Source organism: Psychroserpens jangbogonensis, assembly GCF_000797465.1.
Taxonomy (GTDB): Bacteria; Bacteroidota; Bacteroidia; order Flavobacteriales; family Flavobacteriaceae; genus Psychroserpens; species Psychroserpens jangbogonensis.
This window is the reverse complement of record NZ_JSWG01000010.1, coordinates 1-57,671: the sequence shown is the minus strand read 5'-3', so window position 1 is coordinate 57,671 and position 57,671 is coordinate 1. Positions and strand designations below refer to the sequence as shown.

Below are 57,671 nucleotides of genomic sequence, written 5' to 3'. Positions count from 1 at the left end.
TATCCTTATGTTAATAAAGTGAAAGATTATATAATTAATAACGAAGTTTAAAACCAACTTTCGATGTGATCAAAAAATTTGTAGAAGGTCATGCTAAAGTGAATAATAACGATACCTGGGGAATGATAAACGAAAAAGGTTAACTTCTCGGAAATACATGGTATAAAAATGTCGAACTTTTTAGAAAGTAGTTTTTAATTCAATGAGAGACCAAAAAAAATATGCTTTAGTAACAGGAGGCTCTCGAGGTATTGGAAGAGCCATTTGTATACAACTCGCAAAAGATAGCGACTATTCTATTTTAATTAATTACAATAGCAATAAAGATGCTGCTAACGAAACACTAAATGCGGTTAAAGAAGTTGGTGGTTCTGGTGAGATTATAAAATTTGATGTTTCAGATTTTAATAATGTTAAGCAACAGTTAGACCACTGGAGCAATACCAATGAAAACACACTAATTGAAGTGCTTGTTAATAATGCTGGTATTACCAAAGATGGTCTGTTTTTATGGATGCAACCCAACGATTGGAATTCTGTAATACAAACAAATCTCAATGGCTTCTATAACGTTACCCAACACCTTATAAAAGCTATGTTGCTCAACAAATATGGTAGAATCATAAATATGGTATCTGTTTCTGGACTCAAAGGAACTGCCGGTCAAACTAACTATGCTGCAGCAAAAGGGGCTATTATAGCAGCAACCAAATCGTTGGCTCAAGAGATTGCGAAAAAAAATGTAACCGTTAATGCTGTTGCCCCTGGCTTTATAAAAACGGATATGACAAAGGATTTGGATGAAAAAGAGTTAAAGAAACTCGTTCCTGTAAATCGTTTTGGAAATCCAGAAGAAGTTGCGCATTTAGTGTCATTTCTTGCGTCTAAGAAATCATCTTATATTACAGGTGAAATCATTAACATCAATGGCGGAATTTACTCATAAACAAGACTGAAGAAAAACGATGGCTGAAGAATGGAGTGGAAAATCTAGAGGTACCGTTTTTGGATTTAAGGTATTCATATTCTTTATAAAGAATTTTGGAATTAATGCAGCCTATGCTTTAATGCATTTACCTGTTCCCTACTTCTGTTTATTCTCTAGAAAAAATGTGCGAGGTCTTAGTTATTACTTTAGAAAACAACTTGGCTATTCTTGGTTAAAAAGTTCAATAAGTGTTTATAAAACCTATTACATTTTCGGACAAACACTTATAGATAAAATTGCAATTCCTGCAGGTTTAAGAAAAGATTACACCTTTCATTTTGATGGTGAAAACTTATTAGAAGAAGCGCTTGCTCAAAAAAAAGGAGGCATTCTAATAAGTGCTCATGTTGGTAATTTTGAATTAGCTCAATACTTTTTTAAAGAACGATTGACAAATGCATCTATAAGTATTGTCGTAACAGATCAAGATCATCAAGACATTAAAGAGTATTTAGATCAGTATAGGCAAAGAGATGAAATGAACTTTATTATTGTAAAAGACGATTTTTCTCATATTTTTGAAATTAATGCAGCACTCGCTCAGAATAAAATAATTTGTATTGCAGGTGATCGGTATTTAAAAGACACAAAATGTATGGAAGAACAATTGCTGGGTAAAACAGCAAAGTTTCCAGTAGGACCTTTTTATTTAGGAAGTCGTCTTAACGTACCTGTTTTGTTTGTTTACGTAATGCGCGAACCAAAAAAACACTATCATTTATATGCTAGACACATTGATGTTAAAGCTAGAGATGCGCAAGATTTATTAAAAAAATATACTCAAAATCTAGAACGTATTGTTGAGAAATATCCTTTACAATGGTTTAATTTTTACGATTTTTGGGAAGACAAAAACAATGGAAGAGCCTAATCAATTAAAATCATCAATATCAGATCCAAAAGATATAGAAAAGTTATTGCCACATCGCAAACCAATGATTATGGTTGATACTTTGGAATATTTTTCAGACAAAAAAGGAATTTCTAAACTTTCAATTTCTGAAGATAATATATTCGTTAGTAATGGTTTTTTTTCTGAAACAGGCATCTTAGAACACATGGCACAAACAGCAGCTTTGCATATTGGCTATAAACAGTCGCTAAATAATATTGGAACCAAAGAAGGATTTATTGGTGCTATTAAATCGAGCCAAATTATAAGTCTTCCAAAACTAAATGATATCTTAACCACTGAAATAGAAGTTATTTATGAAGTAGCCCAAATGATGATGGTGAAAATAAAAACTTCAGTAAATGGAAATGCTATAGCTATCTCAGAAATGAGTACAGTATTGAAAGATTAAATCGAATGAATGAACACGGAGAACTTGTGGTAACACACAAAGTAAGAATTAGGTTTAATGAAACTGATGCTTTAGGTATCGTATGGCATGGCAACTATTTAAAATATTTTGAAGATGGCCGAGAAGCCTTCGGAAGACAGTTTCATATTTCTTATCTCGATGCCAAACAAAATGGTTATGCAACACCTATAGTAAAAACGACTACAGATCACAAGTTAACGCTTACCTATGGCGAGACTGCCACAGTAGAAACACAGTATGTAAATACTGCTTCGGCAAAACTAGTTTTTAGATACCTTATAAAAAATGAAGCAGATGCTATTGTATGTACCGGTGAAACCGTTCAGGTTTTTACCAATTTAAAAGATAATACCATGTCTCTCATTCTTCCAGATTTTTTTAAAAATTGGAAAATAAAACAAGGATTGCTTGATGCATAAAATATATTTATCACATAACGCCATTATATCATCATTAGGTTTTGATAGTGAGACTGTTGTCGAAAATATTAAAAATGAAATTTCTGGCATTTCTCGTATTGAAGATGAAGATTTATTTCAAAAACCATTCTATGGATCTATAATTAATAAAACTATTTTAAAACACAAATTCAACGCATTAAAAACAAAAGAAGATCATACTGTTTTAGAACAGCTGATGATATTGTCATTAAATAAGGTAATAAAAGCTTCAAACATTACTATCAATACTTCAGTTGGTTTGATTATTTCAACCACAAAAGGAAACATCGATGTACTTGAAAAAAATAGTGATTTTCCGAAATCATACACTTATCTGTCTCGCTTAGGAACTGTATTAAAAAAGCATTTTTCATTCAAAACAGAACCAATAGTTGTTTCAAATGCTTGTGTATCTGGTGTCTTGGCAATTTCGATTGCGAAAAGACTGATTAAAGAAAGTGTACATAAGCATGTTTTTATAGTTAGTGGTGATTTAGTCTCTAAGTTTGTGTTATCAGGTTTTAATTCGTTTCAAGCTTTAAGTGATTCTGAATGTAAACCTTATTCAAAAGATAGGACAGGTATTAATTTAGGTGAAGCTATAGCAAGTGTTTTAGTTACATCAGATACAAACTATCTCACTGAAGAAAGTGTTGAACTAATAGGAGATGCAACCTGCAATGATGCCAATCATATTTCTGGTCCATCACGCTCTGGTGAAGGTTTATTCCGTTGTGTTAATTCCGCAATGAAAGAAGCAGCTATAAAACCACAAGACATAGATTATCTTTCTGCACATGGTACCGCCACTATATTTAATGATGATATGGAAGCAATAGCCTTTAACAGATTAGGGTTACAAAATGTGCCGCTGAATAGTTTAAAAGGTTATTTTGGTCATACGCTAGGTTCCTCTGGATTAGTCGAAACCATTGTAGGAATGCACAGTTTAAAACTAAATACATTATTTTATTCTAAAGGTTTTACCAGCCTAGGAGTCTCAAAGCCATTACATATAATTGAAAAAACAAAACAACAACCATTAGCAATTTTTTTAAAAACAGCTTCAGGATTTGGAGGAGCTAATACAGCACTATTATTAAAAAGTATAACATATAAAAATGTCAAAAAAAGAACTTAGAGCTATCGAGGCTCTAGAACAAGCACAAAAAATTGCCTTTGCGCCATTTGTATTTCAAACGACCGTAAGTTTAAGAAAATTAGGCGTTTTAAATTACATTTTTGATAATCGTGATAAGGGAGGAGTTTCAATTAATGAGATATCAAAAGCTCTATCTGTTAGCGTTTATGGCATTGGTGTTTTATTAGAAATTGCCGAAAGCTCAGACATCGTTATTAAAGATGCTGAAAAAAAATATCAACTTACTAAAACTGGCTATTTCTTAAACTATAATAAAACGGTAGAAGTCAATCTTAATTTCACAAATGATGTCTGCTATGAAGGCCTTTTTTATTTAAATGATGCCATAAAAGAACAGAAACCTTCTGGTTTAAAAGTTTTTGGAGAATGGGATACTATTTATGATGGTTTATCTCAATTAAGTCCAGAAGTTCAAAAATCGTGGTTTGAATTCGATCATCATTATTCCGACGGTATTTTCGAGGAAGCTTTAAAGCGTGTCTTTAAAAACGACCCAAAGACTATTTATGATATTGGTGGCAATACTGGGAAGTTTGCTTTGCAATGTTTTAATTATAATAAAGATGTTACTATTAATATTTTCGATTTACCAGGACAACTCAAAAAAGCCTTGGAAAACATTAAAAATAACGATTTTGAAAACAGAGTTTCTGGCCATGAAATTAATTGGTTAAAACCTAATCCCCAAATACCAAAAGGTGCTGATCTTATTTGGATGAGTCAGTTTTTAGATTGTTTTTCAGAAGATGAAATTCTTACTATACTAAAAACCTGTGTTGCTTCCATGAATAAAAACACAGAGCTCATCATCATAGAAACATTTACAGATCGACAAAAATTTGATAATGCTCGCTTTTCATTAGAAGCCACGTCTTTATATTTCACGGCACTTGCCAACGGAACTAGTAAAATGTATCCTGCAGATGTCTTTGAAACATTAATTAAAAAAGCTGGCCTTACACTAAACGAAGATCATCAACTTGGAGAGTATCATACCATGATGGTTTGCTCAAAAACTATGTAACATTTGGATTCAAAATTCAACATACAATCTTATACACATATTAGAAATGGTACAATTTCTTTAAATGGAAACACTCTTTTTGAAAGTGAAACTGAAGATTTTTCAACCTTTATAAAAGAGGCTTATAAGTCGCAACATATAGAGTATCCGAAGTTCTTTAAGATGGATAATTTAAGTAAACTGGCATTTATTGCCGCAGATATCATTCTACGAAATACTAGTAATTCCGAAGAAAATATTGCTATTATATTGTCTAATAAAGCGTCTAGTTTAGATACAGATAGAAAGCACCAAGAATCCATTTCGGATACGGATAATTATTATCCAAGTCCTTCAATATTTGTCTATACCTTACCAAACATTTGTATCGGTGAAATTTGTATTAGGCATCAGCTATTTTCTGAAAATAGTTTTTTTATATTTGACAACTTTAACCCAGACTGTTTATGGGTACAAACTGAACACCTTTTAAAAACAAAGAAAGCTAATAAAGCACTTTGTGGTTGGGTTGATTTTGACGACTCTAATTACGATGCTTTTCTCTATTTAGTAGAAGATCATGGTACATTTAATCATTCTATAAAAAATATAAAAGAACTATATCTATGCAAGTAAAAGAACTGAGAGAAGAATTGAAAGAGAAAATCATAGAACAATTAAATCTTGAAGAACTCTCTGTAAGTGACATTAAGGATGATGATGCACTTTTTGGTGATGGATTATGTTTAGATTCTATTGATGCATTAGAACTTATTGTGATGTTAGATAAGGATTATGGTATTCAACTTACAGATCCTAAGGAAGGTCAAGAAGTCTTTAAGTCAATCACAGTTTTAGCTGACTATATTGCCGAACGAACCAACAAATAAAGATACTGCACCACGCGTTGCTGTTACAGGAATGGGAATTATTTCTGCGATTGGCAATTCTGTCCAAGAAAATATGGAAGCACTCTTAGCTTCTAAAAGTGGTATTGGCTCTATTTCAAAAATTAATACTGTACATGCAGATCAAATAAGAGTTGGCGAGGTTGCCTTTTCCAATGATGAATTGATCTCTCAACAACAGTTATCGGATGACAATAATTTTACCAGGACATCTTTATTAGGTTTATTTGCTGCTAAAGAAGCACTTAAAAATGCTAAAATCACAGGTATTAACAGCTATAAAACTGGTCTTATTTCTTCAACAACTGTTGGTGGAATGGACAAAACAGAACAACATTTAAAAACATTTAAAACATCTTCTGAAAGTCAGAAATATATTTCTAGCCATCATGCTGGTGATAGCACCAAAAAAATTGCTAAGCAACTTGGTATTACTGAATTTTCAACTACAATTAGCACAGCTTGTTCTTCGTCTACAAATGCTATAATGTTAGGAGCGCGACTTATCAAAGCAGGCAAATTAGATCGAGTGATTGTAGGAGGAACAGATGCCCTTACAAAATTCACAATTAATGGTTTCAAAACCTTAATGATTTTATCCGACGAAGTTTGTACACCTTTTGATGAGCATAGAAAAGGACTCAATTTAGGAGAAGGAGCAGCGTATCTTGTTTTAGAATCTGAGACTATTGCTAAGAAAGAAAACAAATCCATTATCGCTTACATTTCAGGCTATGCCAATACCAATGATGCATTTCATCAAACAGCAACATCAGAAAATGGTCAAGGAGCATACTTAGCAATGCAAAAAGCATTAGATTTTGCGCATCTAAAGCCAGCTCAAATTGATTATATAAATGCACATGGAACGGCTACACCAAATAATGACCTTACCGAAAGTATAGCCATAAAACGGGTTTTTGGAGATGATATACCTGACTTTAGTTCTACGAAAGCTTATACAGGGCATACTTTAGCAGCATCTGGTGCTGTGGAAGCTGTATTTTCTATTTTGGCTTTACAAGCACAAACCGTATTCCCTAATTTGAATTTTAAATCAAAAATCAATGAAACGGGTTTAACACCTACTACGGAAATTAAAAAGAAACCTATTAACTATGTGCTATCAAACTCTTTTGGTTTTGGCGGCAACTGTTCAACTTTAATCTTATCAAAAGAATGAGAAACTGTTATATACATAGCGCAGTTTCAATTTCAGCTCAAAATACATTTGCTTCTGAAGATTTCTTATTAGATGTCATTGCACACAATACAAAGAAAACACAAGCCATCTATCCAAATTTTAAAGATTTTATAGCTCCTATTGCAGCGAGACGAATGCAGACAGCAGTAAAAATGGGGGTTGTCACAGCAAATAAGGCTTTACAAATTGCTGAATTAAATCAACCAGATGCGATTATTACGGGTACTGGAATGGGTTGTATTACAGATACAGAAAAGTTTTTAAACAGTATCATCACAAATAATGAAGCCTATCTTACTCCGACTTCCTTTATTCAATCTACCCATAATACTGTTTGTGCACAAATAGCATTAGGATTAAAATGCAATGCTTTTAACAACACATATACACATGGGAATTTATCTTTTGAATCTACTTTAATAGATGCCCAATTACTAATACAACAACAGGAAGCAAAGCATATTTTAGTAGGTGGTGTTGATGAATTGGGTACTGAATTTGTGGAATATGTCCAAATGATGGAAGCCAAGGAAAGTAAAGGCATCAAAGTCCCTTTTAGTGAAGGAGCTACATTTGCTGTGTTATCTTCTGAAAAGAAAGTAAATGCTATCAAATTACAAGCTATAACCACAATACTTGAAGCATCAAAAGAAGAAATAATTCTAAAATTAGAAGCTTTTTTAGCAGTCAATGATATGGATGCCAATTCCATTGATGCTATTATACTTGGTAATAATGGTGATGCTTATGATGCGTATTATGAACTTACTGCTACTTCCCTATTTCCTCATGCCGTTCAAATTGAATACAAACACTTGATAGGTGAGTTTCACACAGCTTCTGCGTTTGCATTTTGGCTAGGAACTAAGGTGCTTCAAAAACAACACATCCCAAAAGACGTTCTGAAAAATTCAAGACAAAACAAATCCATTAAAACTGTTTTACTTTACAATCAATTTAAAGGTAAAGATCATAGTTTTATTTTACTTAAAACATGCTAAATTTCAAGACCATAACTATTACTACTAGCTCAGCAACACTTGTTATTGTAGCTTGTTGTATGTTGTTTAGTATTTCTTGGTTTTGGATTTCTGCACCTATTACACTTTGGCTATTAGCAACAATTATAGGTTCTTTTTCTATGCCTTGTAATTTCTTTCTAACTTCATTTACGTCTAACAAATCATTGACCTCAAATAAAATAGCTATTACATTCGATGATGGTCCACATCCAGAGTTCACCTATTCTATTTTAGATCTTTTAGATCGTTTTCATACTAAAGCCACTTTTTTCTGTATTGGAAAACATATTAAATCCAATCCAGAAGTTTTAAAAGAAATCTCAGCAAGAGGACATTCTATTGGAAATCATTCGTATTCCCATGGTAATTTTATCGATTTTTCATCTGTTTCAAAATGGCTAGAAGAAATCCAAAAAACAGATGCGATTATAAAAGAACTTACAAATGACACTCCAAGTCTATTTAGACCACCTTTTGGTGTCACTACACCTAATATTGCTAAAGCGATAAAAGAGACAGAACACAGAGTTATAGGATGGAGCAATCGATCTTTTGATACAGCATTAAAAAATAAAGATTTAGTTTTAAAACGAATTATAAAGCATCTTTCACCAGGTGGTATTATCTTGCTTCACGATACACAACCAAATACCTTGTATATATTGGAACGTTTATTGCTTCACCTAAAACAGCATCAATTTGAAGCTGTTACAGTAAATGAATTACTAAATGAGATTTAAATATTACCACATATTACTTTTGTATATTTTTAGCCTTTCATCAATGAATGCTCAAGTTGAATTAAGCATTAATGAGCAGAAAAACTTAAAAACAAAAGTGATTAATAAAGCGAATAGCACACAAAGTATATTGAGTGACTTTACGCAAGAGAAACACCTTAGCATTATGGATAACGCTATTGTTTCTGAAGGAAAATTGGCATTTAAATCGCCCAATTTGGTGAAATGGGAATATACAGAACCTTATAAAAATACTGCGTTATTTAAAAGTGATAAGCTCTATGTAACTAATGAGGGTAAAAAAGAAACACTCAATTTAAAATCTAATAAACTTTTTAAAAGCTTAAACTCTCTTATCGTTAACAGTATCAAAGGCGATATGTTTGATGACGAACAATTTGATATCTCATATTTTAAAACTGAAACTGGTTATCAAGTAGAATTTATTCCGAAGGAAAAAAAGCTAAGACGATTCATTGCAAAATTTGAATTAAAGTTTTCCAAAATATCAACTGAAGTTGAAGAAATTAAATTGATTGAGCCAAATGATGATTTTACGCTCATTATCTTTAAAAACAAACAATTAAACACTAAAATTTCAGACGATACTTTTAAACATTAATTGCCATGTTATTAGATGATTTTTATGAAGTTTTAGATTTAAAAAGTGAAGACGACCAAACCGTTATAGCCTTAGTAAAAATCAATGAGGAACACCGAATATTTGAGGGTCATTTTCCTAAAAACCCAGTAACCCCAGGTGTTGCAATGCTTCAAATATTAAAAAACTGTCTTGAAATCCATTTAGGAGAAACACTTCTTATGCAGCGCTTATCTCATGTGAAATTTTTAACCGTAGTGGATCCAACTATTGAAAATATTTTAACCTTTACTATCGAGATAAGTCCTCAAGCCGAAGGATTCAAAATAAAAAACCATACTTCTTTTAGAGACGGTCGTTCTATTTTAAAATGTAATGTTACTTTTGTAAAACATCCTAATCAATAGCGCAAGAGTAAATTTATAATATGTCAGAAGGAACAATTCAATCTAAAATGAAACAGCTAAAGTGCTGTGTCATCATTCCGACATATAACAACCATAAAACTCTGAGGCGTGTTATTGATGGTATCTTAGAACTTACCGCAGATCTTATTGTTGTAAGTGATGGTTCTACAGATAGCACCTCAGCTATTCTTAATGAATATCCGAACATTGAACAAATACATAAACCTGGGAATACAGGAAAAGGAACAGCCTTAAAAATAGGATTTAAACATGCTATTTCACTTGGGTATGAGTATGCCATTACTTTAGATACAGATGGGCAACACTTCCCAAAGGATATTCCAAATTTTATTGATGCGCTACTAGTTTCAGAAAACAAAAACATTCTTATTATAGGCGATCGTAATATGAATGAAGCCGATGTTTTTGCAAAAAGTGCAAAAGGAAATCGAGTTTCTACGTTTTGGATGTATGCAGCTACCGGCTTACGATTAAATGACTCGCAATCTGGTTTTAGGCTATATCCTATTAAGGAAATGGATGGGATAAGGTTTATGAAATCGACCAAAAAATTTGAATTCGAAATTGAGGCTATTGTCAAATCCTTTTGGAATGGAACTGAAATGAAACATGTACCAATTAATGTTTTATATGATCCTGAAGAACGCGTATCGCACTTTAGGCCGTTTATGGATATTTCTCGAATGGTTGTTCTATATACTTGGTTTCTTTTGGTTCGTCTATTTTACATAACACCTCGAAATTTATATCGTAGGTTTAAAAAAAAAAGAATTAAACGATTTTTAGTTGAAGATGTATTGAGAAATCAGGATTCTCCAAAAAAGAAGGCCTTATCCATTGCTTTAGGAATTTTTATTGGCTTGTCGCCACTTTGGGGTTTTCAAACTGTAATTGTACTTTTTTTGGCTGTTTTATTTCGACTCAATATAGTCATCGCTTTTGCTTTTTCTAATATAAGCTTTCCTCCTTTTATACCTTTTATACTTTTTTTTAGTATTCAAGTTGGTAATCTTATGTTAGGAACTGAGGCCAATTATTCTATAGAAACAATTAGTGAAAACTTTGAAATTACACAGCATTTAAAAACGTATCTCATAGGCAGTATAACACTTTCAACTCTAGGTGCCTTAGTATTTGGTTTATTAGGTTATTTAGTGTTTTCAATTGCAAACAAAAAAACTGCAAATGGGTGATTTTTTTTGGAACATATATAAATCTATAGCCGATAAAAGAATCTATTTTTTTATAATTAGTCTAGCAATAACAGGAACCTTATTATGGATTGCTTCAGGTCTAAAATTCGATGAAGATATCTCGAAATTGATTCCTGCCAATGAAGAAAATGAGAAATTACACAGGGTACTGAAGAACATTAACTTCTCTGATAAAATCATTGTAAATTTCAGCTTAGAGGAAGACGGAGAATTTGAAGATTTAATTGATTATGCCACTGCATTTACAGATAGTATTTCTAACAACTATTCTGATTACATTACGTCTATTAAAGGTAAAATTGAAGACGAAGATGCTTTAGAAACAATTGACTTTGTTTATAACAATTTACCTCTCTTTTTATCTGAAAGTGATTATGAAATAATCGAATCTAAAATCAATAAAGACTCGATTGAAACCATTACAAAAAATAATTATAAAACGCTTGTCTCGCCTTCTGGATTTATTGCCAAAAACAGTATAGTTAAAGATCCTTTAGGCTTGTCATTTCTGGGATTAAAACAACTCAATCAATTAGGCTTGGTAGATGATTTTAAACTAAAAGATGGGTTCCTCGTACATAAAGATGAAAAACATATTCTGCTATTCATTACTCCTAAATTTGATACTGGAAACACAAAAAAAAATGACTCTTTTTCGAAAAAAATATACCAATTACAAAACGATTTAAATAGTGATTATAAAACTAAAGTAAGAAGTACCTATTTTGGTGGTCCTTTAATTGCTGTTGCTAATGCTGAGCAAATAAAAACAGATATTAAATATACTTTGAGCATTGCCTTGACTATTTTACTACTACTATTTATTTTCTTTTATAAAAAGATAAGTATTCCGTTAATTTTATTTGTTCCTACCCTATTTGGTGCTTTGTTAGCAATCGCTATTCTAAGTCTTATTAGAACAGAAATTTCAGCAATCTCGTTAGGAATTGGTGCTGTCCTTTTAGGGGTTACTCTAGATTATTCACTTCATATACTTACACACATACGAAGTCAAGAAACCACAAAATCATTATACGTAACTATCAGCAAACCTGTTATAATGAGCAGTTTAACTACTGCTTTAGCCTTTTTATGCTTGTTATTTATAGAATCCCAAGCATTACAAGATTTAGGTATTTTTGCTGCGATCAGCGTTATAGGATCTTCTGTTTTCGCGCTACTTTTTATACCTCAGGTGTATAAATCCAAACTAAGTACAAAGAGTGTTAAAACGACCTTTATTGATACTATTGCTGGCTATAACTTCAACAAGAATAAAATTTTAACCGCTGTACTTTGTGTCCTTTTAATTTCAAGTTTATTTACTTTTAATAAGGTTGTATTTAATAAAGATTTATCACAACTTAATTATACCACGACAGCCTTAAATAATGCCGAATTAGAATTAGACAGCTTAATAAATATTTCATCCAAATCACTTTATGTCGTGGCTTATGGTAATACTACGGAATCTGTATTACAAACCAACGACGATATTCAGAATACACTTTCAATATTTAAATCAGAAGCTTCTATTCTAGATTTTAATTCTATTGGTGCTTTGGTCAGTTCATCAAAAACACAAAACAAACAAATCCGAGATTGGGAAAATTTCTGGACCAATGATAAAAAGGTAAGACTTAAGAAACATCTTATAGAGAGCGGAAGCACTTTAGGTTTTAAGCCTACTAGTTTTAATGCGTTTTATGAGCTTTTAGATAAAAAATTCAATACACTTAGTATAAAGGAGTATTCAAAACTAACAGCTATACCGATTGATGATTTTATATCCACAACTAATGATCTAGTAACAGTTACTTCAATTGTTAAGATAAATGAAGAGCAAATTTCTTCAATAAAAGACACTTTTAATGCTTCTGAAAACATAGTGGTTATTGATAGGCAGAATATGAATGAAGAGCTACTTGGCAATCTAAAGAATGATTTTAACAGTCTTATTATATATAGTTTAGTCCTTATTGTATTACTTTTATTAAGCTTTTATAGAAATATAAGGCTTACGCTGGTTACAATAATACCGATATTAGCAACATGGCTATTAACACTTGGTTTAATGGGATTTTTTAAACTGGAATTTAATATTTTTAGTATCATAATTTCAACATTCATTTTTGGACTGGGTATTGATTACAGTATTTTTATAACTAACGGTTTACAAAGACAATCGCAACTTAAAATTAAAACTATTGCTACGTATAGGGCTTCAGTTATTTTATCTGTTATTACAACATTATTAGGTGTTGGTGTCTTGCTATTCGCAAAGCACCCTGCACTTCATTCTTTGGCTTTAGTATCTATAATAGGTATCACATCGGCAATGCTTATCTCTTTTACAATTCAGCCGTTTTTATATAAATTCTTTATTTCAAATCCTAAACTATAGAAAGTCGTATGATAACATGTTTAAATAAATGCTATAAAAAGCAGTATTCAAATGCTTAAAACAGGTTCAGCAAAACATATTATTCTTGGGTTATTTAGCATATTACTTTTGACGTCTTGTGGCATAAACAAATCTATAAACGATCATCCAGATATTTCAAAGTATAATTCTAATATTCCAGAGAAAGTTGTTATAAACGATTCAACATCTTATGCTGGGAATAATTTTTTGACCAAAAATAAACAAGGGCTTTGGGAATTATATGTAGAAGGAGATCCTTTAGAACGCGGACATGCTATTGGAGTTCTTACCAAAGATTTAATGTATAAACAAGAAAGGGTGTTTTTTGATAAAATCAACGATTTGGTGCCTTCCGAAGGAAAACAAAAATTCTTAAGAAAGTTTCTATCTTGGTTCAATCGTAAGATGTACAAACATGTCACCAACGAATATAAAAGTGAAATTTATGGTCTAACACAATATGCATCCACAGATTTTAATAGCATTGCTCCACCCTATTTACGTTCGCTGTATTTACATGGTGCGCACGATATTGGTCATGCCCTACAAGATTTAGCTTTGGTTGGTTGTACGTCTTTCGCTGCTTGGGGGAACAAAACCGAAGATGGCAAACTACTTATTGGTCGCAATTTTGACTTTTATGCTGGTGATGCCTTTGCTGAAAACAAAATTATAGCCTTCGTTAAGCCAACCACAGGTCATAATTTTATGTCCGTAACTTGGGGAGGAATGATTGGTGTCGTTTCTGGTATGAATGACCAAGGATTAACCGTTACTATAAATGCTGGAAAATCTAAAATTCCATTAATCGCGAAAACACCCATCTCTATCTTAACAAGAGAAATTCTACAATACGCATCTAATATTGAGGAAGCCATTGCCATTGCATCAAAACGTGAAGTTTTTGTTTCTGAATCTATTCTTGTTGGAAGTGCAAAAGATAAAAAAGCAGTACTTATTGAAGTATCTCCTAAAAACTTTGGGGTATATGAAGTTGAAAACTCTAATCAGCTGATTTGTTCTAATCATTTTCAAAGTGATCCTTATGAAAGTGATCGAAGAAATGAAAAGACGATTATAGAAAGCCACACACAATATAGATTTGATAGAATGCAAGAACTTTTAACAGGGGAGGACAAGATAAATCCGACTGAAGCTGTTGCAATCTTAAGAGACAAAAACGGTAGTGGTGACAAGGTCATAGGCTATGGAAATGAGAAAGCACTTAACCAATTATTAGCGCATCATGGTATTGTTTTTCAACCTGAAGATTTAAAATTTTGGGTCTCTTCTAATCCATATCAATTAGGAAAATTTGTAGGGTATGATTTGAATGACGTATTTAATAACAGAGATGGAAACCCTTCAAAGTTCTCAATTTCTAATCAAAGTCTTAGTATCGCTAAAGATCCTTTTTTAGAAACTGATGACTATCTTAATTATGAAACCTATAGAGTATTAGAACGTAAAATAGAGCATGCAATTGAAAATGACATTCAACTAAATGATGAAGACTTAAAACTTCTTGTAAGTTTAAACCCTCAGTATTGGAAAGCAAACAAGCTTGCAGGCGAATATTACTATATAAACAGAAATTACATTCAAGCTCTAAAAGCTTTCAATTTAGCATCTACAAAAGAAATTACAACACGTCCTGATGCTGAATTTATTTCAAAATATATAAAGAAATCAGAACGAAAACTAAAACGATGATTCCAGATATTGAAAAACAATCGAATGCAAAAGTGAAAGCATTTCAAGAAGAAAGACTTGGAGATGTTTTACAATATGTGAATCAGAATTCTCCATTTTATCAACGCTTATTCAAAGCTCATAACCTTTCTATTTCTAACATAAATACACTTGAAGATTTAGCACAAATACCACCTACAACAAAGGATGATTTACAATCTTATAATGATGATTTTCTGTGTGTTCCTAAAACAGAAATTATAGATTATGTAACAACATCTGGTATTTTAGGAGATCCTGTAACTATTGCCTTAACCGATAAAGATTTAGACAGATTAGCTTATAATGAAGCTATTTCTTTTGGGTGTGCAGGAGTTAAAAAACAAGATGTCATACAGTTAATGACCACTATAGATAGACGGTTTATGGCTGGTTTGGCTTATTTTTTAGGAGCCAGACAACTTGGTGCAGGAATTATTCGTGTAGGTGCTGGGGTTATGGAGCTTCAATGGGATTCCATATTAAAGTTTAAACCAACGTATCTTATTGTTGTGCCTTCATTTTTATTGAAGTTAATAGAGTATGCTAAATCAAATAAAATTGACATTAATTCTTCAGGAATAAAAGGGGCAATATGTATAGGAGAATCTGTTAGAAACGATGACTTTTCTTTAAACGTTCTAGGACAAAAAATAACTGAATCTTGGGATATTGCACTCTACTCTACTTATGCTTCAACCGAAATGCATACCGCCTTTACAGAATGTGAATATCAAAATGGAGGGCATCATCACCCAGAATTAATTGTTGTTGAAATTTTAGATGAAGACAATCATCCTGTCAGTAATGGAACTATTGGTGAACTTACAATTACTACGCTAGGGATCGAAGCCATGCCTCTAGTAAGATTTAAAACTGGCGATATGCTAAGAGCGCATTACCAACCTTGTAAATGTGGCAGAACTACCTTGCGTTTAGGTCCAGTAAACGGACGAAAAAAGCAGATGGTAAAATATAAAGGGACCACACTATATCCTCCAGCAATAGAAAATGTAATGAATCATTTTAAAGATGTAGAGAGTTTCATCATTGAAATTTCACATAATCAAGTTGGTACCGATGAAATTTTAATTAAGCTCGCGAGTAACGCTTCAAGTCCAGATTTGCTACAACAGATAAAAGATCATTTTAGAGCGAAGCTAAGAGTAACACCACGTGTTGAATTCTGTGATAAAGATGATCTTAAAAAATTAAGGTTCCCTAAACTCAGTAGAAAACCTATTCTGGTTATCGATAAACGCTATTTAGTCACTTAGATTACGATTTATTCTACAGACAACAATTACTCCTACTCTTTTACTACGTATTCTATCATTGATGATGATAAAGGATACATAAAGTTCCTACCTCCTATTCTTACGTATCTCAAAAGAAATAGTACAAATACAGCACAAAAAATATCGAAAGGTGAATTTCGACTAACAACTGGAGGTTAATTGGTAGACAGAACTAATAACATCGCCTTTAATTACATTAAAAAAATATAATTTCAAATCACAGTGTTCAAGCATCGAACTAAAAACCTAATTGAGTATAACTAAAATTATTTTGCACTCGCTTTAAAATCAAAACATCTTTTAGATTTAACCAAAGAGAAACTTTCAAAACCCTCTGAAAAAGGGAATCTCATGGTTACTTAATAAGTATCAATTAATTAAGCTAATAGACTAACAAGCATTGAAAAATTGAAAAAATCCTCGGAATTAAATTAGATGCACTACAAATTAACAAAAATTATACTGCATTTGATGGGAGTTAAACTCATATTAAAGCACATTCAACATGTAGTATTTTACTATAATCCTAAGAATCAAAGTATAGAATTCTAATTGTTGTCCATCGTAAACAGTTAGCATGTTAAAGTATTACTTTAAATAATTTGCATATCAGAGAAGATTTTTATCCGTGATTAATCCATTAAAAACAACTTAGTTTTTTTAGGAGTAAAAAACTATTTCTTATCTTTACCTTAGAAAAAGTTAAAAACATAATGAGTTACCCTATGAGTTACCCTATTGGGTTTTGACAAATAGAACACCGCGTAAACACTGGGATAAAGCAATGGGTCACGGAGCCTTACTCTCCGCAAAAAGCCTTGTAATCTTTTGATTTGCAAGGCTTTTGTTTTTTAGTTGACAATTCTATCGCTTTAACTTCTATTCTATTACTTGTTTCACACTACCACATTTCAGCATCGCGTCTCCAAAGTATGGGTTGACTACTTTTTCGTCTCTACTTAACCAATATGCGCCATTGTCATTATCTGCCATAGGACAAAATTGGCTATACACTGTTTCGTTTATTCCAAAGGTTTCAACAGCACCTATTAAATATGATGACAAACGCTTAAAATGATTTCTTTGAGCTTTTATATCAGTTGCATGTGAAATAGAACCAACGGAAGATGTTATCGAAGGCCTTAAAAGAGGTAAGATTGGAGCTTTGGGTAATGATGTCTATAAAAATGAAAAAAGGAGTCTTCTTTAAAGATCATTCACAAGACCTACCAGAAGATGATCTTCTATTAAGATTGAATGCAATGACAAACGCACTTATAACAGCTCATCACGCCTTTCTAACTAAAGAAGCGTTGACAAACATTGCAGATACAACTGTTTATAATTTAAATTGTTGGGATTCAGGTATGGAAACCGAAAATGAACTGACAGAATTAGTTGAAATAGTATAATTACTATTTATCCAAATGTAATTCTTCTTGATTGGATTCATAATGATATTGGTACGCTTGGTGGAGTTTTATTAACTGATATATATCATTTCAATCCAGGTCTCAAGTTCGCATCTTTATACTTTACAATTAAACTATTTAAGCACTTCTATTATGCAAACAAATATTTCTTATTACCAAAACAAAAAGGAGTTCCGTCTTTTCGTGACCAAAACATTTTCAAATCTCATTCAATTAAAGAAGGAAGGCAATCAAGCTTCCTTTAATGAATTGGTATTAAAAATAATGCCAGAAATAAGAACGTATGTCAATGGAAGATTGAATACAGCAATAATAAAAGGTCACTTTTCTAAAGGAAAGTATAAAGCCGATGATTTCATTGATCAGCTATTTATTGAGATTTACGATAACATTGAAGATGTTGAAAATGAAAAGAATTTTTACCTCTGGTTGTTCAAAAGAACTAATCAATTGTTGGAGGATATCATTGTGGAAGAAGAATTTAATGATTTTTTCTTTAAGAATATTGACGACTACTCTAAACGGGAATGGGATGAAATGCAAGAGAAATTTAGCACAGATGGAGACGGAGATTTAGTTATGATTGAAGATTTAGATGATATCTCTTACAACCATAATAATTATACATTAAACCATGTATTTGTAGAAGATAATGAGAAAGCTTTGGCTGAAAAATTAGACAAGAAATTAGATGAAGAAAAAATCCAAAACCATATAGCAATGGTATTACAAAATTTGCCTTTAGATATGAATAATGTCTTTGATTTGTTTACAAACCAACACTTAGAATTAGGAGAAATTGCGCTCATAAGAAATAATACACTTGAAGAAGTTGAACAACTGTTAAAAGATGCTAGAAAGTCTTTACAATTAAGCTTGTTTAATAGATATACTGAGAACAGGTAAATGTTTATTTAGTCTGCCACAAGGTAAGTGTTTCACAGAGTTAATTTTTATTATTGTATCCATAAATATCTTTTAGAACTAAAGCTTTACCTTCTTCATCAACTATATTTAAATCATATCGAATTTTCACTTTAGTACCAATTGGAGCATAATAATAAATCATCCAAGCATCGGCTTCTCTAGTTCCAATACAACCATTAGAATAAGCTTTTCCTAAAGTTACTGGATTTGTAGTAGGATGAATTAATTGTCCGTTTCTAATACCATTGATTTCGGTTTCAATAAAAGGGACTTGTGGCAACTTAGTCACTTTTTTATCGTCTCTTCTTGTTACAAAATACTCATGATTATTTACAGGGTTTACGTATCTCGGATTCCGCACATGACTAACTATGTAACCTTCTCCTTTTTTCGTTTTTAAATCCTGTACTCTACCAGACATCTCCAAATATTTTTTCTCATCCCTACCTACTCTAACAGGAAATTCATAAAGCCGAATGGTATCTTCATAAATACGAAGTTTAAATTCAGGGATATTTATGTCTATTCTTGTCTTATGAAATGAACTCAATAATTTTTTAGTTTGAATTGAATCAGGAATTACTATAAAATTTCCTTTTGGCAAAATAATCATCTTTTTTTGATCGTATACAAATGAATCTCTAGCTTTCATTCGATAATAATCTGTATTCTGAAGTGTATCTATAATCCATGAATTAGCGCGAACTAAAATATGTTCAGTTAACTTATAGGATGTAATAGAATCATATGTTTTGACAATAGAATCTATAAAATGAAAATAATTCTCAATAGTAATAGATGTATCAATTGAAACCAAGCTTACAGTATCTTGTTGAATGTAAACTTGGTTTAAATCAATTGTTTCCTTAGATATCAAGGTTTCTGTATTAGTAACATTTACAGACACGATATATAGGAATAGTGCAATAGCATGTATAATTAAGACCCATCGTTTCACTCAGCAAGTAGTTTTGTCTTTTTCAAAATTTTGTCTAAAACCTCGTCTTTATCCAAAGGTTTAGTGCAGAAGAACCAGTCTTCGCATTTTAATTCGTCTTTAGAGTTCATTCGCTCTTCAGCAACTCCACAAGATCCTGCTGGAGAGACAATCACATCATCTCCTGGATTCCAATCTGCAGGAGTAGCTACAGAAAATTCATCGGAAGTTTGCATGGCAATTAATGCACGATATATTTCATCAAAATTTCTTCCTAAACTTAAAGGATAGTAAATAATAGCTCTAATCGTTCCTTTTGAATCTATAAAAAACACAGCTCTAACAGCTTGTGTTTTACTTTCTCCTGGTTGAATCATGCCGTACTTTTTAGCAACTTCCATTGTAATATCTTCAATCAAAGGAAACTTGACTTCAACGTTTTTCATGCCATTGAACTTAATTTTTTCTTTAATAGTTCTTAACCAAGCAATATGACTATATAAACCATCAATTGAAAGTCCAACCAATTTACAATTAGCTTTATTGAACTTGTCTTCAAGATGTGCAAAGGTCATAAATTCACTTGTACATACTGGAGTGAAATCGGCTGGATGACTAAATAGAATAACCCACTCTCCTTTATAATCAATAGGGAAGTTAATCTCTCCTTGTGTTGTTATGGCTTTAAACTCAGGTGCCTTGTCGCCAATTCTTGGCATTGCTGTAATTTGCTCTTGTTCTTGCATTGTTTCCATTGTTTCATTTTTTAATTCTACCAATAGCACAACTCAAATAAGATTGTGCTTTCGTCTTTAGTTTATTTTCTTTTCCTACTATAGGGTAACCTATTCTAGATAGTAAATGTTTAGCAGCTTCAAAATCTCGATTGGTATAATAATCAAAAGAGACTGTATTCTTTTCATTATTTACTTCTACATCACTAATATGCTTGACTTCTAAAAGCCTATTGATTATAGTTCTTTTACAACCACAACATTTTAGGTTTTGTATATGAACTGTAGTTCTCATAGTTTGATTTTATTAATATCTAAAAGTATCTCTAATCCCAGAATACTGAAATGATATATATCATTTTACAAATGCCTCAATTCAAATACATTTGATCAGACTCTTATTAGCTATTATGCCAGATATAACTAAAATGAAAGCGCAATTGGATGTTTTCTTAATTGAAATAGGAGAGCTATCATATTTTACTGCTCGTTTTTTTAAAGAAACATTTAAACGTCCTTTTGAGCTTAAAGAATTACTAAACCAATGCTACAACATGGGGAATAAATCTCTATTACTTGTAGGTATTACTGGTTTCATTATAGGTTTAGTTTTAACTCTACAAACACGACCAACTCTTATGGAGTTTGGTGCTGTATCTTGGATGCCATCTATGGTAAGTATTTCTATTGTTAGAGAAATAGGACCTATATTAACTGCATTAGTTTGTGCTGGTCGAATTGGCTCTGGCTTAGGTGCAGAAATCGGCTCGATGCGTGTTACAGAGCAAATTGATGCCATGGAAGTCTCAGGTACTAATCCCTTCAAATATCTGGTGGTTACACGAGTATTAGCAGTGACATTAATGTTGCCATTATTAGTGATAATTGGAGATGCTATTGCATTATTTGGCTCCTTTTTAGTAGAAAATGTAAAAGGAAATGTATCCTTCGTTCTCTATTTTAATCAAGTATTCGACGCATTAAAATTTGGAGATATTATGCCAGCAACAATTAAATCTTTCTTTTTTGGCTTAGCCATTGGACTTGTTGGTTGCTTTAAAGGGTATTACTGTAAAAAAGGAACAGCTGGCGTTGGGAAAGCAGCAAATTCAGCTGTTGTATTTACATCCTTGTTGTTATTTATTATTGATTTCATAGCGGTCTTTGTAACTGATATTTTTTACGATTTATGATAGATAGAAAAAACATATCTAATCAAGATATTGTTCTTGAAATTAAAAACCTACATAAGAGTTTTGGTAACAATCATGTCCTTAACGGATTTAACATGCAGCTTCATCAAGGAGAGAATTTAGTAATTATGGGTAAGTCAGGCTCTGGGAAATCAGTTATGATTAAATGCTTAGTAGGATTAATGGAAGCAGATAATGGTTCTATTTCATTGATGAAAAAAGATATCACTAAGTTGACTCAAGATGCCTTAGATACACTAAGAGCTGACATAGGCTTTCTATTTCAAGGAAGTGCATTATATGATTCTATGACAGTAAGAGAGAATTTAGAATTTCCATTACGACGTCATTACAAAAGGTTTGATAAGACTTCCAACACAGAAGCTCTCGTAGTTAAAGCCTTAGAGAATGTAGGATTATTAGATGCTATAGATTTAATGCCTTCGGAATTGTCTGGTGGCATGAAGCGACGTGTTGCTTTAGCAAGAACACTCATCTTACAACCAAAAATAATTCTATATGATGAGCCTACAAGTGGATTGGATCCTATTACTGCAAAAGAAATCATTTTCCTTATGCATGATGTTCAGAAAAAATATAAAACCTCATCAATAATAATTACGCATGATGTGGATTGTGCACGAGTGATTTCAGACAGAATGATTTTACTTATTGATGGTATCGATTATGCCGTTGGAACATATAACGAACTATCAAATCATGAAGACCCAAAAATAAAAGCCTTTTTTAAACACTAAATAATTATGAAACATTCAAACTCACAGAAACTACGATTAGGTTCATTTGTTCTCATTGGCACAATTCTTTTTATAGCTGGCGTTTTTCTCATAGGACAGCGTCAAAACATGTTTAAAAAAACATTTACGATAAGTGCTTTTTTTCAAAATGTAAATGGCTTACAAAAAGGTAATAATGTAAGGTATTCAGGTATTGGTATAGGAACTGTAAAAGACATCACAATGATTAATGATTCAACTATTAAGGTCGACATGGCTATTGAAGAAAAAATCATTTCACATATTAAAAAAAATGGCATCGCAACAATTGGTTCAGATGGATTAGTTGGTAATATGATTATAAACATTGTTCCTGGCAAGGGTCTTTCCGAAGTTATAGGCAATGGAGATATTATTGAATCTTACAGCAAAATTGGGGCAGATGATATTTTAAGCACATTAAGTGTAAGTTCAGAAAATGCTGCAATCCTCACCTCTGATCTACTAAAAATTACAACAGCCATGCTAGAAGGAAAAGGAACTGTGGGTTTACTTCTCAACGATACTATTATGGCTCAAGATCTCAAGCAATCGATAAACAATCTAAAAATGGCAAGTAGAGGTGCTACTAATACTATTAACGAATTAAATGAAATCATCTCCAGTTTAAAAACAAATGATGATACGGTTTTAGGCATGATACTAAATGATTCCATCTCTGGTCAAAAACTTAAAACAGTCGTTAACAATCTCGAAACATCAAGTAGTGAAATTGAAAATGTTTTGAACAATATTAACAACGTAGTGGATGACTTCAACTCTAGTGAAGGTGCTTATAATTATATTGTAAAGGACACCTCTTTAGTGAATAGCTTAAAATCTACCCTAAAAAACATAAATGAAGGCACTGATAAATTCAATCAAAACATGGAAGCTTTAAAACATAATTTTCTAACACGTGGCTATTTTAGAAAATTAGAGCGAGATGAGAAAAAAGAAGCAAAAAACCAAAATGATTAGACTATAAAACAATTTAGAAATGAAAATTCAACACTTAGTAGAGCACGTAAATGATTATAAAGCCTCAATTAAAATTGTAGTAGACAAAAAAACGATTTGGCAAACGAAGACCAAAACACTTATAAGTAATACCTTAAAAAGCATTTGTAAACAGTACGATATCGGCTGGAAAGTGCAAGAACTCAGTTGGATTGGCACCAATGAAGCTATAAATATCACGTTTGACTCTTTCCCAAAAGAACTTATAGATTGTACTAATCAAATACCAGCATATCAATTTATACAAGGTGGTGCTTTGGTGTTTTCTCAATCGTATAGTGGAGATGTGCATACGTTTATACTATTTCCTTATGTAGAACAAATACCGATTGAGAATAGTAGTATAGAGTTAGAGTTATATAATCCTGAACATATTACAGAAAAGCTAATTATTGAAAAGGTTGATGAGTTTTTAAAGGAAATGATAAAATGGGAAGTACCATCAACCAAAAACAAATTAGGGTATTAATAAAAATTTAATACATTATATTCTATATTTTCAACAGTTAGCCAATGGAAATCTCCTCCTTTTATATCCAAGTCACTTTACTTTTGTTTCGCTTTTAACCATTTTTTTAAATTGATGGTTTTTAAAGGCAGAAATGCTAACTAAAAGAATAATGATATTGACAAGAGTGCCGTACTTGGCCTCTTCCCATGTCAAAATAATTAAAATTTGAGAGATGAATACAGCTACAAAAGCCATATAAAACCATTTTTTATTGCCTAAAAACTGTGATGCAGTAACGATAAACAATATAAAAGTGATTAACCAAAGTGATCCAATAGGTTTTGAAATACCTAATATTTGCTTATTAATTTCTGTTGAAAAAAAAGCACCAACAAAACCCATTAAATGAATTAAACCATGAAGACCTAATACTATGGCAAATACATATCTCATTATCTCAAATTAAATTACACCGTACTTATTGATAATTGCTAACTGACCAGCATGATAGGTCGTATGCGAAATAATCCTCCCAAAAGCTTCAGCTTTGGTTTTAATGCCAAATTCTTTGGTTTCTATATTAGTTTCCCAATCTGAATCTTCTTGTTTTTCGACAATAGATTGCAGTACTTCGAATGAATGGTTAACATAATCTATCAATTCATTATGACTAGTCCATTCTCCAGTGTCTTTTTTAGCAATAACTGTTTTTGCTGTGACTCTCGTTTGGCTTGCTCCAAAAACATTTTTTGCAAAAAGTAATTCAACATCACCAATATGACGTATAAGGAAACCGATGCTATTAGGCGATGGTAATAGTTTCTTTTTCAAATCTTCTTCTAAAAGATTAGCTAACTGATTTGAAAATCGTGTTCTGGCTTCCTGCCATAGTTCAAGTAATAGCCCTGTTTTAGTTTTCATAATTAATATTTAAGTTTCAATTTTATTAAAAAATTAAGAAGTTTAAATCGTGTTTTTTTAAAACCGACAATAAATCAACTAGTGAAAGTTCAATAGAATAAGTTCCTGTATAAGATGGACACATGACACAATCATCAAAATAAAACTCTACATAAGTATCATTTAGCACGAAGTTGTTTTTACTTTCAAAAAAATCATCTGAAGATAATTCCCAACAGTCATAATATGTATCTCCTTTTCCTGTTTTCTCAATTATCTTTTCATTTATTATAATCAATAATTCATCTTCAGATCCTTGATTAAAAAAGTCCTCATAAGTCATAAAAACACCTTTATTCAATTCAAAATTAAAGCAGTCGAAGGAATAACTGGGATGCATAGCACCCGAATAAAAATTCTCTTTATAAAAAAGCACACTCACAAGTTGATCGTTTACATTATAAATTTTGTAATCTATAAATCGTTCTTCTCTAAATGTTGAAAGTGCTATACTATCGCATAATAATTTATTTTCTAAAATATCTGATTCGGTTTTTGTTACATTAACATAATAGTGATTAATAAAATCATTGAAATTTATGTTGGTAGGTCTAAACGACTCATTAAGTAATGGATACTTAAAATTAATAGTGTAGTCTTTCTTATCTATAAGATACCTTTTCTCAATAATCAATTTCTGCAAATCCTCCCTTTCATCCTCTTTTTCAATAAGCTGCTTTTGTTTCAACTGAATTGTAATAGATTTATCTAAAGACTTAATATCTGGATCTATAAGCTGCACGGTATCTTCAACCATTGGTTTAACCTTAATAATTTCTTCAATTTTATTACTACTGTCTTGACGATTGTCGTTTTTACAATTTGAAAACAAAAAGACCAGGATTACAATGTATATATATTTCATGTGTTATATTTTAGAATTAATTCCGTCTCATTTTATTTGCTTTTTTAAACGCCTCTTATCTCTATAAGCCCAATAGATACCTTTTACATCTGAAGCCCAATTATCATATATAAAAATGAGTGTGATTTCTTCAAAAGTTTCTAACAATCCAATACCTATCATAATGTAGAATAATGAATATTCTGGAGAAAAGAAAAGTGACCCTAAAATAAAAACGCTTTGCATAATAGCTGATAATTTTGCCAAATACGTATGAAATGCTGTAGCCTTTCCATATTTCGAATAGGCGATAATCATTTGTAAAATGTATGGAACAAAAACAATAAGAATTAAAGTGAAATTGGTTTTAATAAATTCAATTTCAAAAAAATACAAACCAATGAGACCAACAATTAACGTTATTTGATCTCCAAAAGAATCTAACTGAGAGCCTCTCGGACTAGTTATTTTGAGTTTACGTGCTAAAAATCCATCAATAGCATCTGTTAAATAACTAACTAGTAGTAGCCATGTAAAAATTAAACGCTGATCATACCAAATAAGTGCTAACAAAAAAGGCGCTGCTACTATTCGATAAAATGAGAACCAGTCAGCAATGTTAAAGTTCTTAAATGTGAGCATACAATTTTATTTAGCATAAAAATAGGAGATACTCATCATACGTAAAATGAGAAATGTCAGTTCTTGTATTCTAATTTTGATTTGGCTCCATAAAATTTATCAAATATTATGCAGGCTGTTAAATCTCCTGTCACATTAACCGCAGTTCTAAACATTCCCAAAATGCGATCGATGCCAATAATAATAATTAGACCATCAATTGGAATTCCTGCGCTCTGTAATACTGATGCTAGAATAATAACTCCACCTCCAGGAATTGACGGTGTTCCTATAGAAGCTGCCACAACAGTAAAGGTAATTAACAGAAGGCTCAGAATAGACAATTCAATGCCATAGGCTTGTGCCATAAATAGAGTTGTTACACATTGAAACAATGCGGTCCCATCCATATTAATTGTGGCTCCAACTGGAATAACAAAATCACTAATGTTAGAGGATACCCCTAATTTTTCATCTGCTGTTTTCATAGAAAGTGGCATAACGGCTGCTGAACTAGCAGTAGAAAACGCCAATAGTTGCGGTTCTCTTATCGCTTTTAAGAATTTGAGTGGATTTTTCTTAGTGATTACTGAAACCAACACTAAATAGAAAGTCAATAATATAATCAGACCTAGCATTACTACAGCCATATAATAACCCAAACCAAGGAATATTTCAACACTTGTTCTAGATAGCAATGCTGCCATTAAGCCAAATACAGCATAAGGCACGAGCATCATAGCCCACGACACCACAATCATACATATTTTCTGAATGGCCTCTGAAAAACGAATAATAGGCTCAGCTGTTTGCCGATTGAGTTGGGTAATTGCTACACCAATAATAATGGTGAAAATTACTACGCCCAACATTTCTCCTGTCAAAATGGACTCCATCGGATTATTAGGAATAAGGTTTGATATCGCAGTTGGAATGTTCCCAATAAGATCAGTTTGTTTAACTGGATTTATTTGGCTTTCGCCACTATTTGGAAATCCACCTAACTCAAAAATATATTGACCGGGTTTCAAAATAAGTGTTACCACTAGCCCTATTATGATAGCTATAGTGGTTGTAAAAATGAAATATAACAATAACCGAAAGCCAAAGGTTTTAAGGTTTTTGGATGTGTTACCTACAATTCCTGTAATGATCGATGTAAATATCAATGGAATCATAATCATTTGAACTAGCCTCATAAAAATTTGACCTGGTAAGTCAAGCCAATCCGCAATTTGCAAACTAATAACTTCTGAAAGTAATCCTGTAGATGGATTAAGTAGAACTCCCACTGCAGCCCCTAAAAGGAGTCCAATAATTACTTTAAGCCATAAACGACCTTTGATAAGATGATCTAAATGAATCGATAGATTATTAAGAGATCTAAATTCTATCATTTTGTTGTTCTAAATATTTGCAAACAGTATTGAACCAAAAGTAGCTACACAAGCTAGCACTTAACTTTACAAGTACTCATGAAGCTAAAATTCTCTATTTCTAGATACAGTAAATTTAATTCATGTAGTGAGCTCTTGAAATGATATAAATCAGTTTGACTTTAAAAGTTTCTTGATTACTTTATTAACCCATTTTAAAACGAAGTAGTCGTAATGCATTTAAAACAACGACTATTGTGGACCCTTCATGAAAAGCAACTGCTAATCCAATATTTGTTAGCCCTAAAATAGTTACTGGAACTAACAGAAACACCACTCCTAAACTTATCAATATATTTTGTTTTATGATACGCTTAGACTCTCGACTCAAGCCTATAACAAATGGTAAGATTTCAATTTTATCAGACATTAAGGCAACATCAGCTGTTTCTAGAGCGACATCACTACCTGCTGCTCCCATTGCAATACTCACAGTGCTTAATGCCATTGCTGGTGCATCATTTACTCCATCACCTACCATCGCTATTTTTTTATCTCTTTTTATCAACTCTTTTATAGCAGAAACTTTGTCTTCAGGTAATAAATCTCCTCTAGCATCTGTAAGTCCGATTTGTTTAGCAATGGCTTGACCAACATTTTGATGATCACCAGTAAGCATTATCATGTGTTTGATACCAATCTCTTTTAGTCGAATTAAAGTAGCTACTGCAGTTTTTCGAGGTATATCCATAACACTAATTAACCCTATAATCTCATTTTTAAAGGCTACAATCATTACGGTATGTCCATTTTCTGACAGACTCATCATTTTAGAGGCTACAAGTATATCGACTTTAATACCTGACTCTTCCATCAACTTTACATTTCCTATTAAGACATCATTACCATAATAAGTAGCGTGAATTCCTTTTCCTTGAATCGCATTAACATTAGAAGCCTTATTTAGAGACTCTAAATTATATTGGCTTTTTATATCTTTTGAAATAGCTTTCGCAAGAGGATGATTACTCAAACTTTCTACCTCAAGAACCAATTGAATAAACTCTAATTCATCAAAATCATTAAGTGGAATTACATGTGTGAGTTTTGGTTTTCCTTCTGTTAATGTGCCTGTCTTATCAAATGCTATGGTTGTAATTTCTCCTAAATCTTCTAGTGCCTTTCCTCCCTTTATGAGGACACCTTTTTGGGCAGCTCTAGCGATACCACTTAAAACTGCACTCGGTGTTGAAATTGCTAATGCACATGGGCTTGCAGCGACCAAAACCGTTATTGCTCTATAAAGGCTATCATTAAAACTTTCATCAATAAACAAATATGCAAAACATAATAAGAAAACGACAAGGATTACTATTGGAACATACCGCTTCTCGAATTTTTTAGTTAGTCGTTGTGTAGGTGATTTTTGGGTTTCAACATCTTTAACCATTTTAATTAATCGAGAAACAGTAGAATCTTTACTTAATTTTAGAACTAGAACCTCAAGAACGTTATCTCCATTAATAGTTCCTGTAAAGACAATATGTTTTTTTTTAAGAGTATTAAACTCTGGCAAATTAGTCGCATTATCAATACATGTTTTGTCAACAGGCATACTCTCTCCTGTTATTGGCGCTTGGTTTATACTGCTGCTACCACTAATTATGACACCATCTGCAGCAATTTTTGTGTGAGGTTTTACAACAATAACATCATTAATTTTTAAGTCGTCTATGGCAATCTCATTAAGTTTTCCATCCTTTTTTATAAGTGCAGTTTTAGGAGATAGTTTGCTAAGAGCTTCAATAGATTTTCTAGCCTTGTTCATAGCGTAATGCTCTAAAGCATGTCCTAAGCTAAAAAGAAATAACAATAGTGCTCCTTCAGCCCAGCTATCAATATAAGCAGCGCCTGCAGCTGCAGCAATCATTAAAAAATCGATATCAAAACCATTTTTAATGATTTTTTTAGCTGCTTCAACAGTAATGAAATAGCCTCCAAAAAAATAAGCTATCATGTAGCTCGCTTTAGGAAACCATACTGACAATTCAACCCATTTTTCAATAAAAAAACCTATGAGTAAAAAAATGCCACATAGAATCGCAAAATAGAGTTCTGCTTTCTTTCCGAAAATTTGATTATTGTGGTGGTGTTCTATGCTATTGTGTTCCATTAAAAACGTTTTCCTAAGGATTTAAAACTCCTCGAAAGCATTTAACTTATTTTTTAGTGTTCTGATTTCAAATTGAAGATGTTCCAATTGCTTCAATAAATTATAAATCACATCAATCCCTTCTAGGTTAATATCCAATTCGTAATGCAAACGTATCATTTTTTCAACGTCATTAAGCTGATTGATTTTCAAATAGTCCTCATTATCGGTTATTGTAATTTCAATCAACTCGTATTCATGTAGAGCAGTGATAAAGCTTTTTGAAACATTATAATGCGTGCAAAACTGTTGAATTGAAATGAGATGTGTAGTATCCATATTATCGCAATTTTGAGAGTTCGGTAAACAATTCTTTTTCTTTTGTCGATAGTTTTGTTGGTGTTTTAATAGTGTAGATTATATACAAATCACCAAACTGTCCTTCTTTTTTATACTTGGGAAAACCTTTCCCTTTAAGTTTTACTTTTGTTCCGTTTTGTGTTTCTGGTTTTACGGTCAGTTTTACTTTCCCTTCAAAAGTATTGACTGTTAGTTCTCCACCTAACAATGCAGTATATAAATCTAAATCAACTGAAACATATAAGTTATGACCATCTCTTTTAAATTGAGATTGATTAATTATTGAAAATGAAATAAACAAATCACCATTGGGTCCACCATTAATACCTTTTCCACCATGGCCTTTTATTTTTATAACTTGACCGTTTTCTACTCCTGCCGGAATTGTGATACGAATATTTTTATTGTTTACGGTTAAGGTTTGCTTATGACTAGTATATACATCTTTAAGTTTAAGCTGCAATTCGGCATTAAAATCTTGACCTCTAAATTTTACTTGTTTTCCCTGTGTTCTCGACGAACCACCACCAAACATAGACCCAAAGATATCTGAAAAATCCTCCTCTGAATAACCTCCTTGTTGATTACTTGTACTTCTTTGGTACTGTTTTTGTTGTTTCGCTTTTTCGTATTCTTCCGAATGTTCCCAATGTTCTCCGTATTCATCATATTTTTTTCGATTTTCAGGATGACTCAATACCGCATTGGCTTCATTTATTTCCTTGAACTTCTGTTCAGCGACCTTATCGTTAGGATTTAAATCCGGATGGTATTTACGTGCTAATTTCCGATAGGCTTTCTTTATAGCGCTTTCACTAGCACCTTTCGAAATTCCAAGTGTCTTATAATAGTCTATAAATGCCATTATTACAATGATTTAATCAGCAATATACCTTGAATTTCAGAAGTATAATATGATATTAATCAGACTTATTCAATTATTACATTTTGTTGTAATTCTTTTAATCTTTACATAAAAACAGAAAACTCAATGTATTGTATTTGTCCAACTAAAGATAGAGAGCTTATATGGAAAGGCTACATCAATATTACAGGCCCTCAATCACAGTCAATAGAAAAACTGTAAATGATTATGTAAGATTAGCTATTGTTGTTTTAGAAGAAGAACAACTGATAAAACCAATACTTATAAAAAAGAGGAAACCACTGAGAACATGGTGTATTAGCATAGTTTGAAGCAACACCATTACACATACACATTTGTTGTACCATTAAAATAAAAAATATGAAAAATATACTAGTTACAGTCGATTTTAATAGAAACGAACAATTGCTAGTTGATAAAGCATTTCAATTGGCTGAGCGATTCGATTCAAAAATATGGTTAATACATATTGCTGCTCCCAATCCCGATTTTGTCGGTTATGAAGTTGGTCCCCAATGCATAAGAGATAACCGTGCATCGGAACTTAGAAAAGAACATAAACTACTACAAGAACAATCCAATGAACTTAATAAAAAAGGAGTTAAAGCTGAAGGTTTACTAATACAAGGAGCAACAATCGAAATGATAATGGAGGAATCTAAGAAGTTAAATGTTGATCTAATTTTTGCTGGTCATCATGAACATAGTTTTCTTTACAAAGCATTTGTCGGAAGTGTTTCTGGAAAGATCTTAAAAAAATCAAAAATACCAGTACTTATCGTTCCCTTAGGATAAAGGAAAAATAAATACAATCTACAACGTGCATAGGCAATTGCAGGTTTTTCTATTCTATTACTTGTTTCACACTACCACATTTCAGCATCGCGTCTCCAAAGTATGGGTTGACTACTTTTTCGTCTCTACTTAACCAATATGCGCCATTGTCATTATCTGCCATAGGACAAAATTGACTATACACTGTTTCGTTTATTCCAAAGGTTTCAACAGCACTTATTAAATATGATGACAAACGCTTAAAATGACTTCTTTGAGCTTTTATATCAGTTGCATGTGAAATAGAACCAACGGAAGATTTGATTTCCTTTTCTAAAGCCATCCAATTCGTGTGTGCTTTTTCATCTTTCAGCAGTTTCATATCTATTTTGGTTAAACTACTTAATGTGTTTTTTGCTTCTTCAATTACATTGTTTGTATCATCATTAACTAATTCATCTTTTAATTTAATGTAATTATTGAAAACCATTTTTAACTGTTCTTGAAATATGACTGGCACTTTAAGGCGCTCATATTTTGTGGTACTCGACATTTCTATTCCAAGGTGACCTTCATGACCTGTCATGGTTTTTCCACCGCCTTTATTCATCATAGATTTTTTACCTTGTAATTGAGCAGATGCATCAACTGTAAATGTTCCATTGGTTACAATTTCATCTCCACTTTGAAGTCCATCAATTACTTCATATTGATCTCCTAATTGATTACCAATTGTAATTTCTTTCATTTCAAAAACTGGTTCATCAGGATTTGTCTTTATGTAAACCACAGAGCGCTCTCCTGTCCACAAAATTGCAGATGAAGGAATCATTAATCTCTGTTCTTGGTTAGATAGTGTGTTTTCAATATTACCTTCAACAAACATTCCAGTTTTGAACTCACGGTTTTTATTGTTTAAGACTACTCGAAGTTTAACTGTTCTTGTCGCTGAATTAAATGTAGGGTCTATAAAATCCACTTTCTTTTTGAATTTTTTATTTGGATAAGCGCTTGTAGTAACCGTAATATCTTGCCCTTTTTCAAATAACTTAATCTGATTTTCATACACATCAAACAGCGCCCAAACCTTATTAAGGTTTGTGATTTTCAATAAGGCTTCTCCTTGTTTTACATAATCGCCTTGTTCAACCAATTTTTCTGACACAGTTCCTGAAACTGTTGCATATATTGGAAAGTTTTGTTTCACTTTTCCTGATGCTTCAATTTGATTAATTTGGCTCTCAGAAATTTTCCAAAGCTTTAATTTATTCCTTACAGCATTATACAATGCAGGTTGTGTTTCTTTCATTGAAGAGGCTGTAATTAACTCTTGCTGTGCTGCAAATAATTCAGGTGAATAGATCGTTGCTAATAACTGACCTTGCTTAACCTCTTCTCCTGTTGAATTTACATTTAAGCGTTCTATCCTTCCTGAAAAATAACTCGCCTGAACTACATTGGCTTCTTCATTTTCTGCGATTTTTCCTGATAGTTTAATTGTAGCTTCTTCACTAGTATTATTACCAACAAGAGACGTTTGTATATTGGCTAAAGCCATAGCGTTTTTCGTTAGCTTAAATTCATTTGCATTTAATCCCTCTGCGCTAGTTTTGGCAGGTATTAAATCCATTCCGCAAATAGGACAATCACCAGCTTCAGGTTGCATGATTTGAGGATGCATAGAACACGTCCACATTTGATTAGTCTCCGCTGTTTCAGAATGATTGTGTTCTACTGCTTCATTAGATGATCCGCCAAAAAGCAACCAACCTAAAAGTAGCCCAACAGATAATATTCCGATATAAATTAAAATCTTTTTCATCTCTTATTTTTTATTTCGTTTTAATAATTTTCTAACAGAAGGTGATGATGTAAACCATAGTAAAAACCCACTTAATACAGTAATTAAACCTAATAGGGAAAAGACTCTTAGTACTATTGTATTAAAGTCATCCCTTCCTTCATAATCCATTGTATGTGTCATCCATAAAAAATCAAACCAACGCCAATCGCGATGTCTTACTGTTTGAAACTTTCCATCTTTAATTGATATATAGGCTTTAAGAGCTTCATCAGATTCATAAGAAATCACAAATGCAGGCAACAGTTTTTCTCTATACTCATGATGTTTTCCTGTTTCATTAATCAGCTCTATAGATTCTACCTCTAAGTCATTTTTTATATTGAGTTTTGCTATATACAAAGCTTCGTCTTTTGTAATATTAATTTTTAAATCCCCATCGATGGCACTGTATAATTGTTCATTATTAATCCAATAGTATGGCAAATTATTAATGTCTCTCAATTCAATAATATTGACACCTTTTGAAACATTAAGCTCTGAAGGACTAATGAGGTCGTTAAATGCTTTAGGTTGATATTCCAAATTTTTAAAATGGTCTCCGTGAATATCATCAATATCTGTCCAACTAAAATATAAACCACTAATAGTCCAAAACAGAAATTGAATTCCTATAAACAAACCTAAATAACGGTGTGTTTTTCTAATTTTTAATGCGGTGTGTCTATTTACCATAATTTATATATTTTAAAATTCAGAACGATTATTAATGACTTATAGAATGTAGCAACATTATATTTAAAGCAGTATAAATGTTGCTACATTATTAATTAATGTTCATGACCGTTTGCGTTATGATCTTCATTTTTCACATAATCCATTCCGCAATTTGGACATTCACCCTCGGCATCGCTTCCACTGTCTTCACAATGCATAGGACATAGATACGCAGAATCGTGTTCTTTCTTTTCTACCTTTTCAGTTTTAGTAGTTACTTCCTCTTTTTTAGCATCTTTACATGATACTACCGAAAGCATTAATCCTAATACTAATACTCCTAAAATTGTTTTTACTGTTTTCATTTTAATTGAATTTTAATTTGTTAAATAGTTAATAATTGTTGATTGTAAATAATAAGTTCTTATAGATTCTATTTGATTGATTTGAAATTTTAATTTTAATTCTTGAATATCGAGCACGTCATTAAAATCAATCGTTCCTGTTTCGTAGCTTTTTACTAAAATAGTTTCTGCGTCTTTTGCCTGTTTTAAATTCTTTACTTGTGTGTTATAGCTTATCCTTGCTGAATTACTGTTTTTTACAGCTTTATCAAGTAGCGTTTCTAATCGATTTAGTTTGTCTTGCTTTTGAGCATTTATTTCATTTTGCTGTAATTTGTTTTGTTTTGTTTTCGATTTGTATGCATTATTGAAAATCGGAATTGAAACACTAACCATTGGCATAACAATATCTTTTCCGTTATCACTAAAATTCATATTTGGTCTTTCAGAAACAGCGATGTAATCCAATCCAAATCCTAACATTGGATTCCTTTCCTTTTGGTTCAGTAATTCAGATTTCTCAACTGACTTGTATAGCTTGTCATACTTCAATAATTCAGGATGTAAGACTAAATTTTCTGAATTAATTAGTGCACTTTCAGAAGGCATTGTTAATTCATCATCAATAGAAACTTCAATGTCTTTTTCTCTATTTAATAATTTATTCAGTACGGTTTGTTCCCCTAAATAATCTTGTTCTAAAACTTGTTTTAATTGCTCTATTTCATTTTGTCTCATCTGTAATCGCAACACATCTACTGCTGATGCTTTACCAGTCTCAACAGAGGTTAAGGCTAATTCTTCATAGGTTTTAAGTAACGCTATGTTTTCATCTAATACAGTTTGTTTATCTTTTAATGCATATAAATTATAATAGGACTGCGATATGGATGCAACTAATTTTCTTTTTGAAATAGCCACATCTTCATAAACAGCATCTGCCAAAGAATTTCTATAGTTTTCTCTTGCTGTTATTGAGCCAAATGAGGGCAGCATTTGTTGAGTGGAAATTTTAAAACGTTGCGCTCCTGTTCGTGTTTCAGGCTCACTCACAAAATAACCAATACCTATTTGAGTATTAGGAAGTGTATTTGCTTCGTTTACTTTTTCTTGCGCAACTTGATACTTCAATTCAAAGATTTGAATTTCAGGATTGCTTACTAATCCTTCTTCAATTAATATCTCTAATTGCTGTGCATTAGAAATATTGAAACTCAAAACACCAAATAGTATAAAAAATAGTTTCTTCATTTTAATTCTTTTTAAGTTGTATTTCTTGTTTCCAACTGTATAAAACAGGAACAACAAATAAGGTTATTAAAGCGATCAACATCCCACCAAAACTGGGTATAGCCATAGGAATCATTATATCACTCCCACGACCAGTTGAGGTTAATACAGGCAGTAATGCTAAAATGGTTGTAGCTGTTGTCATTAGGCAAGGTCGAATACGTTTTTCTCCCGCTTCAACAATCGATGCTCTAATCCCTTTTTTATTTGTGGGTTTATTTCTATCAAATGTTTGTTTTAGGTAAGTAGCCATAACAACGCCATCATCTGTAGCAATGCCAAACAAGGCAATAAAACCAACCCAGACAGCAACGCTTAAATTAATAGTGTGCATCTGAAATAACTCTCGCAGGTTTTCGCCAAAGAAGTTGATGTTTAAAAACCAATCTTGACCATATAACCAAATCATTATAAAACCTCCTGCAAATGCTACTGCAATACCAGTAAAGACCATTAATGAAGTTGCTACGGAACGAAATTGAAAGTATAGGATAAAAAAGATGATTAGTAGTGCTAATGGCACAACAATCGATAATGTTTTTTCTGCTCTAATTTGATTCTCATAAGTTCCTGTAAATTGGTAATTAATTCCTTTTGGAACAATTAATTCTCCTGAATCTATTTTTGATTGAATTAACGCTTGCGCATTTTCAACAACACCGACCTCCGCATAATCATTCAACTTATCAAACAACACGTAGCCAATCAAAAAAGTATCTTCACTTTTAATGACTTGCGCACCTTGTTCGTATTTAATAGTGACTAACTCTCCCAAAGGAATCGGACTTCCTTTCTCAACAGGAACATAAATATTTTTTAAATCTGTTGGATTGGCTCTTAATTCTCTTGGGTAACGAACACGAACACCATAACGCTCTCGACCTTCAACCGTTTGTGTTATTTCCATGCCACCAACAGCAACTTTTAAAACATCTTGAACATCTTGTATAGAAATACCATAACGTCCAATCTTTTCTCTGTCGATATCGATTAGCAAATAGGGTTTGCCTACAATTCTATCGGCAAATACTGCTTCGGTTTTAACCCCTTCAACTTGTTTTAAAATAGTTTCTAGTTGCAAACCAAAGGCTTCAATTTGTTTTAAATCTTGACCCTTTACCTTTATTCCCATTGGCGCACGCATACCAGTTTGAAGCATTACTAATCGTGTTTCAATAGGTTGTAATTTTGGTGCTGAGGTAACGCCTGGCAATTTTGTTACACGTACAATTTCATTCCATATATCGTTTGCAGATTTTATCTGTGGTCGCCAATTTCTGTAAAATTCCCCATCACTATCTTCTATAAGTTCTATTGCTGTTATTTCGGACTTTATAACTGCCTCTTTAGAATTATTAGGGTTTCCTATGTATGCTCCACTTTTTAATTCAAATAGACCATTGTTATTCGTTTTGTAGCGTTGTCGCTCTCCTTCTTCATTTAGCATATATTCAGACTTATACTGAATTAAGTTTTCATACATTGATAAAGGCGCTGGATCTAATGAAGATTCTACTCGACCTGCTTTACCAACTACAGTTTTAATTTCAGGAATACTTGCTACTGCCATATCCAACTGTTGTAGAACACGCTTGTTCTCTTTAACTCCTGAATGTGGCATTGATGTAGGCATAAGTAGAAAAGAACCTTCATTGAGTGAAGGCATAAACTCTTTGCCTGTATTTTTCATAATGAAAAAGCCTGCAATAACTATCGCTGTCGGTATTGATAAAAACAAGAGTTTATTATCTAAACACCATCTTAAAATGCGTGTATAGTACTTTCTGAACAAAGTAAAAACACCTAATAATCCGAAACAAATAACACTTACAAAAATGAGATTCCAAAAAATGCTTTTATCTACACCTAATGGCCGCCAATACTCTGCTAAAAGGAATATAATCGCTAAAACAGAAATTATGATATTAATATAATTTGCTTGCTTTTCAGTAATTTTTTGTTGCAATTTTAAAATGGATGAAACTCCAAATGCAATTAGAATAACTCCAAGCCAATACCCATAAAAAATTGCTACTATTCCTAATAAGATTAGAAGACTATTGATTAGAAATTTTGACACCTTTTTGATACTTCTTTTTTGGAATAAAAACGAAGCAAAAGGCGGAATTAAAAACAAAGCAACAATAATGGAAGCTGTTAAAGCAAAGGTCTTTGTGAAAGCTAAAGGTCTAAACAATTTCCCTTCTGCCCCAATCATTGTGAATACAGGAATAAAGCTAATTATGGTTGTTAAAACGGCCGTAATGATTGCTCCAGAAACTTCGGTTGTAGCATTGTAAACAACTTCATTTACAGATAGTTTTTCTTTGTTCTCTTCTAAATGCCTAATAATGTTTTCGGATAGAATAACGCCAACATCAACCATCGTTCCGATAGCAATAGCAATTCCAGATAGTGCCACAATATTAGCATCTACACCAAAGAGTTTCATCGCTATGAATACCATTAAAACAGCAACAGGAAGCAAGCCAGAAATGAGAATAGAAGCACGAAGATTAAACATCATAATAATGATGACTAAAATGGTGATTAATATTTCTAATGTCAACGCTTCGTTGAGTGTTCCTAATGTTTCTTTAATCAGTTCTGATCTATCGTAAAAAGGTACTATTGTTAGTTGTGATGTACGACCATCTTTCAACACTTTCGAAGGCAATCCTGCACTTAACTCATTAATTTTTGATTTTACATTATTAATGACTTCCAATGGATTCGCTCCATATCTCGAAACGACCACACCACCAACAACTTCTGCGCCTTCTTTGTCTAAAATTCCACGTCTTACTTTTGGAGCAAGTGTCACTTTAGCAATATCTTTTATTTTAATCGATGTGAAATCTTCAGAAGTAACAACAGCATTTTCGATGTCTGAAATAGATTTTATATAACCTAATCCTCTTACTAAATATTCTGCTTGGTTTATCTCGATAGTTTGAGCTCCAATATCTTTATTACTTTCTTTTACTGCTTTTACAATTTGGTGCAAACCAATATTGTATTGCCGCATTAATTCAGGGTTTACATCCACTTGATATTCTTGAACATAACCTCCTATAGAAGCAACTTCTGAAACTCCACTTGCAGATGAAAGCGCGTATTTCACGTAGTAATCTTGAACACTTCGAATTTCATGCAAATCCCAACCACCTGTTACATTATTATTCTCATCACGACCTTCAATAGTATACCAAAATATTTGCCCTAATCCTGTGGCATCTGAACCTAAGGATGGATTGACCTCATCAGGTAGTAAATTGTTAGGTAAAGAATTTAGCTTTTCGAGTATTCTGCTTCTGCTCCAATAGAAATCTACATCTTCATCAAAAATGATATAGATACTTGAAAAGCCAAACATTGAAGAACTTCGAATAGTTTTAACTCCTGAAATTCCAAGTAATGATGTTGTTAGAGGATATGTAATTTGATCTTCAATATCTTGTGGCGAACGACCATCCCATTTAGTAAATACGATTTGTTGATTTTCGCCTATGTCAGGAATAGCATCCACTGGAACAGGATTGCTTGGTAAAAAACCTGTTTCCCAATTGAATGGAGCATTAACAGTTCCCCATCCTATAAAAAGAGCAAGTAATAGGACAGCTACGAGTTTATTTTCTATTAAAAATTTGATGCTTTTATTTAGCATTTGCTTTGAATATTATACAGTTAGACATTGGCGTTTGAAAAACACCGAACACAGCAAATTATCCTTATGACATTAAAGTCAATGGATAACACAGTCTATTGTTTAAAAATCAAATTAAATAGGTCTCGTCAATCTTGAAGATTTGCCTTATGACGAGTGGTGGTTCGTATTCTTCGTAAGAAGATATATTATTTTCTAAACCTTCAAAAAGGTTAATATAAGCGTAAACAAATGAAGCTATAAATACTTGTTGCTCGTAAGAAGTTTTGTCAACTTGTAGTTTTAATTCGTCTTGACCATCAACTACTAATTGCTCGTCGCTACAGCAATTCTTTTTTGTAATTGCACAACCTTCGGTAGAAGGTTTTTGCATTTCCATTCCACAACCTTTTGCTTTATGAAAAACAGCAGTCTCTACCAAAATTTCTCCACAATAATGCATATTTACTGTAAACGACATTGTAGAGAATAACACTACAAAAGTCATTACAATTGACATTATTTTATGGATAATCTGTTTCATACTTATATACAAAGGTATGAAATTTTAGTTTTAAGCGTTTTTACTTAACAAAAGTTTAAACACTCAACTATGATTAAGACTAAGTTTTTTACTTAACTTAATAGCCGTTTTATAAGACTATAAAATATAATAAATTCTATATTTTATATTCAATCTCTTACTTAGGTGGTTTATCTTTACTAAAAAAGACGAACCATGTCTCAAGATAAAAAACCTGATCAAGTTGTATTTAATGAAGTGTCGCAAAATTATGATGCTGCACTCAAACCTTATGGCACAAATGTAGGTGCACCAGCTATAAAAATCACAGATAATACGACTTGGAAAAACAAAAACATTTATAAAGCCAATAAACAAATTCAGGCGAAATACTTAGAGCTTAAAGCAGAATATGACAAAATGATGCAAGAGCTAGAGTATAATAATTTGGTGTATAGCGCACGTTATAGTTTTGAACCTATTATAGGAGATACTTATCATTTATACAGAGACAAAAACAGTGACCCTTTTTTATCAATTATATCGCCTAACGAATGTAATTTTGATCATGTAGGTAGTTTTTATTTGAATAGCGAACAACTCTGGAAAAAAATAGAAGAGTAATTTATGACCTCAACAATTGCAAGACTGCTTATAGATTTTGGTTTAGTCATCCTGATTTGGATGATTCAGCTCATGGTCTACCCTAGTTTTAAACACTTTTCAAATGATGAACTTCTAAAGTGGCATAAAAAATACACCTTCAGAATAGCTTGTATGGTTATTCCTCTAATGCTTGTACAGTTATTTATTTATGGATATCAAGTATTGAAATTTCAAACGACATATCATATTCTCGGAATTGGAATTGTGTTATTGATATGGGTTATCACATTATTGAAATTTGTTCCTATTCATACTGAAATTTTGAACAATACACACACAAGCAAAACCTTAACAAAGCTAGTGCGTAAAAACTGGGACCGAACAGGTCTATGGACTGTTTTATTAATCTTAAGTATTCTTGAGTTTGTTTACAGAACACATTAGTAAACAATTAATAATTACCTGTCTTGATCAATTTTGTTGTAAGTCCGTATAACTACAATTGCCCAAATCACCACACAAATTGAAACAATTCCAGAAAACCATAAAACTATATCGTTAGCGTCCATTTGTGATTAGTTTTATAAAGATTATAACACCTAAAAGTGTTGGTGCCCAAAGACCTATGAAAATGGCATGAAGGTGATCACCAGTAAGAAATAGATATTCAGCAACTATAATAATCAATGCACATAACAACAACATGAATGTGTTTGATGGTCCTATTTTTTTAAAGAAATTCATTAAATGAGGGTTAGTTTTAAAAGACTAAGTTACCAAAAAATTAACAGATTTTACTTACAGGTGAATTTTCCTGAAATAATTTCAATCATAACCACTTCATAATACAAATTTCCATATCTGAAATTTCAGTCTTACATTTGGCACAATAAATGTTTAATGAAACGTTATTAAACAAAACCTAACTCATGAGATACCTTATACTAATAATTTCGCTTTTTGTTTCAACAATTAGTAGTGCTCAAAATACATCTATTGGAGCAAACGAAAAGCTTACATTCAGTGCTTCTTACAATATGTCTGGTTTGCTAACAGAACTAGCGGAAGTTACTATGGAAACCAGCGAAGTGAAGACTTCTACATCTACATTATTAAGATTAAAATGTACAGCTGCTACCTATAGTAAATGGGATAGTTTTTTTAAGATAAGAGATTTATATGAAAGCTATGTGAGTCCGAAAAGTTTAAGACCATATCTTTATAAAAGAGATATTAATGAAGGTGGTTATGAAAAATTTATGCAGTATAAATTCAAGCGTAAAACAAACACCGTTGAAAGTATAAAGCGAAAAAAAAGAAGTGATGGTAGTACTTGGGAAGAGAAAAAGAAAATTAAGATTAGTTCAACGACAAAAGACTTAGTATCTACAATTTATAATATTAGAAATCTTGATATTCATAAGGCAACACCTGGTGACAGTGAAGTATTTAAAGTTGTTTTTGACAATGAAGAGTTTTCACTAAACGTCAAGTATCTTAACAAAGAAACAATTAACACAAATCTAGGGCGAAAAGAATGTTATAAACTGGCTATTTCAATTAACAATAGTACTGTACTTAAAGGTAATAACGACAACCTACTTTGGTTAACTGCCGATGCTAATAAAATTCCTGTATACGCGAAATTTAAAATCCCAGTTGGCAGTGGCGAACTTAAAATTAAATCAGCAACTGGTTTAAAAAACTAAATACTTATGAAAAAGTTAGTTATTATATTAGGATTCATTTCTGCAGTTTTAGCTGTAGTTCTTGCAGTTACACCTTTATTTAAAATTGCTTTTATTCCGGGCGTTGCAGCCTTGATTTTAGGAGTTGTAGCGATATATTTTTCTAAAGAAAAACAAGGTTCAAAAAAAACAATTCAACTCATTTTTTTGTTAACCATTATTGCATTAGCACTAACCACATACAAATCCGTTTTTGATACGGTTGAAGTTGGTAACACTGAAGAATTAATTGAAAAAGAAAATGAGTCTCAAGAAGACGCTATTGAAGAGCTTGAAGGACTAGAAATAGACGAGTCAGACTTCGAATAGTTTTATTTTAAAATTAAACAAGATCAAAACTTCTATATTCTCTTTTTTTTCATTTTATTTGATTGAAAATTAGAGCCATATCTATAAATCTCAATTTTTAAATAGAAATTCAATACATGAAAGTCCTCATAGTTGCATCTGCATTAACCCTCGTTGGATCTTGCGCTACACCAAGTCATACTGATAAACTGCAGAACATTAAAGATAGTATCGTTTTTACAGATGCTAACATCATTAACAAATATGCAAATACCATTACATCGGCAGAGCTGAATACTCATGTATATAAATTTTCTTCTGATGATTTTCAAGGTCGCAAGACTGGTGAACTTGGTCATCACAAAGCTTCAAATTATTTAAAAGAATACTATATAAAAGAAGAGGTTGCATCGCCTTTAGGCACTGATAATTACTATCAAAATGTTCCTGAATCATATTTTACAGATGGTATAAAAAGCTCTTCAAATGTGATTGCATACATTAAAGGTTCAGAATATCCTGATGAAGTATTAATCATTTCTGCACATTCAGATCATGAAGGTTATACTGAAGATGCTATATACAATGGCGCAGACGATAACGGATCAGGCACTGCTGCTCTACTCGAAATGGCTCAAGCTTTTAAAAAAGCAGAACTTGAAGGTTTTGGTCCCAAACGAAGTATTGTTTTTTTACACCTAACTGGAGAAGAAGTTGATTTAACTGGTTCTAGATATTATACAGAACATCCTGTGTTTCCATTGCATAATACCATTGCAAATCTTAATATAGATATGATTGGCCGAATAGATGATTCACATGAAGATAATCCAAATTACATTTACGTAATTGGTTCAGACAGATTAAGTACAGAATTGCATTATATTTCTGAATCTGCAAATGAAAATTTCACGAAACTTGAATTAGATTATCGTCTAAATAGTGATAGTGATCCCAACCAATACTACAGTAGATCTGATCATTATAACTTTGCTCAAAATGGCATACCAGTGATTTTTTATTTTAGTGGTACACACGATGATTATCATGAACCTACAGATACTGCAGAAAAAATCAACTACCCATTATTGCAAAAACGTACCAAACTTATTTTTACTACTGCTTGGTATATTGCTAACAACGAAAAACGTATTGAAGTCGATCAAGATTCATAGTCCTAGTTAAAGTTTGTTAAAGATCAATCATATGAAATTCTAACCTCTCAGATTTTCGTAATATCGCATAATAAACACTAAAACAATTATGAAAAAGAATGTACTCCACTTCGTTCTAGGCTTATTGGTTATGTCTTGCGCTAAAGAAGTAGCTGATCCAAAAGTTTATGGTGATTCAATTACATCAAACGATCTCAAAGAATTACTATACAAGTTTGCTTCAGATGAATTTGAAGGTCGTGAAACTGGCGAACCTGGTCACGATATGGCGACTCAATACTTAAAAGAAAAATATATAAGTATGGAGATTTCTTCTCCATATGAAAACAACGCTTATTTACAAGAAGTTCCTTTAGAACGTCAAAAACTTCCAGAAGTTAACATGACAATAAACGGAAAGAAAGCAACTATTTATGATGATTTCATTCCTTCTAAAAATGTAAACATCAATTCATTAAGCGTAAATCAAATTGTATATGCCGGCTATGGAATAGATGCTGACAACTATTCAGATTATAAAAATCTAGATGTTAAAGATAAAATTGTAGTTATCAAATCTGGAGAGCCAATAAATGCAGATAGCACATATATTACTTCTGGCACAAAGGAAGAATCCCAATGGACATCTGGCAGAAGAGCGAGAAACTTAAAAATTGAGTGTGCAAGTAAGCGAGGTGCTAAAGCTGTATTTGTAATGAATAACTCCACTCATAATTACTTCGCAAAACGTTATTCGAAAATGATTGAATCAGAATATGAAGGTTCAATAAGATCAGCTGCTAATGATGATGACACGTTCAACTTTATTATTAGTCTAGCATTCGCTAAGCAATTAGTACATGATATAGACACAAATGATACGCCTAAAATTGTGGACGTTAACATTGAGTTGTCTATTAAAAAGAATTTTGAAACATTCAATTCTCATAATGTAGTCGCATTTATTAAAGGAGAAGAAAAACCTGATGAAATCGTGGTGATTTCAGCACACCTTGATCATCTAGGAATTGAAGATGGAGAGATAAGTAATGGTGCTGATGATGACGGCTCAGGAACCGTTGCTATGCTAGAAATAGCTCAAGCATTTAAAGATGCTATTAAAGATGGTTATAGTCCAAAAAGATCCATTTTATTCTTGCATTTAACTGCTGAAGAAAAAGGACTTCAAGGTTCAAAATATTATACAGATTCCAACCCTATTTTCCCATTAGAAAACACGGTAGCCAATCTTAATATTGACATGATTGGACGTGTAGATGCCCTACATGAAAACGACAGGAACTATATCTATGTTATTGGTTCAGATATGTTGAGTACGGAACTTTTCGATATTAGTGAAACCGCAAACAAAACATACACCAACATCAATTTAGATTATAGGTATAGTAACAAAACAGATCCTAATCAATACTATTACAGATCTGATCACTATAATTTTGCGAAAAATAATATTCCTGTGGCCTTTTATTTTAATGGCAAACACGATGATTATCATAAGGTAACAGATACACCAGACAAAATTGAATACGATTTACTAGAGAAAAGAGCCCGTCTTGTTTTTTATACAGCTTGGGAATTGGTTAATCGAGAACATAGAATTATTGTTGATGGGGCTGAAAAGAACATCTAAATTCTTTTTAAGAGGAATTTTCATGAATTTCCTGCACATTATTCACTAACGCAAAACGCTACTTTAATAAGTAGCGTTTTTTTTATTTCATTGAAGACCACAAAAAAAGCTTCTCATTTCTGAGAAGCTTTGTAATTCTGGGTGGAAGACCGGGTTCGAACCGGCGACTTTCGGTACCACAAACCGACGCTCTAACCAGCTGAGCTACAACCACCATATTTATTTTATTTAAACTCCGAAAAGTTTTCCAAAAGGGATGCTCTAATCAGCTGAAATAGAGCCACCATTTAAATTGGACTGCAAATGTAAATTATTTCACAGTTACAACAAAGAGTTTTTTTTAAAATTATTACTTCAAATCAAACAAACTTTCTACAGAAACATAACGCTCTACAGTAAAGCCTTCAGCATACTCTGCTCCTACTAAGCGTCCTAAGTCTCTTGCTCTGTATTTTATACTATCTGTAAAATTTTTACTTGAAATAGGTGTTTGGGCTTCTTTACTATTGGGATCATAAAACTGAGTTTTATAGGCTAATACAGATTTCATTTTGGTATCTATAAAACCTGAAACATCAACGGTTAATTCTGGTTCTAAATTTTTCCATTGTATATAATGATATACTTGTTTAGGTCTCCATTGTTTTTGTTGGTTTCCATCAAATTCGGTTTCTATTTTTAATAGTCCACTTAAAAAGCAAGCATCACTTACCAATTTACTGCCTTTCCCATGATCAATATGTCTATCATCAATAGCATTACATAATACAATCTCTGGCTGATACTTACGTATCATTTTAATAACCTCTAATTGATGCTTTTTATCATTTATAAAGAAACCATCTGCAAATGCTAAGTTCTCCCTTACTGCAACACCTAAAATTTTGGCAGCATCACTCGCTTCTTGATCTCTTGTTTCTGCAGTGCCTCGAGTACCTAATTCACCTCGTGTTAAATCAACAATTCCAACTTTTTTCCCGTTGGCTACTTCTTTAGCAATGGTCGCACCACAACCTAATTCTACATCATCTGGATGCGCTCCAAAAGCGAGTATATCTAATTTCATCTAAAAAATATTTAAAAACTAATAACCTCAACTGACGACTATTTAGGATCTCTCCAATAAAACATCAAATTCCAAATTATAAATAAATCAAAAATAACTTAAAAAACAAAGCTACTATTTATAAGTCAATACTACTCACTCGTTTTCGTAAATGTTTTCTGCAATATTCTCATGAAAACATAAGCAATTTCGCAAAAGTATAGTCCATGGTTATTCCATGACATAAGTCATATAAAATAGTCGATATTACCAATAACTTTATACTATAAAAATAAGGTAACTCATTATGTATCTCATGCTTATCATATTAATAGTCACAATTACTCTTTTTGTTTGGGGCAAATTCACTCCAGACATAATAGCATTATTATCTATGATAAGTTTATTCCTTTTTGGAATATTAGATCTTAATGAAACACTAAGTGGATTTAGTAATCCAACGGTCATAATGATTGCTGCACTATTTATTATAGGTGAAGGTCTATCTCAAACAGGCTGGACAGCTGTAGCTGGTGAAAAATTCATGAAGCTCGCTGGAAAAAGCACAACACGATTACTGTTAATCACAACCCTTGGTTCAGGAGTTTTATCTGGAGTTGTAAGTAATACTGGTACAGTGGCAACTATGATGCCTGTAACTATCGCATCAGCTTGGAAAATTGGTACAATGCCATCTAAATTATTAATGCCAGTTGCATTTGGTTCTAATACTGGCGGACTTTTAACTTTAACTGGGACTCCTCCAAATATTATTGTAAATAATACAATGATAGAAAGTGGATTAGAAGGGTTCTCCTTTTTTGAATTTGCACTTATTGGTATCCCTTTATTAATAATCACACTACTCTACTTTAGATTCATTGGTTATAGACTGCTACCAAACAATAAAACAAATAACAAACCAGTTGACATCAGTACGACCCTACACAAATGGATTGAAGCTTATAAAGTTGATGATGATTATTATCGACTTAGAGTGAGATCTGTTTCTCCGCTTTTAAACACGACACTTGGTGACTGGAATTTTGAAACAGAACATAATGTATCCATTCTAAGAATCAAGCGTAGACACCCAAATCGAATAAAAGGAAATGATCCATTTATTGAATTCCCTACGAACGGTACAGAATTCATGTATCACGATATCATTACTGTAAAAGGTGACACCGAAGCTATAAATACAATAATGATTAAATTCAGATTAGGATTATTACCATTGGAACCTATAGCAGATGAACTTCGAAACAATCTTATTAATCAAGAGGTTGGTATGTCTGAAGTAATTGTAACTCCAAAATCTGTGTTGGTCGGAAGAAAAATACGTTTAGGGAATTTCTTTAAACGGTTCGGAGTTCAATTAATGGCAGCCTCACGTAATAATGTACCATTTACTGAACGTGAAATTAAAGTAAAAGCTGGTGACGCATTTCTAATTAGAGGGATTTGGAGTGATATTGAACAATTAAAAGAGCATCATGAAAACTTAGTTATTTGTGGAAGTCCTGAAGGAATGGCAAAAACAGTTACAAACATCACTACAAAATCATACATAGCTCTATTTGCATTGTTATTAATGATTGTGTTATTAGTATTTAAACTCGTACCTGGAGCAATTGCAGCACTTATTTCTGCTGGTATCGTTCTCCTTTTTGGCTGTGTTCCTATTTCAAAAGCTTACAAAGGTATAAGTTGGATTAGTGTTATAATGATCGCAGCAATGATTCCAATGGGATTAGCATTACAAAAAACAGGTACTGCAGATTTAATTGCAAATGGTTTGGTTGATTCGTTGGGTAGTTTACATCCAATCGTATTACTTGCTGGAGTTTTTCTACTAACAACAACCTTTAGTCAAGTCATTAATAATTCCGCTACTGCTGTACTTATGGCACCAATAGTTATAATTTCTGCTAGCACACTTAATATGTCTGCAGCTCCTTTTATGATAGCAGTTGCAATTAGCGCATCTACCGCATTTCTAACACCAGTTGGAACAACAACAAATGCTATGGTAATGACAGCAGGAGGCTATAAATTTTCAGATTATTTTAAAGTTGGATTCCCGTTACTTATACTTTTTCTAACAACAACATTAATACTAGTGCCATTAATTTGGCCATTTTATAAAATTTAAATTATTTATCATAGAAAACACTTTTAAAACCAAATATTATGAAAACAAGAGATCTTACAAAATACGGCTTAAAAGACACAAATGCGCATTGGAATCTTTCTCCAGAAGAATTGCAACGTATAACTGTTGAAAAAGGCATGGGAAAGGAAACAACGAATGGAACACTAGCTCTTAATACCGGAAAATTCACGGGACGTTCTCCTCAAGACCGTTTTCTAGTTAAAGACAATTATACTACAGATAAGGTATGGTGGGGAAAAACAAACAAACCAATTTCAGCTGAAAACTTTGATATTTTACAAACAGAAATCGAAAAATACTTAAGTGGAAAAGAGATTTATGTAAGAGACGGTTATGTTTGTGCAGATCCAGAATTTAAAATGAATGTTAGAACTGTTACAGAATATCCTTGGTCTAACATGTTTGTTTATAATATGTTTTTGAGACCTGATGCATCTGAACTTGAAAATTTTGAAGAAGAATGGTTAGTACTTTGTGCTCCAGGATACGAATGTCCAGAACCAGCAAAACATGGTTTAAGACAAGGCAATTTTTCAATTTTAAACTTTACAAAAAAAATAGCACTTGTAGGAGGTTCAGCTTATACTGGTGAAATAAAAAAAGGTATATTTTCAGCCTTAAATTTCATCTTACCTGTTGAAAAAAATGTATTACCAATGCACTGCTCTGCTAATGTAGGAGAAGATGGTGACACTGCTATTTTCTTCGGATTATCAGGAACTGGTAAAACAACACTTTCTGCAGATCCAAATCGTAAACTTATTGGAGATGATGAACATGGTTGGACGGCAGATAATAACATCTTCAACTTTGAAGGCGGTTGTTATGCAAAAGTGATCGATTTAACTGAAGAAAAAGAACCAGACATTTATAGAGCAATTAAACCTGGTGCCATCTTAGAAAATGTAATTTTTAAAGATGATGGAGATATTGATTATATGGACAGTAGTATTACTCAAAACACACGTGTAAGCTATCCAATTTATCATATTGACAATATCCAAGAACCTTCATTTGCTGGCAATCCAACAAACATTTTCTTCTTGACTTGTGATGCATTTGGAGTATTACCTCCTGTTTCAAAATTAACGCCTGGACAAGCAGCTTACCATTTTATTTCTGGATATACAGCAAAAGTTGCTGGTACAGAAGCTGGAATAACTGAACCCGTTCCTTCATTCTCAGCTTGTTTTGGAGAACCATTTATGCCCTTGCATCCAACAGTATATGCTGAAATGCTAAGTAAAAAGATGCAAGATGCTGGTGTTAACGTTTGGCTTATAAACACTGGATGGAGCGGTGGACCTTATGGTGTTGGATCACGTATAAAACTTAAATACACAAGAGCAATGATTACTTCTATTTTAGAAGGAAAACTTGAAAATGCAGAATTTGAACAACATCCTATTTTTGGTTTATTTATGCCTAAAGAATGTGATGGTGTACCAACAGATTTATTAGACCCAATAAATACTTGGTTACAAAAAGGAGCTTACATAAGTAAGGCTATTCAATTAGCGCATTCTTTCCATCTAAACTTTGAAAAGTTTGTAAATCAAGCTTCACCACAAATCATTGAAGGCGGACCATTAATTGATGAGCATCATCACCTAAATGATCACGTATAGATTATAATAATTTAAAGGAAAAGAGGTTGGTTATTTCAAACATGAAATAACCAACCTCTTTTTAATTCCAATCCTTTTGTTGTTCTTCAGTTAAAAAAGTCCAAGCCACGACTCTACTGATTTTGTTACCTAAAGAGATCTGCAGAATTTTAAAGTCAGTCGCTCCAAGTTTTTTTAATGATGATTCCATACTTAAAACGTGTTGCGTTTTAGAGACCAAACAGGTATACCAAAAACAATTTGTTTTTAGAAGTGAACTTTGATATAAGTAATTATGTACAAAGGCCTTCTCTCCTCCTGGATACCACAATTCTTTTGCTGTTCCACTAAAATTACGAACAACTTTATCCGTTTGCTTTCCTAATCCTTTTTGTTTGAGCAGAGTCTTTTCATTGGCTTCTTCTTCATCTTTATAGAATGGTGGATTACACATAGCAGCACTCACCTTATCTTGAGATTTTAAAATTCCAGTGAGGATATTTTGTTCATTATCTTGATAACGTAATGTTACGGAGTTACTTAACTTGTTTTTATTTATTATTTTTTCCGCAGACTTCATTGCTTGCGTGTCAATTTCAGAAGCGATAAAATTCCAACCGTATTCTGCTTGTCCTAATAGTGGATATATACATGTGGCTCCTGTGCCAATATCTAATACTGTAATGTTTTCTTTAACTCCTGAACGCTTTAGCAAAGCATTTAATAAATGAATATACTCCACACGACCTGGAATAGGAGGACATAAATTCGCATCGGGAAATTCCCAATAGTCAATTCTGTAATGCTGCTTCAATAATGCTGTATTTAAGGCTTTGACGGCTTTAGGCTTAGCGAAATCAATGGTAACGTTTCCATAGGTATTAGTAAACACGAATTCTTCCAATTTCGGAAAAACCTTAACTAAGACATCAAAATCGTAACCTTTAGAATGTTTGTTGTTTTTATGCAAAAGATGCTGTTTTAGTACTATTAATTGCTTGTGCAATATCGCTCTTTAAATCTTTAAAAGTTTCAATTCCTACTGAAAATCTGATTAACTTATTACTAATCCCTACAGTATCTCGTTCGTCTTGAGTTAGAAGTGCATGTGAGGTTTCAGAAGGCAGCAACATCGTACTTTCAACACCAGCTAAACTCATGGATGATTTTATCAAATTGAGTTGATTTTGAAAAGCCATTGCATCAATTCCTTCTATTAGTTCAAATGACATCATTGCACCAAAATCGTGCATTTGAGACTTCGCCAAATTATGTTCAGGGTGGTTTTTTAAACCAGGATAATTGACTTTAGCAATATGGTCATGTTTATCTAAATACTTAGCCAATTTTCTAGCATTTTTTGTCTGAGCTTTTACTCGCAATCCTAGAGTTTTCATACTACGTTCTAACATCCAAACGGTAAAATCACTTAAGCTTCCTCCTAAATTTTTACCAACATTCCAGATTCGTTCAATATCTTCTTTTGAACCTGCAACTGCTCCAGCCAAAATATCACTATGACCTCCCAAATATTTAGTTGCTGAATGCATAACGAGGTTAATTCCAAAGTCTATTGGGTTTTGATTTATCGGACTAGCAAATGTATTATCTATAGAAGACACAATTCCTTTAGCTCTCGCCAAATCAGCAACAGCTTTAATATCAGTTATGGTTAGTAATGGATTTGAAGGCGTTTCAATATGAATTAGTTTTGTATTTGGTTGAATAGCAGCCTCAAAATCTGAAACGTGATAACCATTAGTAAACGTAAACTCAATTCCGTATTTTGGAAGTTCTTCTTTAATAAAGTTACTTGCTCCACCATACAAGGTGTTTTGAACAACCAAATGATCTCCTTTTTGGAGAAAAGCTAAAAACATATGACTTATAGCTGCCATTCCGCTCGCGAAGATAAGAGCATCTTCAGCATTTTCTAGAGCTGCAATCTTTTTAACTAAATGTTCTTGATTAGGTGTATTAAAATAACGAGGATACCGCTTAACATCTACATTATCGAACTCATATGACGTCGATAAGTATATTGGAGAAATGGCTCCTTTAAACTGCTTGTCTTTAATTTCACCTACATGGGTGCATATGGTATTAAGTCCTAATTTTTTCTTTGACATAATAGTATAAATTATAGATACTAAAATTACAAAAAAGAATATGAATTTGGTTAAAACTAATTGAAGTCAATGCACTTCATTCAGAATCAATTTTTAATTACAACTTTGGTGTTATAGGTTGAATTATTAGTGTGAACTTTAATTATATAAGCTCCTACTGAAACCTGTTTTACAGGAATTCTTATGGCTGAATCTGTTATATATTTATTAGGTGTATTCCAACTTTGAATCTCTTGTCCTAATAAATTAATCAAGCTTATTGTCTGTATTTCTGAAACATTTAATGTTTTCACATAAATCTCTTGAGTAGAATTTAAATAATTAATTATAGTTTGACTTTGAATCTCCTCATTAGTAGACAACGTATCTTCTGAAGTAAACGTTACATAAAAACGACCTAAATAGTTATTTGCATCAAGTGTAATTTGAAATGCTTCAGAATTGATATTAAAATAATTACTTGTTAAAGCATCATAAATAAACACATCAATATCATCGTTAAAGTTTTCAAGACCTTTAAGTGAAATTTCATAAGCTCCAGCAGTAGTAACATACATATTTAAAGGATACTGTTTATCCAAATCAAAATCTCCTACACCTTGAGTAGAAAAATCTCCTTCATCAATATTCCAGAACATGTCATTAGTAAATGCAGCATCAGAATTTTCAGCATCATATCCATAATCAAAACCATCACTAGCTTGATTATTTGGTACAAACGCAAGTAATAAAGGCCTTACAGCTCCTTCTATAGTTTTAAAATCTATTCGTACTCGTTGAATTTCAGGATTAGGATCCTCTTGAGACGCACTAGTATTAGGATTACTTGATCTAATAAACTGTGAATTTGAGATGTTCTCTCTAACAAATACACGTTGACTGTTCTTAAATTGAATTGATCCACCAATAGCACTCGAGGTTACAAAGAAACCTTGACCTACAGGAATGTATTGACCTGGTAACTTGGTTGGTGTTCCATTTCCACTCACTAAAGGAGGAGAAACTGCAGGATTTCCTCCTGACAGATTATAAGTGGCATAACCACCTTCATAGTCTTCTAAAACATGTGTGAAATTAGATATATAATGTTCCCAGAAATATAAAGTCCCATCAGTACTTTGAGAAGAACCAGGATTTCCGGATGCTCCTTGAAGGTTGTCTTTAATAAATTGATTTGCATCTAAAGCAGATGCATAAGGATTTCCAACTAAGGCTTGATTTCCAACCGTAACTGGTGTTGAAATAGTTCCATTATTAGGTTTGCCAACAAACACATAATTTTGAACATCTACAATAGGATTTCCTGCACCACTTCCTTTCATTGTAAAGCCTAATCCTGTATTTAAATTATCTGATTCAATAAGGGCTCTCCAAGCTGCATAAACATCCTCAGGATAATTTTCATAAGCATACAACCATCTATTTGATTGTGTTATCGCTGTAGTAGATCCGTCAGCGTTTGCACTTGCAGTCCATTGCAAATCTAACGGATTTGCTGAATTGGTCCCATCTTTTAAAATAGTTGCTATACTATAAGGTGTATTATTTGAAGATGAGTTTATAGGATTAACAGGCGAACTCCAATAATTATAATTAAATAGGTTAGTTGTGCCTTGTTGATCACGTTCTAATTTACCTGAACTAGTAGCATCTAAAACACTACCTTCATCTTGAAGTAATTGTGATTCTCCAAATAAATCAATATCGCCATCTAATTTCAAATAGTGGGTCACTCTTAAAGCTTGTCCATTATTTGTTTCATTTTGTATTAAAAAAGGGTTTGTAATTTTCAATTCTTTCGATGCTGTATCTGAAATTAAACCCAATACAGTAATATCTTTATCCCCTGAACTAATGTTATGTGAAATTCTTACAATATTCCAATCTATAGAGGTTCCGCCATCAATACCTAAACTATTTGGTGCATCCCAAACATTAAAATGTGTCCATGTATCGTCTATTGCCCACTTTTGATCATCAATTCTAGACGTATATGGTAAAGGTGCTGTGTCAGATTGACTAGAATTCATATTTCTCAATTGCCCTCTAACATTTCCAGCATTAGGTGAAAGGTAACCACAATTAACGTCCATTCGGTAATAACCGTCTAGGTTAGTCCAAACTAATCCTGCGATATCTAAGGGAACAACTTCTCCTCTAACCGCTGTGTTATTCTTAATCTCTTGATTCATCATTTGATGAATTTGAGTCGTTGTTAATGCTGTATTCCAGATTCTAAGTTCATCTATCCAACCATTAAAATATTTAACTGGCTTATGAGTTGCATTTCCTGTTTGATCCATAGCACCAATTAAACTTTTCATTGTATTTGTGGATGGTGCTGATCCAGATATGGCATTACTTACTTCTATACCATCAACGTACAATCTATAAGTACCATTAGAATTTGTCACTGCAATATGATACCATCTATTAGTGGTAAGAGGATAGGTAGACTTAATAATTCCAGAAGAATTCCATCTAAATTGTAAAACGCTTCCAAACAATCTTAAATCATAACCTGTAGACAAATCATTAGCATTTCTCTTTGAAAAGATAGTGCTGGCTCCTGATAAAGATTCTGGTTTCACCCAAACTTCAATACTAAATTGATTAGAAAGATCATAGTTGTCTTCAAAAGTGATATAATCATTCGTTCCATCAAAATCTATTGTAGGACAACTTTCAATAGTAACTATAATAGTATCTGAACAACCTACGGTTGGTATTGTCCATGTTACTTCGTATGATCCTGGCTCTGCAGTAAATTTCGATCTAGGACTAGAAAGGTCTGAAAAATCATAGCTGCTACCACATCCATTAATAGGCACGGCAGACCAAACTCCAGCTTCTTCTGTCCCTAAATAGGTACCAGTTGTAAATATTGTTGGATCAGAAACACCATTACTAATATTCTGTGCTGCAGTCAAGTCATTATCATAAGCATTCAAACTCACCTCCTCACCACATTCACCTATAATCTGTGTTATATTTTCTCCTGCATAAGCTAAAGAAGCATTTACGCTAATAAACTCTGTTCCTTCTGGTCCATCAGATCGACAACCATTAATTAGAGATGTCACACCATAAGTTTGAACGCCAGGTGTCACTGGACTTATTGTTGTAGTAGAACCAGAAGTTACAACAGTTCCTGTTCCATCTTCCCATTCAATAACTTCGTCAATAGGTGCATCAGGAATTACAATATTATCCATCGCCCAAGCACTACCATTATTCCCATTAAATGTCCATTTTATTCGTAAACCTGTCAGTCCAATATAATTTAATAAATCGATAGATACAGGATGATCTACCATCGTAGATTCTGTATTGTTACATTGTCCATTAAATCCTAAATCAATAAAGCCAGTATTACTTGGACCTGTATAATTATATGCTGCGCCTGGATCTAAAGTGATAGGATAAGTTGCTCCACCATCTAAAGATAATTCCACTCTACACCAAGCACCATTGGTCAAATAATAAGCTTGATCAAACTCTAATGCAGCAGTAGATAATCCTAACGTATTAAAAATCGGAGTTTCTAAGGTCGTTGCATAACCCAAATTACCATGAGTTATAGCAAATTTCGTGTTATCAGAAACATCATAACATCTTCCTTGAAACTTTTTAGGTCCATTTGTTCCTTTCCATTTTGTTGGGCTTGTATTATTTCCTCCAGCAGAGAATGATGCTGAACCATCGACTAACCAACCAAGTGTGTTTAAATTTGCTTCATTGAAGTCTCCTCCTTCTTGTATAGCTGAATTGACACCAAATGAACTTTCTGCCACAACTGTAATATCTTCACCCAAACAAGTAGTAAAAGTATCTGGACCAATAATTGTTGGTGGAACATCTGGTGGTATAACTACTACATAAATTATTGTAGATTTTGCTTGACATGAGCCAATTTGAATTACTGCTCTTATTAAGGTTGTTTCTAAAATATTTGGATAATAATAAGTCGTCGTCGTATTTGCAACAGTTGTCCATGTAAGACCTCCATTTAATGAAAATTCCCAATAAGCTACATTTCCTGTATGTCCTGTTAAATTAATTGTAGCATTCTGTGGTGCATCTGGACAGGCAGTAACCTCAACTAAATTATCCTCATCTGCAATGGTTTGATTATTATTTAAATAACCCAAAATTGTTCCTCCAGTAATATTCGGACTTGTAACTGTAACAGTAGATGTGCAAATAGCACTATTTCCATTCCCATCATCAACTGTCAATACAATAATATTAGAGCCAATATTAGTACAATCGAACATACTTTGTGACAATGAGAAATTTACAGTACCACAATTATCTGTTGAACCATTATCAATTTGAGCACTTGTAATTGTGGCAATTCCTGTAGTATCATCTAATTGAACTGTAATATCTTGACATAATGGAATTGGATCTATTGTATCATTAATAACAACATTTTGTACGACATTAATAGAGTTTCCGTTGCCATCATCAAAATTCCATGTTATAGCAAAAGCGCCTTGTGTAGTATAGACTAAAGCATCTGAAGTGGTTCCTGTAATAGTTCCCGAACATATATCTGTAGTCGTTGGAACAGGAACTGTTGCAGAGCACTGACCTGTAATAATTGGTAAAGTAATGGCTGTGGGACCAGATATGTCATCAATAATTACATTCTGTATTTGTGTGCTTATATTTCCGTTTCCATCATCATAAGTCCAAGTCACAACCGTTGTTGTTCCTTCTCCTGATATTGGTAAACTTGCATTGTTCGTTACTAAAACTGTTCCACCACAATTATCTGTCGCTGTTGGTGCCGTTAAACTACTCACCTCACATTCTGCAGTAACATTGGATAAACTTGCTACATCTGCAACAGGCGCAGTGATATCATCAATAATTACATTCTGTGTCTGTGTGCTTGTATTTCCGTTTCCATCGTCATAAGTCCAAGTCACAACTGTTGTTGTTCCTTCTCCTGATATTGGTAAACTTGCATTGTTCGTTACTAAAACTGTTCCGCCACAATTATCT

56 protein-coding genes and 1 tRNA gene (1 of these 57 running past the window's edge) are annotated in these 57,671 nt (G+C 32.5%); 33 read left to right on the top strand and 24 right to left on the bottom strand.

Annotated features, from left to right (window positions below; genetic code table 11):
• The 18 genes from flxA to flxY form a co-directional block, all read left to right on the top strand.
• Nucleotides 1–51 carry the 3' end of a flexirubin biosynthesis tyrosine ammonia-lyase FlxA gene (flxA, locus tag RH81_RS11050; RefSeq protein ID WP_033960390.1) on the top strand. The gene continues 1,476 nt to the left of window position 1, outside the view, so 51 of the gene's 1,527 nt are visible here — the last part of the coding sequence; its start codon lies beyond the left edge, outside the window; its stop codon occupies nt 49–51.
• Nucleotides 52–202: 151 nt separating this feature from the next.
• Nucleotides 203–946, top strand: a complete 744-nt coding sequence (gene flxB / locus RH81_RS11045; protein ID WP_033960389.1) for a flexirubin biosynthesis SDR family reductase FlxB — start codon at nt 203–205, stop codon at nt 944–946.
• 19 nt (nt 947–965) lie between these two features.
• Nucleotides 966–1,859 carry an LpxL/LpxP family acyltransferase gene (locus RH81_RS11040; RefSeq protein ID WP_033960388.1) on the top strand — a complete coding sequence of 298 codons (894 nt, stop codon included), beginning with the start codon at nt 966–968 and terminating at the stop codon, nt 1,857–1,859.
• On the top strand, nt 1,846–2,292 hold the full coding sequence (locus tag RH81_RS11035; RefSeq protein WP_033960386.1) for a hotdog family protein: 447 nt from the start codon (nt 1,846–1,848) through the stop codon (nt 2,290–2,292). Before RH81_RS11040 ends, RH81_RS11035 begins: the two co-directional genes overlap by 14 nt.
• 5 nt (nt 2,293–2,297) lie before the next feature.
• Nucleotides 2,298–2,732 carry an acyl-CoA thioesterase gene (locus tag RH81_RS11030; RefSeq protein WP_033960385.1) on the top strand — a complete coding sequence of 145 codons (435 nt, stop codon included), beginning with the start codon at nt 2,298–2,300 and terminating at the stop codon, nt 2,730–2,732.
• Entirely contained in the window at nt 2,725–3,894 is a 1,170-nt protein-coding gene (locus tag RH81_RS11025; protein WP_033960384.1) for a beta-ketoacyl synthase N-terminal-like domain-containing protein, read from the top strand. Before RH81_RS11030 ends, RH81_RS11025 begins: the two co-directional genes overlap by 8 nt.
• Nucleotides 3,875–4,939 (top strand): methyltransferase, encoded by a 1,065-nt coding sequence (locus tag RH81_RS11020; RefSeq protein ID WP_033960383.1) that lies wholly within the window; start codon nt 3,875–3,877, stop codon nt 4,937–4,939. Before RH81_RS11025 ends, RH81_RS11020 begins: the two co-directional genes overlap by 20 nt.
• A 3-nt stretch (nt 4,940–4,942) precedes the next feature.
• Nucleotides 4,943–5,554: a hypothetical protein gene (locus RH81_RS11015; protein WP_033960382.1), complete on the top strand. Its 612-nt coding sequence runs from the start codon at nt 4,943–4,945 to the stop codon at nt 5,552–5,554.
• The gene (locus tag RH81_RS11010) at nt 5,545–5,808 is read left to right on the top strand and encodes a phosphopantetheine-binding protein (protein ID WP_033960380.1); all 264 of its coding nucleotides are present in this window, start codon (nt 5,545–5,547) and stop codon (nt 5,806–5,808) included. Before RH81_RS11015 ends, RH81_RS11010 begins: the two co-directional genes overlap by 10 nt.
• Nucleotides 5,786–7,009, top strand: a complete 1,224-nt coding sequence (locus tag RH81_RS11005; protein WP_277619915.1) for a beta-ketoacyl-[acyl-carrier-protein] synthase family protein — start codon at nt 5,786–5,788, stop codon at nt 7,007–7,009. The genes RH81_RS11010 and RH81_RS11005 overlap by 23 nt, the downstream gene beginning before the upstream one ends.
• Nucleotides 7,006–8,031 (top strand): beta-ketoacyl synthase chain length factor, encoded by a 1,026-nt coding sequence (locus RH81_RS11000; protein ID WP_033960379.1) that lies wholly within the window; start codon nt 7,006–7,008, stop codon nt 8,029–8,031. The genes RH81_RS11005 and RH81_RS11000 overlap by 4 nt, the downstream gene beginning before the upstream one ends.
• Nucleotides 8,025–8,792: a polysaccharide deacetylase family protein gene (locus tag RH81_RS10995; RefSeq protein ID WP_033960378.1), complete on the top strand. Its 768-nt coding sequence runs from the start codon at nt 8,025–8,027 to the stop codon at nt 8,790–8,792. Before RH81_RS11000 ends, RH81_RS10995 begins: the two co-directional genes overlap by 7 nt.
• Complete coding sequence (gene lolA2 / locus RH81_RS10990; protein ID WP_033960377.1) at nt 8,782–9,414, top strand: flexirubin biosynthesis/transport protein LolA2; 633 nt, start codon at nt 8,782–8,784, stop codon at nt 9,412–9,414. The genes RH81_RS10995 and lolA2 overlap by 11 nt, the downstream gene beginning before the upstream one ends.
• Nucleotides 9,415–9,419: 5 nt before the next feature.
• Entirely contained in the window at nt 9,420–9,800 is a 381-nt protein-coding gene (locus RH81_RS10985) for an ApeI family dehydratase (RefSeq protein WP_052172530.1), read from the top strand.
• Between the two features lie 20 nt (nt 9,801–9,820).
• Nucleotides 9,821–11,014, top strand: a complete 1,194-nt coding sequence (locus RH81_RS10980; protein WP_033960376.1) for a DUF2062 domain-containing protein — start codon at nt 9,821–9,823, stop codon at nt 11,012–11,014.
• Nucleotides 11,007–13,439: an MMPL family transporter gene (locus tag RH81_RS10975; RefSeq protein WP_052172529.1), complete on the top strand. Its 2,433-nt coding sequence runs from the start codon at nt 11,007–11,009 to the stop codon at nt 13,437–13,439. The genes RH81_RS10980 and RH81_RS10975 overlap by 8 nt, the downstream gene beginning before the upstream one ends.
• Before the next feature lie 51 nt (nt 13,440–13,490).
• Entirely contained in the window at nt 13,491–15,173 is a 1,683-nt protein-coding gene (locus RH81_RS10970; protein WP_033960375.1) for an acyl-CoA--6-aminopenicillanic acid acyl-transferase, read from the top strand.
• Nucleotides 15,170–16,468 carry a flexirubin biosynthesis putative acyl-CoA ligase FlxY gene (gene flxY, locus RH81_RS10965; protein ID WP_033960374.1) on the top strand — a complete coding sequence of 433 codons (1,299 nt, stop codon included), beginning with the start codon at nt 15,170–15,172 and terminating at the stop codon, nt 16,466–16,468. Before RH81_RS10970 ends, flxY begins: the two co-directional genes overlap by 4 nt.
• A 900-nt stretch (nt 16,469–17,368) precedes the next feature.
• Here flxY and RH81_RS16780 read toward each other — a convergent pair.
• Entirely contained in the window at nt 17,369–17,554 is a 186-nt protein-coding gene (locus tag RH81_RS16780) for a hypothetical protein (protein ID WP_338152378.1), read from the bottom strand.
• Nucleotides 17,555–17,616: 62 nt separating this feature from the next.
• Here RH81_RS16780 and RH81_RS10960 point away from each other — a divergent pair, with 62 nt between their 5' ends.
• Both RH81_RS10960 and RH81_RS10955 read left to right on the top strand, forming a co-directional pair.
• The gene (locus RH81_RS10960) at nt 17,617–17,901 is read left to right on the top strand and encodes a hypothetical protein (RefSeq protein ID WP_033960373.1); all 285 of its coding nucleotides are present in this window, start codon (nt 17,617–17,619) and stop codon (nt 17,899–17,901) included.
• Between the two features lie 153 nt (nt 17,902–18,054).
• Nucleotides 18,055–18,828, top strand: a complete 774-nt coding sequence (locus RH81_RS10955; RefSeq protein ID WP_033960372.1) for an RNA polymerase sigma factor — start codon at nt 18,055–18,057, stop codon at nt 18,826–18,828.
• Nucleotides 18,829–18,868: 40 nt separating this feature from the next.
• Here RH81_RS10955 and RH81_RS10950 read toward each other — a convergent pair whose 3' ends face one another.
• The 3 genes from RH81_RS10950 to RH81_RS10940 are packed head-to-tail and all read right to left on the bottom strand — an operon-like array spanning nt 18,869 to nt 20,815.
• Nucleotides 18,869–19,807 (bottom strand): L,D-transpeptidase, encoded by a 939-nt coding sequence (locus tag RH81_RS10950; protein WP_081988294.1) that lies wholly within the window; start codon nt 19,805–19,807, stop codon nt 18,869–18,871.
• Nucleotides 19,804–20,541, bottom strand: coding sequence for a peroxiredoxin (locus RH81_RS10945; RefSeq protein ID WP_033960423.1), 738 nt, complete (start codon nt 20,539–20,541; stop codon nt 19,804–19,806). Before RH81_RS10945 ends, RH81_RS10950 begins: the two co-directional genes overlap by 4 nt.
• Before the next feature lie 4 nt (nt 20,542–20,545).
• Nucleotides 20,546–20,815, bottom strand: coding sequence for a heavy-metal-associated domain-containing protein (locus RH81_RS10940; RefSeq protein ID WP_033960371.1), 270 nt, complete (start codon nt 20,813–20,815; stop codon nt 20,546–20,548).
• 115 nt (nt 20,816–20,930) lie between these two features.
• Between RH81_RS10940 and RH81_RS10935 the strand changes: the two genes are divergently transcribed.
• Genes RH81_RS10935 through RH81_RS10920 form a run of 4 tightly spaced genes read left to right on the top strand, consistent with a single transcriptional unit; the run spans nt 20,931 to nt 23,978 of the window.
• The gene (locus tag RH81_RS10935; protein ID WP_052172528.1) at nt 20,931–21,713 is read left to right on the top strand and encodes an MlaE family ABC transporter permease; all 783 of its coding nucleotides are present in this window, start codon (nt 20,931–20,933) and stop codon (nt 21,711–21,713) included.
• Entirely contained in the window at nt 21,710–22,471 is a 762-nt protein-coding gene (locus RH81_RS10930; protein ID WP_033960370.1) for an ABC transporter ATP-binding protein, read from the top strand. The genes RH81_RS10935 and RH81_RS10930 overlap by 4 nt, the downstream gene beginning before the upstream one ends.
• Before the next feature lie 6 nt (nt 22,472–22,477).
• The gene (locus tag RH81_RS10925; RefSeq protein ID WP_033960369.1) at nt 22,478–23,470 is read left to right on the top strand and encodes an MlaD family protein; all 993 of its coding nucleotides are present in this window, start codon (nt 22,478–22,480) and stop codon (nt 23,468–23,470) included.
• Between the two features lie 19 nt (nt 23,471–23,489).
• Nucleotides 23,490–23,978, top strand: coding sequence for a hypothetical protein (locus RH81_RS10920; protein ID WP_033960368.1), 489 nt, complete (start codon nt 23,490–23,492; stop codon nt 23,976–23,978).
• A gap of 72 nt (nt 23,979–24,050) precedes the next feature.
• Here the strand turns inward: RH81_RS10920 and RH81_RS10915 are convergent, their stop codons facing one another.
• The 8 genes from RH81_RS10915 to RH81_RS10880 all read right to left on the bottom strand — a co-directional run bounded on the left by RH81_RS10915 (nt 24,051) and on the right by RH81_RS10880 (nt 31,138).
• Nucleotides 24,051–24,413 carry a hypothetical protein gene (locus tag RH81_RS10915; RefSeq protein WP_033960367.1) on the bottom strand — a complete coding sequence of 121 codons (363 nt, stop codon included), beginning with the start codon at nt 24,411–24,413 and terminating at the stop codon, nt 24,051–24,053.
• Nucleotides 24,414–24,422: 9 nt separating this feature from the next.
• Complete coding sequence (locus RH81_RS10910; RefSeq protein WP_033960366.1) at nt 24,423–24,881, bottom strand: DinB family protein; 459 nt, start codon at nt 24,879–24,881, stop codon at nt 24,423–24,425.
• Between the two features lie 25 nt (nt 24,882–24,906).
• Nucleotides 24,907–25,785, bottom strand: a complete 879-nt coding sequence (locus RH81_RS10905) for a DUF3298 domain-containing protein (RefSeq protein WP_152604824.1) — start codon at nt 25,783–25,785, stop codon at nt 24,907–24,909.
• Nucleotides 25,786–25,812: 27 nt separating this feature from the next.
• A complete protein-coding gene (locus RH81_RS10900; RefSeq protein ID WP_033960364.1) occupies nt 25,813–26,406 on the bottom strand; it encodes a CDP-alcohol phosphatidyltransferase family protein in 594 nt (197 codons plus the stop codon).
• 56 nt (nt 26,407–26,462) lie between these two features.
• Nucleotides 26,463–27,782, bottom strand: coding sequence for a dicarboxylate/amino acid:cation symporter (locus tag RH81_RS10895; protein ID WP_033960362.1), 1,320 nt, complete (start codon nt 27,780–27,782; stop codon nt 26,463–26,465).
• A gap of 184 nt (nt 27,783–27,966) precedes the next feature.
• Entirely contained in the window at nt 27,967–29,934 is a 1,968-nt protein-coding gene (locus tag RH81_RS10890; protein ID WP_033960361.1) for a heavy metal translocating P-type ATPase, read from the bottom strand.
• Between the two features lie 21 nt (nt 29,935–29,955).
• Complete coding sequence (locus RH81_RS10885; RefSeq protein WP_033960360.1) at nt 29,956–30,252, bottom strand: chaperone modulator CbpM; 297 nt, start codon at nt 30,250–30,252, stop codon at nt 29,956–29,958.
• Nucleotide 30,253: 1 nt separating this feature from the next.
• Nucleotides 30,254–31,138, bottom strand: coding sequence for a DnaJ C-terminal domain-containing protein (locus tag RH81_RS10880; RefSeq protein ID WP_033960359.1), 885 nt, complete (start codon nt 31,136–31,138; stop codon nt 30,254–30,256).
• 381 nt (nt 31,139–31,519) lie between these two features.
• On the opposite strand from RH81_RS10880, the gene RH81_RS10875 reads away from it, so the two are divergent.
• Entirely contained in the window at nt 31,520–31,954 is a 435-nt protein-coding gene (locus RH81_RS10875; protein WP_033960357.1) for a universal stress protein, read from the top strand.
• A gap of 49 nt (nt 31,955–32,003) precedes the next feature.
• Here the strand turns inward: RH81_RS10875 and RH81_RS10870 are convergent, their stop codons facing one another.
• From RH81_RS10870 to RH81_RS10845, 6 genes are all read right to left on the bottom strand, one after another.
• A complete protein-coding gene (locus RH81_RS10870) occupies nt 32,004–33,755 on the bottom strand; it encodes an efflux RND transporter periplasmic adaptor subunit (protein ID WP_033960356.1) in 1,752 nt (583 codons plus the stop codon).
• Nucleotides 33,756–33,758: 3 nt separating this feature from the next.
• Nucleotides 33,759–34,469 carry a PepSY domain-containing protein gene (locus RH81_RS10865; RefSeq protein WP_033960355.1) on the bottom strand — a complete coding sequence of 237 codons (711 nt, stop codon included), beginning with the start codon at nt 34,467–34,469 and terminating at the stop codon, nt 33,759–33,761.
• A 95-nt stretch (nt 34,470–34,564) separates the two neighbouring features.
• On the bottom strand, nt 34,565–34,816 hold the full coding sequence (locus RH81_RS10860) for a heavy metal-binding domain-containing protein (protein WP_033960354.1): 252 nt from the start codon (nt 34,814–34,816) through the stop codon (nt 34,565–34,567).
• Between the two features lie 12 nt (nt 34,817–34,828).
• Nucleotides 34,829–36,046 carry a TolC family protein gene (locus RH81_RS10855; protein WP_033960421.1) on the bottom strand — a complete coding sequence of 406 codons (1,218 nt, stop codon included), beginning with the start codon at nt 36,044–36,046 and terminating at the stop codon, nt 34,829–34,831.
• Between the two features lies 1 nt (nt 36,047).
• Complete coding sequence (locus RH81_RS10850) at nt 36,048–39,752, bottom strand: efflux RND transporter permease subunit (protein ID WP_033960353.1); 3,705 nt, start codon at nt 39,750–39,752, stop codon at nt 36,048–36,050.
• Nucleotides 39,753–39,861: 109 nt separating this feature from the next.
• Nucleotides 39,862–40,275 (bottom strand): HYC_CC_PP family protein, encoded by a 414-nt coding sequence (locus RH81_RS10845; RefSeq protein WP_241478984.1) that lies wholly within the window; start codon nt 40,273–40,275, stop codon nt 39,862–39,864.
• A 195-nt stretch (nt 40,276–40,470) separates the two neighbouring features.
• On the opposite strand from RH81_RS10845, the gene RH81_RS10840 reads away from it, so the two are divergent.
• Both RH81_RS10840 and RH81_RS10835 read left to right on the top strand, forming a co-directional pair.
• Entirely contained in the window at nt 40,471–40,878 is a 408-nt protein-coding gene (locus RH81_RS10840; protein WP_033960352.1) for a DUF2452 domain-containing protein, read from the top strand.
• A 3-nt stretch (nt 40,879–40,881) separates the two neighbouring features.
• Nucleotides 40,882–41,304 carry a hypothetical protein gene (locus RH81_RS10835; protein WP_033960351.1) on the top strand — a complete coding sequence of 141 codons (423 nt, stop codon included), beginning with the start codon at nt 40,882–40,884 and terminating at the stop codon, nt 41,302–41,304.
• A 114-nt stretch (nt 41,305–41,418) separates the two neighbouring features.
• On the opposite strand, the gene RH81_RS10830 is transcribed toward RH81_RS10835, so the two are convergent.
• Nucleotides 41,419–41,604 (bottom strand): hypothetical protein, encoded by a 186-nt coding sequence (locus tag RH81_RS10830; RefSeq protein WP_033960350.1) that lies wholly within the window; start codon nt 41,602–41,604, stop codon nt 41,419–41,421.
• A 185-nt stretch (nt 41,605–41,789) separates the two neighbouring features.
• On the opposite strand from RH81_RS10830, the gene RH81_RS10825 reads away from it, so the two are divergent.
• From RH81_RS10825 to RH81_RS10810, 4 genes are all read left to right on the top strand, one after another.
• Entirely contained in the window at nt 41,790–42,569 is a 780-nt protein-coding gene (locus RH81_RS10825) for a DUF3108 domain-containing protein (RefSeq protein WP_033960349.1), read from the top strand.
• Nucleotides 42,570–42,575: 6 nt separating this feature from the next.
• Complete coding sequence (locus tag RH81_RS10820) at nt 42,576–42,917, top strand: membrane-associated sensor domain-containing protein (RefSeq protein ID WP_033960348.1); 342 nt, start codon at nt 42,576–42,578, stop codon at nt 42,915–42,917.
• Nucleotides 42,918–43,033: 116 nt separating this feature from the next.
• Nucleotides 43,034–44,071, top strand: coding sequence for a M28 family metallopeptidase (locus RH81_RS10815; protein WP_033960347.1), 1,038 nt, complete (start codon nt 43,034–43,036; stop codon nt 44,069–44,071).
• Nucleotides 44,072–44,159: 88 nt separating this feature from the next.
• A complete protein-coding gene (locus tag RH81_RS10810; protein WP_033960346.1) occupies nt 44,160–45,701 on the top strand; it encodes a M28 family peptidase in 1,542 nt (513 codons plus the stop codon).
• 139 nt (nt 45,702–45,840) lie between these two features.
• Here the strand turns inward: RH81_RS10810 and RH81_RS10805 are convergent.
• Both RH81_RS10805 and bshB1 read right to left on the bottom strand, forming a co-directional pair.
• A tRNA-His gene (locus RH81_RS10805) sits at nt 45,841–45,916 on the bottom strand.
• Between the two features lie 134 nt (nt 45,917–46,050).
• On the bottom strand, nt 46,051–46,767 hold the full coding sequence (gene bshB1, locus RH81_RS10800) for a bacillithiol biosynthesis deacetylase BshB1 (protein WP_033960345.1): 717 nt from the start codon (nt 46,765–46,767) through the stop codon (nt 46,051–46,053).
• A 295-nt stretch (nt 46,768–47,062) separates the two neighbouring features.
• On the opposite strand from bshB1, the gene RH81_RS10795 reads away from it, so the two are divergent.
• Both RH81_RS10795 and pckA read left to right on the top strand, forming a co-directional pair.
• Nucleotides 47,063–48,901, top strand: coding sequence for an SLC13 family permease (locus RH81_RS10795; protein WP_241478983.1), 1,839 nt, complete (start codon nt 47,063–47,065; stop codon nt 48,899–48,901).
• A gap of 38 nt (nt 48,902–48,939) precedes the next feature.
• Nucleotides 48,940–50,550, top strand: coding sequence for a phosphoenolpyruvate carboxykinase (ATP) (gene pckA / locus RH81_RS10790; protein ID WP_033960343.1), 1,611 nt, complete (start codon nt 48,940–48,942; stop codon nt 50,548–50,550).
• Nucleotides 50,551–50,611: 61 nt separating this feature from the next.
• On the opposite strand, the gene rlmF is transcribed toward pckA, so the two are convergent.
• The 3 genes from rlmF to RH81_RS10775 all read right to left on the bottom strand — a co-directional run.
• Nucleotides 50,612–51,499 carry a 23S rRNA (adenine(1618)-N(6))-methyltransferase RlmF gene (rlmF, locus tag RH81_RS10785; RefSeq protein WP_081988292.1) on the bottom strand — a complete coding sequence of 296 codons (888 nt, stop codon included), beginning with the start codon at nt 51,497–51,499 and terminating at the stop codon, nt 50,612–50,614.
• Nucleotides 51,492–52,658, bottom strand: coding sequence for a trans-sulfuration enzyme family protein (locus tag RH81_RS10780; RefSeq protein ID WP_033960342.1), 1,167 nt, complete (start codon nt 52,656–52,658; stop codon nt 51,492–51,494). The genes rlmF and RH81_RS10780 overlap by 8 nt, the downstream gene beginning before the upstream one ends.
• Before the next feature lie 86 nt (nt 52,659–52,744).
• Nucleotides 52,745–57,671 (bottom strand): LamG-like jellyroll fold domain-containing protein (locus RH81_RS10775; RefSeq protein WP_033960341.1); only part of this gene is annotated, 4,927 nt, incomplete at its 5' end.

What these genes read in the sequence shown, in the direction of transcription:
- RH81_RS10970 (WP_033960375.1), top strand. Translation starts at nt 13,491, where the DNA reads ATGCTTAAAACAGGTTCAGCAAAACATATTATTCTTGGGTTATTTAGC.
- RH81_RS10890 (WP_033960361.1), bottom strand. Translation starts at nt 29,934, where the DNA reads ATGGAACACAATAGCATAGAACACCACCACAATAATCAAATTTTCGGA.
- RH81_RS10865 (WP_033960355.1), bottom strand. Translation starts at nt 34,469, where the DNA reads ATGGTAAATAGACACACCGCATTAAAAATTAGAAAAACACACCGTTAT.
- RH81_RS10780 (WP_033960342.1), bottom strand. Translation starts at nt 52,658, where the DNA reads ATGTCAAAGAAAAAATTAGGACTTAATACCATATGCACCCATGTAGGT.
- RH81_RS10895 (WP_033960362.1), bottom strand. Translation starts at nt 27,782, where the DNA reads ATGATAGAATTTAGATCTCTTAATAATCTATCGATTCATTTAGATCAT.
- RH81_RS11040 (WP_033960388.1), top strand. Translation starts at nt 966, where the DNA reads ATGGCTGAAGAATGGAGTGGAAAATCTAGAGGTACCGTTTTTGGATTT.
- pckA (WP_033960343.1), top strand. Translation starts at nt 48,940, where the DNA reads ATGAAAACAAGAGATCTTACAAAATACGGCTTAAAAGACACAAATGCG.
- RH81_RS10930 (WP_033960370.1), top strand. Translation starts at nt 21,710, where the DNA reads ATGATAGATAGAAAAAACATATCTAATCAAGATATTGTTCTTGAAATT.
- RH81_RS10795 (WP_241478983.1), top strand. Translation starts at nt 47,063, where the DNA reads ATGCTTATCATATTAATAGTCACAATTACTCTTTTTGTTTGGGGCAAA.
- RH81_RS10825 (WP_033960349.1), top strand. Translation starts at nt 41,790, where the DNA reads ATGAGATACCTTATACTAATAATTTCGCTTTTTGTTTCAACAATTAGT.
- RH81_RS10855 (WP_033960421.1), bottom strand. Translation starts at nt 36,046, where the DNA reads ATGAAGAAACTATTTTTTATACTATTTGGTGTTTTGAGTTTCAATATT.
- RH81_RS10860 (WP_033960354.1), bottom strand. Translation starts at nt 34,816, where the DNA reads ATGAAAACAGTAAAAACAATTTTAGGAGTATTAGTATTAGGATTAATG.
- RH81_RS10985 (WP_052172530.1), top strand. Translation starts at nt 9,420, where the DNA reads ATGTTATTAGATGATTTTTATGAAGTTTTAGATTTAAAAAGTGAAGAC.
- RH81_RS10875 (WP_033960357.1), top strand. Translation starts at nt 31,520, where the DNA reads ATGAAAAATATACTAGTTACAGTCGATTTTAATAGAAACGAACAATTG.
- RH81_RS10900 (WP_033960364.1), bottom strand. Translation starts at nt 26,406, where the DNA reads ATGCTCACATTTAAGAACTTTAACATTGCTGACTGGTTCTCATTTTAT.
- flxY (WP_033960374.1), top strand. Translation starts at nt 15,170, where the DNA reads ATGATTCCAGATATTGAAAAACAATCGAATGCAAAAGTGAAAGCATTT.
- bshB1 (WP_033960345.1), bottom strand. Translation starts at nt 46,767, where the DNA reads ATGAAATTAGATATACTCGCTTTTGGAGCGCATCCAGATGATGTAGAA.
- RH81_RS10925 (WP_033960369.1), top strand. Translation starts at nt 22,478, where the DNA reads ATGAAACATTCAAACTCACAGAAACTACGATTAGGTTCATTTGTTCTC.
- RH81_RS10920 (WP_033960368.1), top strand. Translation starts at nt 23,490, where the DNA reads ATGAAAATTCAACACTTAGTAGAGCACGTAAATGATTATAAAGCCTCA.
- RH81_RS10905 (WP_152604824.1), bottom strand. Translation starts at nt 25,785, where the DNA reads ATGAAATATATATACATTGTAATCCTGGTCTTTTTGTTTTCAAATTGT.
- RH81_RS10845 (WP_241478984.1), bottom strand. Translation starts at nt 40,275, where the DNA reads ATGAAACAGATTATCCATAAAATAATGTCAATTGTAATGACTTTTGTA.
- RH81_RS10940 (WP_033960371.1), bottom strand. Translation starts at nt 20,815, where the DNA reads ATGAGAACTACAGTTCATATACAAAACCTAAAATGTTGTGGTTGTAAA.
- RH81_RS10850 (WP_033960353.1), bottom strand. Translation starts at nt 39,752, where the DNA reads ATGCTAAATAAAAGCATCAAATTTTTAATAGAAAATAAACTCGTAGCT.
- RH81_RS10915 (WP_033960367.1), bottom strand. Translation starts at nt 24,413, where the DNA reads ATGAGATATGTATTTGCCATAGTATTAGGTCTTCATGGTTTAATTCAT.
- RH81_RS10885 (WP_033960360.1), bottom strand. Translation starts at nt 30,252, where the DNA reads ATGGATACTACACATCTCATTTCAATTCAACAGTTTTGCACGCATTAT.
- RH81_RS10945 (WP_033960423.1), bottom strand. Translation starts at nt 20,541, where the DNA reads ATGGAAACAATGCAAGAACAAGAGCAAATTACAGCAATGCCAAGAATT.
- RH81_RS11025 (WP_033960384.1), top strand. Translation starts at nt 2,725, where the DNA reads ATGCATAAAATATATTTATCACATAACGCCATTATATCATCATTAGGT.
- RH81_RS11020 (WP_033960383.1), top strand. Translation starts at nt 3,875, where the DNA reads ATGTCAAAAAAAGAACTTAGAGCTATCGAGGCTCTAGAACAAGCACAA.
- RH81_RS11000 (WP_033960379.1), top strand. Translation starts at nt 7,006, where the DNA reads ATGAGAAACTGTTATATACATAGCGCAGTTTCAATTTCAGCTCAAAAT.
- RH81_RS10975 (WP_052172529.1), top strand. Translation starts at nt 11,007, where the DNA reads ATGGGTGATTTTTTTTGGAACATATATAAATCTATAGCCGATAAAAGA.
- lolA2 (WP_033960377.1), top strand. Translation starts at nt 8,782, where the DNA reads ATGAGATTTAAATATTACCACATATTACTTTTGTATATTTTTAGCCTT.
- flxB (WP_033960389.1), top strand. Translation starts at nt 203, where the DNA reads ATGAGAGACCAAAAAAAATATGCTTTAGTAACAGGAGGCTCTCGAGGT.
- RH81_RS10870 (WP_033960356.1), bottom strand. Translation starts at nt 33,755, where the DNA reads ATGAAAAAGATTTTAATTTATATCGGAATATTATCTGTTGGGCTACTT.
- RH81_RS10815 (WP_033960347.1), top strand. Translation starts at nt 43,034, where the DNA reads ATGAAAGTCCTCATAGTTGCATCTGCATTAACCCTCGTTGGATCTTGC.
- RH81_RS10960 (WP_033960373.1), top strand. Translation starts at nt 17,617, where the DNA reads ATGTTATCGAAGGCCTTAAAAGAGGTAAGATTGGAGCTTTGGGTAATG.
- RH81_RS11035 (WP_033960386.1), top strand. Translation starts at nt 1,846, where the DNA reads ATGGAAGAGCCTAATCAATTAAAATCATCAATATCAGATCCAAAAGAT.
- RH81_RS10955 (WP_033960372.1), top strand. Translation starts at nt 18,055, where the DNA reads ATGCAAACAAATATTTCTTATTACCAAAACAAAAAGGAGTTCCGTCTT.
- RH81_RS10910 (WP_033960366.1), bottom strand. Translation starts at nt 24,881, where the DNA reads ATGAAAACTAAAACAGGGCTATTACTTGAACTATGGCAGGAAGCCAGA.
- RH81_RS10810 (WP_033960346.1), top strand. Translation starts at nt 44,160, where the DNA reads ATGAAAAAGAATGTACTCCACTTCGTTCTAGGCTTATTGGTTATGTCT.
- RH81_RS10835 (WP_033960351.1), top strand. Translation starts at nt 40,882, where the DNA reads ATGACCTCAACAATTGCAAGACTGCTTATAGATTTTGGTTTAGTCATC.
- RH81_RS10840 (WP_033960352.1), top strand. Translation starts at nt 40,471, where the DNA reads ATGTCTCAAGATAAAAAACCTGATCAAGTTGTATTTAATGAAGTGTCG.
- RH81_RS10880 (WP_033960359.1), bottom strand. Translation starts at nt 31,138, where the DNA reads ATGGCATTTATAGACTATTATAAGACACTTGGAATTTCGAAAGGTGCT.
- RH81_RS10830 (WP_033960350.1), bottom strand. Translation starts at nt 41,604, where the DNA reads ATGAATTTCTTTAAAAAAATAGGACCATCAAACACATTCATGTTGTTG.
- RH81_RS11010 (WP_033960380.1), top strand. Translation starts at nt 5,545, where the DNA reads ATGCAAGTAAAAGAACTGAGAGAAGAATTGAAAGAGAAAATCATAGAA.
- RH81_RS10935 (WP_052172528.1), top strand. Translation starts at nt 20,931, where the DNA reads ATGCCAGATATAACTAAAATGAAAGCGCAATTGGATGTTTTCTTAATT.
- RH81_RS11030 (WP_033960385.1), top strand. Translation starts at nt 2,298, where the DNA reads ATGAATGAACACGGAGAACTTGTGGTAACACACAAAGTAAGAATTAGG.
- RH81_RS10820 (WP_033960348.1), top strand. Translation starts at nt 42,576, where the DNA reads ATGAAAAAGTTAGTTATTATATTAGGATTCATTTCTGCAGTTTTAGCT.
- RH81_RS10995 (WP_033960378.1), top strand. Translation starts at nt 8,025, where the DNA reads ATGCTAAATTTCAAGACCATAACTATTACTACTAGCTCAGCAACACTT.
- RH81_RS10980 (WP_033960376.1), top strand. Translation starts at nt 9,821, where the DNA reads ATGTCAGAAGGAACAATTCAATCTAAAATGAAACAGCTAAAGTGCTGT.